General features: G+C 35.7%; 46 protein-coding genes and 1 tRNA gene (2 of these 47 cut by a window edge). All 47 read left to right on the top strand.

Translation table 11 applies throughout. The annotated features are described in order from the left end of the window. Positions 1-22, top strand: partial view of a hypothetical protein gene (locus tag J8M14_RS11645; RefSeq protein ID WP_211074801.1) — the 3' portion only. It extends 155 nt beyond the left edge of the window; only the last 22 of its 177 coding nucleotides appear in the window; its start codon lies off the left edge, out of view; it ends in the stop codon at positions 20-22. 480 nt (positions 23-502) lie between these two features. Next, positions 503-599 (top strand) — tRNA-Phe (locus J8M14_RS11640). A gap of 824 nt (positions 600-1423) precedes the next feature. Continuing rightward, the gene (locus J8M14_RS11635) at positions 1424-2524 is read left to right on the top strand and encodes a slipin family protein (RefSeq protein ID WP_211074800.1); all 1101 of its coding nucleotides are present in this window, start codon (positions 1424-1426) and stop codon (positions 2522-2524) included. Between the two features lie 434 nt (positions 2525-2958). Further along, entirely contained in the window at positions 2959-4629 is a 1671-nt protein-coding gene (locus J8M14_RS11630) for a SulP family inorganic anion transporter (RefSeq protein ID WP_211074799.1), read from the top strand. Positions 4630-5260: 631 nt separating this feature from the next. Next, on the top strand, positions 5261-5569 hold the full coding sequence (locus tag J8M14_RS11625) for a hypothetical protein (protein ID WP_211074798.1): 309 nt from the start codon (positions 5261-5263) through the stop codon (positions 5567-5569). Between the two features lie 285 nt (positions 5570-5854). Further along, a complete protein-coding gene (locus tag J8M14_RS11620; RefSeq protein WP_211074797.1) occupies positions 5855-6838 on the top strand; it encodes an SH3 domain-containing protein in 984 nt (327 codons plus the stop codon). A gap of 166 nt (positions 6839-7004) precedes the next feature. Next, a complete protein-coding gene (locus J8M14_RS11615; protein WP_211074796.1) occupies positions 7005-7535 on the top strand; it encodes a Crp/Fnr family transcriptional regulator in 531 nt (176 codons plus the stop codon). A gap of 31 nt (positions 7536-7566) precedes the next feature. Further along, entirely contained in the window at positions 7567-7818 is a 252-nt protein-coding gene (locus J8M14_RS11610) for a hypothetical protein (protein ID WP_211074795.1), read from the top strand. An 81-nt stretch (positions 7819-7899) separates the two neighbouring features. After that, positions 7900-8166, top strand: coding sequence for a hypothetical protein (locus tag J8M14_RS11605; RefSeq protein ID WP_211074794.1), 267 nt, complete (start codon positions 7900-7902; stop codon positions 8164-8166). Further along, a complete protein-coding gene (locus tag J8M14_RS11600) occupies positions 8156-8578 on the top strand; it encodes a hypothetical protein (protein ID WP_211074793.1) in 423 nt (140 codons plus the stop codon). Before J8M14_RS11605 ends, J8M14_RS11600 begins: the two co-directional genes overlap by 11 nt. 383 nt (positions 8579-8961) lie before the next feature. Next, a complete protein-coding gene (locus tag J8M14_RS11595) occupies positions 8962-9528 on the top strand; it encodes an SRPBCC family protein (protein ID WP_211074792.1) in 567 nt (188 codons plus the stop codon). A gap of 89 nt (positions 9529-9617) precedes the next feature. Next, positions 9618-10457, top strand: a complete 840-nt coding sequence (locus J8M14_RS11590) for a GNAT family N-acetyltransferase (protein WP_211074791.1) — start codon at positions 9618-9620, stop codon at positions 10455-10457. Positions 10458-10620: 163 nt separating this feature from the next. Further along, positions 10621-11289, top strand: coding sequence for a DUF6796 family protein (locus J8M14_RS11585; protein WP_211074790.1), 669 nt, complete (start codon positions 10621-10623; stop codon positions 11287-11289). Positions 11290-11441: 152 nt separating this feature from the next. After that, complete coding sequence (locus J8M14_RS11580) at positions 11442-11894, top strand: pyridoxamine 5'-phosphate oxidase family protein (protein ID WP_211074789.1); 453 nt, start codon at positions 11442-11444, stop codon at positions 11892-11894. A gap of 203 nt (positions 11895-12097) precedes the next feature. Continuing rightward, positions 12098-13846 (top strand): tetratricopeptide repeat protein, encoded by a 1749-nt coding sequence (locus tag J8M14_RS11575; protein WP_211074788.1) that lies wholly within the window; start codon positions 12098-12100, stop codon positions 13844-13846. A 356-nt stretch (positions 13847-14202) separates the two neighbouring features. Continuing rightward, positions 14203-15924, top strand: a complete 1722-nt coding sequence (locus J8M14_RS11570) for an alpha/beta fold hydrolase (protein ID WP_211074787.1) — start codon at positions 14203-14205, stop codon at positions 15922-15924. A 109-nt stretch (positions 15925-16033) separates the two neighbouring features. Continuing rightward, positions 16034-16615: a DUF4255 domain-containing protein gene (locus J8M14_RS11565; protein WP_211074786.1), complete on the top strand. Its 582-nt coding sequence runs from the start codon at positions 16034-16036 to the stop codon at positions 16613-16615. Between the two features lie 36 nt (positions 16616-16651). After that, positions 16652-17449 carry a hypothetical protein gene (locus tag J8M14_RS11560; RefSeq protein ID WP_211074785.1) on the top strand — a complete coding sequence of 266 codons (798 nt, stop codon included), beginning with the start codon at positions 16652-16654 and terminating at the stop codon, positions 17447-17449. An 89-nt stretch (positions 17450-17538) separates the two neighbouring features. Further along, positions 17539-19185 carry a phage tail sheath C-terminal domain-containing protein gene (locus tag J8M14_RS11555; protein WP_211074784.1) on the top strand — a complete coding sequence of 549 codons (1647 nt, stop codon included), beginning with the start codon at positions 17539-17541 and terminating at the stop codon, positions 19183-19185. A gap of 97 nt (positions 19186-19282) precedes the next feature. After that, positions 19283-19756: a phage tail protein gene (locus J8M14_RS11550; protein WP_211074783.1), complete on the top strand. Its 474-nt coding sequence runs from the start codon at positions 19283-19285 to the stop codon at positions 19754-19756. A gap of 43 nt (positions 19757-19799) precedes the next feature. After that, complete coding sequence (locus J8M14_RS11545; RefSeq protein WP_211074782.1) at positions 19800-20249, top strand: phage tail protein; 450 nt, start codon at positions 19800-19802, stop codon at positions 20247-20249. 8 nt (positions 20250-20257) lie between these two features. Beyond that, positions 20258-20764: a phage tail protein gene (locus J8M14_RS11540; protein WP_211074781.1), complete on the top strand. Its 507-nt coding sequence runs from the start codon at positions 20258-20260 to the stop codon at positions 20762-20764. 2 nt (positions 20765-20766) lie between these two features. Continuing rightward, the gene (locus J8M14_RS11535) at positions 20767-20925 is read left to right on the top strand and encodes a DUF5908 family protein (protein WP_211074780.1); all 159 of its coding nucleotides are present in this window, start codon (positions 20767-20769) and stop codon (positions 20923-20925) included. A gap of 2 nt (positions 20926-20927) precedes the next feature. Further along, complete coding sequence (locus tag J8M14_RS11530; RefSeq protein WP_211074779.1) at positions 20928-21632, top strand: hypothetical protein; 705 nt, start codon at positions 20928-20930, stop codon at positions 21630-21632. 3 nt (positions 21633-21635) lie between these two features. After that, on the top strand, positions 21636-23309 hold the full coding sequence (gene vgrG, locus J8M14_RS11525) for a type VI secretion system tip protein VgrG (RefSeq protein ID WP_211074778.1): 1674 nt from the start codon (positions 21636-21638) through the stop codon (positions 23307-23309). Positions 23310-23321: 12 nt separating this feature from the next. Next, complete coding sequence (locus J8M14_RS11520) at positions 23322-23516, top strand: hypothetical protein (RefSeq protein ID WP_211074777.1); 195 nt, start codon at positions 23322-23324, stop codon at positions 23514-23516. Between the two features lies 1 nt (position 23517). Continuing rightward, positions 23518-23934, top strand: coding sequence for a GPW/gp25 family protein (locus J8M14_RS11515; protein WP_211074776.1), 417 nt, complete (start codon positions 23518-23520; stop codon positions 23932-23934). A 19-nt stretch (positions 23935-23953) separates the two neighbouring features. Then, positions 23954-24382 (top strand): hypothetical protein, encoded by a 429-nt coding sequence (locus J8M14_RS11510; RefSeq protein ID WP_211074775.1) that lies wholly within the window; start codon positions 23954-23956, stop codon positions 24380-24382. Between the two features lie 22 nt (positions 24383-24404). Further along, positions 24405-28622: a baseplate J/gp47 family protein gene (locus tag J8M14_RS11505; protein ID WP_211074774.1), complete on the top strand. Its 4218-nt coding sequence runs from the start codon at positions 24405-24407 to the stop codon at positions 28620-28622. 162 nt (positions 28623-28784) lie between these two features. Further along, entirely contained in the window at positions 28785-30275 is a 1491-nt protein-coding gene (locus J8M14_RS11500; RefSeq protein ID WP_211074773.1) for a hypothetical protein, read from the top strand. 21 nt (positions 30276-30296) lie between these two features. Next, on the top strand, positions 30297-31406 hold the full coding sequence (locus J8M14_RS11495) for a hypothetical protein (RefSeq protein ID WP_211074772.1): 1110 nt from the start codon (positions 30297-30299) through the stop codon (positions 31404-31406). Positions 31407-31467: 61 nt separating this feature from the next. Then, complete coding sequence (locus J8M14_RS11490; RefSeq protein WP_211074771.1) at positions 31468-33960, top strand: hypothetical protein; 2493 nt, start codon at positions 31468-31470, stop codon at positions 33958-33960. 18 nt (positions 33961-33978) lie between these two features. Then, entirely contained in the window at positions 33979-35571 is a 1593-nt protein-coding gene (locus J8M14_RS11485; protein ID WP_211074770.1) for a contractile injection system tape measure protein, read from the top strand. A gap of 12 nt (positions 35572-35583) precedes the next feature. Beyond that, positions 35584-36984 carry an ATP-binding protein gene (locus J8M14_RS11480; protein WP_211074769.1) on the top strand — a complete coding sequence of 467 codons (1401 nt, stop codon included), beginning with the start codon at positions 35584-35586 and terminating at the stop codon, positions 36982-36984. A gap of 15 nt (positions 36985-36999) precedes the next feature. After that, entirely contained in the window at positions 37000-38367 is a 1368-nt protein-coding gene (locus tag J8M14_RS11475; protein WP_211074768.1) for a DUF4157 domain-containing protein, read from the top strand. Between the two features lie 105 nt (positions 38368-38472). Further along, entirely contained in the window at positions 38473-39732 is a 1260-nt protein-coding gene (locus J8M14_RS11470; RefSeq protein ID WP_211074767.1) for a DUF4157 domain-containing protein, read from the top strand. Between the two features lie 196 nt (positions 39733-39928). Beyond that, positions 39929-41440 (top strand): DUF4157 domain-containing protein, encoded by a 1512-nt coding sequence (locus J8M14_RS11465; protein ID WP_211074766.1) that lies wholly within the window; start codon positions 39929-39931, stop codon positions 41438-41440. A gap of 265 nt (positions 41441-41705) precedes the next feature. Continuing rightward, on the top strand, positions 41706-44822 hold the full coding sequence (locus tag J8M14_RS11460; RefSeq protein ID WP_211074765.1) for a T9SS type A sorting domain-containing protein: 3117 nt from the start codon (positions 41706-41708) through the stop codon (positions 44820-44822). Between the two features lie 189 nt (positions 44823-45011). Further along, entirely contained in the window at positions 45012-45782 is a 771-nt protein-coding gene (locus tag J8M14_RS11455; protein ID WP_211074764.1) for an N-acetylmuramoyl-L-alanine amidase, read from the top strand. Between the two features lie 129 nt (positions 45783-45911). Next, positions 45912-46583: a hypothetical protein gene (locus J8M14_RS11450; protein WP_211074763.1), complete on the top strand. Its 672-nt coding sequence runs from the start codon at positions 45912-45914 to the stop codon at positions 46581-46583. Between the two features lie 7 nt (positions 46584-46590). Then, positions 46591-47175, top strand: coding sequence for a hypothetical protein (locus J8M14_RS11445; protein WP_211074762.1), 585 nt, complete (start codon positions 46591-46593; stop codon positions 47173-47175). A 218-nt stretch (positions 47176-47393) separates the two neighbouring features. Next, positions 47394-49103, top strand: coding sequence for a 7TM diverse intracellular signaling domain-containing protein (locus tag J8M14_RS11440; protein ID WP_211074761.1), 1710 nt, complete (start codon positions 47394-47396; stop codon positions 49101-49103). A 45-nt stretch (positions 49104-49148) separates the two neighbouring features. Then, positions 49149-50807 (top strand): tetratricopeptide repeat protein, encoded by a 1659-nt coding sequence (locus J8M14_RS11435; RefSeq protein ID WP_211074760.1) that lies wholly within the window; start codon positions 49149-49151, stop codon positions 50805-50807. Positions 50808-51133: 326 nt separating this feature from the next. Beyond that, complete coding sequence (locus J8M14_RS11430) at positions 51134-51328, top strand: hypothetical protein (RefSeq protein ID WP_211074759.1); 195 nt, start codon at positions 51134-51136, stop codon at positions 51326-51328. A gap of 148 nt (positions 51329-51476) precedes the next feature. Further along, entirely contained in the window at positions 51477-54836 is a 3360-nt protein-coding gene (locus J8M14_RS11425) for a T9SS type A sorting domain-containing protein (RefSeq protein WP_211074758.1), read from the top strand. A gap of 42 nt (positions 54837-54878) precedes the next feature. After that, a complete protein-coding gene (locus tag J8M14_RS11420; RefSeq protein ID WP_211074757.1) occupies positions 54879-57074 on the top strand; it encodes a tail fiber domain-containing protein in 2196 nt (731 codons plus the stop codon). 5 nt (positions 57075-57079) lie between these two features. Further along, positions 57080-57671, top strand: the 5' portion of a protein-coding gene (locus J8M14_RS11415; protein WP_211074756.1) for a tail fiber domain-containing protein. Its footprint extends 3215 nt past the window's final position; only the first 592 of its 3807 coding nucleotides appear in the window; its start codon is at positions 57080-57082; its stop codon lies beyond the right edge, outside the window.

Genomic DNA, 57671 nt, shown 5'->3' with positions numbered 1-57671 from the left:
ACATCGAATATTACATAAATGATTTAATTTATCTACGTAGAAATATTGCGTAGTATAATTTCATCTTTGTCGTGTCATTAAAGCAAACCCTCATGTTAAATGGGGTATAATGAGGGTTTGAAGTAGTGCCCTGCTACAATATAGGGTAAGTAGCAGGGCTTTGATAAAGAACCTCTTTAGCTTAAAACTCAGCGCTGGTGGTAAAAGAAAGCGTTACAAAGTAAGATTCTGGCCTATGCTGGAACAAAAATATCAAGTGAGTCTTGTTAAGTGTTTCTGTATAACACCATTGTATGAGGTATTACAAAGTTTGTATGATCACTTCATATACAACTTGACTTGAAGGTTTGACTATCACCAAAAATAGTCACCACTCTATGTGTCACGGGTTCGATTCCCGTCTTTAGCTTGAAGTACATCTTTATTGGCTATTGTAGCTCAGTAGGTTAGAGCAATAGATTGTTTCTTGTGGGTTCGAGTCCCACTCCCGATAATTTGGGATGGCGGAATTGGTAAACGCACTAGACTGAAAATCTAGCGAAACGGGCACTTTTATGCCTCTTTTATTTGCACAGGTTCGAATCCTGTCGAGACCACCATTTTAGGTTTCGTAGCTCAGTTCGGTGAGAGCACTACACTCATAATGTAGGTTACAAAGCTCGGCTATCTTTTAAAACTGGCCCCAGCATGTCACGCTGTTAAATATGACAAGAACTGTGATGGCAGATCGGTTGTTATAGTACTCTTACTATACCAACAGTCTAGAATGTACTTTGAAATATTGGTATTGCTATGATTAGAAATAACTACTTTTTTGGATTCAGGTTTTAGAACTATATGATCTTTTCTAAGGTTCTATATTCTTTTCTCTCTATGCTTAAAACTGGTTGTAGACAATATAACAAACTAATATTTCCGTATAGGAAAGATGATTTGCTGTCATCAGTTTTTTACCTCTCTGTCCTGCGGACATCTCTCCTTAAAAGGGAGAGAAATTTTAATTGAGGTTTTTAGAAAAAGCTAATAAAAGTTGCGTGAGGGATAGTAGCCCTTCGACAGGCTCAGGACAGGCTTTATGCTTTTTAAACTTTGTAGACTGAGGTTCTCGAAGGCTACAGAGTTTAAAAAGATATAGCGAATAGCCCGACCGAAGCATAGCGAAGGACACGCCCAATGTATACACCGTAGCTTTTGCGAAGGTGCAAAATATAATTTGAGAAAGAACCATACCCGTAGTTCTGGATTAAATTAGACAAGTTCTCCGTTACAGAAATTGTCATCTAATGAATGTTTAACCCGCCTGTCAGATGGACAGGTTTAAAAAGTAAAAAATGAAATGAGCCAAAGAAACGGGTAGTTATTTATCTCTAATAAAATTTGGCGAATTCCATTTGACCATTGAATAACAAATAAATATAAACAAATGAAAAGAGTAAGAATTAATGCGGGCAAAGTAGGTTTGGTTTTCAAAAAAGGAGATTACCATCGAGTAATTACCAAAGGAATTCATTGGTTAGGATTTAATGAAAGGGTAATACAGTATGATCTTACCAAGCCTTTTGCTGCACCAGTAGCACTGGAACTCTTACTACAAGACAAGGAGTTGGAGGCGATGTTACAGGTAATTGAAGTAAAAGATAATGAGATCGTACTAATGTACGAGAACGGTAACTTTAAAAACATACTAGCCGCGGGCCGTTATGTATACTGGAAAGGATTGGCTAATTATGAGTTTATCACGGCAGACTTGAGTAAGATTTATATTACTGAAAAGATAGATAAAGCATTGTTCAGTCATTATGCGTTGACAAAATATATCAGAGCTTTTGAAGTAGCTGCTTATGAAAAAGCGGTCTTGATTGTAGATGATGTGTATACTAAAACATTGGAAAGTGGGACATATCGTTTCTGGAGAAATGATACCTCCATCAAGATTGTCAAAGCAGATTTACGTCAATTGCAATTAGAAATTGCAGGTCAGGAACTGTTGACCAAAGATAAAGCAGCCGTTCGTATCAACTTTTATACACAGTATAAAGTGATTGATATTGAAAAAGCTTTATTGGATAACAAAGATTATGAAAAGCAATTGTATATCGCAATGCAATTAGTCTTAAGAGCTTTTGTAGGAAACTATACGCTAGATGAACTTTTGGAACGTAAAGAAAGTATTGCGCAAGCAGTACTTGAAAACATAAAAGACCAAGTTGTAAAACTAGGTGTACGAGTATTGAATTGTGGTATCCGGGATATCATCTTACCAGGTGATATGAAAGAAATCATGAACCAGGTATTGGTAGCACAAAAGAAAGCTCAGGCTAATAGTATCACTCGTCGTGAAGAGACAGCTTCTACCCGTAGTTTGCTAAATACAGCAAAGCTTATGGAAGAGAATGAAATGCTCTACAAACTTAAAGAAATGGAATATGTAGAGAAAATAGCCGATAAGATCGGTGAGATCAGTGTCTCAGGAGATGGTGGTATGGTAAAGCAATTGAAGGACATATTCTCTGTGAATAGGTAGGTGTACCTAAAAAAGCATCGGTATCTATATGCCGGTGCTTTTTTTTATGGGTTCCTGTAACCCGTACATCAGGAAAAAAACATCCACATTGTCGAACCTTCAAACATCAGGGGTAGTCTTTTGTCAGATTAGTATATAAGATTGTTTTAGGATGTTTCACAGAGTTACAGTTTTATTTGCGATATGATCGAGTCCTAATAGTTTATACTGTACTGTCTGGACCAAATAACACATATTGGCCTTCCCTTTACCATACAAAACAAAATATTCCGTATTACTTTATAGATTATAAGATCACCGGGTGCTGATATAGGTCATTGCATAGTATAGAAATACGCATTGTGATTACACCAAAAATCGAAAAAGCACATGGTTTCAAGGTAAATAAAGTATATTTATGCCGTACATAAAATGAGTTCAATAATACAACGCTTATGTTATCAAAATTTTACGATCTTAAAAATTTAAAAGGAGATTTTACAGGAGGACTAGTTGCCGGAGTAGTGGCGCTGCCCCTTGCCCTGGCCTTTGGAGTACAATCAGGTATGGGTGCCACTGCTGGTTTATATGGTGCCATAGTGGTAGGCATTTTTGCCGCCTTATTTGGGGGTACAGAAACCCAGGCCAGCGGACCTACAGGGCCCATGACGGTTGTTTCTGCCACGCTGGTAGCCACAGCTATAGAGATGAATGGTTCTCTGGATGATGCGATGAGCATCATCGTACTCACTTTTTTATTAGGCGGTCTTTTTCAAATTTTATTTGGATTTTTAAATATTGCCAGTTATGTAAAATACTTTCCCTATCCCGTAGTCTCCGGATTTATGAGTGGAGTGGGTTTAATCATAGTAATTTTGCAGTTGTTCCCGTTCGCAGGCTTGGATTCGGCTAAATCGACCCTTACTGTAATCCAGAATATACCCAGGCTTTTTTCTGAAACCAATCTTTATGCATTGTTATTAGGGGGAATTACTGTTATCGTCTATTATCTGTTTCCTAAAATAACCAAAGCTATACCTAGTGCTTTGGTGGCCTTGATCACGGCTTCGTTAGTAGCTTATTTTACTAAAATAGAGGTGCCTCTAATTGGCGAAATCCCTTCAGGATTACCATCGCTTCAATTAGGGGGTATCCTGGAAGTAGATTCCAGTGCCTATGGAGTGATTTTAGAATATGCTATTGTGCTTGCCGTACTAGGAAGTATCGATTCATTATTGACCTCTGTGATTGCAGACAATATGACCAAAACTAAGCACAATAGTAATCGGGAGCTTATAGGCCAGGGTATAGGTAATATGATTGCGGCTGCAATTGGGGGCATCCCGGGTGCAGGAGCGACCAAAGGGACCGTAGTGAATATCAATGCCGGCGGGAAGACCCGATTATCTGGGATTTTACACGGAATCTTTTTGTTGACCGTATTATTAGGTTTAGGGCAGTTGGCAGCACATATTCCACTGTGTGTTTTAGCCGGATTACTTATCCCTATTGGTTTTAAAATCGTAGACTTTAAGGGGTTAAAACACCTTTTAAAAGTACCCAAAGCAGATGCGGCTATATTGATATTAGTATTGTTAATTACCACATTTGGTAGTTTGATACAAGCTGTAGGGATCGGAGTTGCACTGGCTTGTTTACTATTTATGAAAAAAGCAGGTGACTTAAGCGAAAAAGGAATGGAAGTAGGTGACGTATCCGATTTTGACGGATCAAAACCGTGGCAGGATGAAATGAAGTTCTACGACACGTATAAAGAAAAAATTATTATAAAGCACTTATATGGACCGCTGTTCTTTGGTTTTACGTCTTATTTTAAGGATCAGATCAAGATCTTGCCTCAAGGGATTAAAGCTGTAATTTTAAGAATGGATCGGGTTCCCTACATAGACCAATCAGGTATTTACGCACTAGAGGATGTTATTTTTGACTTACGAAAACAAGGTGTCGAAGTAGTCCTTATAGGGCTTGACAAACAACCCAAAGATATGCTAACAGCCGTGGATATCATTCCTGATTTGGTACCCGAGAAAGATCTTTTTGAAGATATTGATGCTGGTTTTGATTATTTAAGACAAAAGCTAAAACAACAAAAGATAGCAGGATGAGCAACCTCAGATAACTAGGGAGGTGGTATTTATACTACCCTATCGATGTATCTTTGCTAGCTGTAAACCTCTATAGAACTATCTACAAAAAAACACCCCCGGTGTCATGCGTCCATACATCGAGGGTAGTCTTTTTTATCACATATACTGTGATCTATTCAGGATGTTACTCTCGTTATAGCAGCTTCGTCTGCGATGGTATGGGTGCTTTTAACCTATCACTTTATATCTTATACCATTAGTAGGGTCAGAAAGATTAAGGTTTTGGTGGCCTAGATTAAATTTTTAAAGATAAGCATCAAACGATTACCTATACAAACTGAGTTTTTTGGATTTGGGTTCTTGATACGATTACAAGTCATTTCTAATAGTCTACCCTGATAATTTTAAGAGGAATAGAGGGAAAATTACTAAAACTGTATAAGTTTTACTATCTTAGAAGTAACGTAAAGCCTATAAATTACCCCATATCCGGATTTTGTTTCGGGAATGGGGTAATTTGTTTATAAATTAAATAAAAGCTAAATATTAAAATCAGAATTAATTTGATTTTAATATTGGTTATATTAATAATTAGCTGTTCTGATAATGGGAGCAAAGAACCTAAAATATTCGAATAAAAATGGAATTGATGGTTGTATCAAACTATGGAACTGAAGAGAAAATAGTATCTGATAGCACAAGTATTATACAAATTAAGGAGACGATGAATGGAATTAATTGGAATGAATTTCATCAAGTAATTCTGTCAACTGATGACCATAACTGGATCGAAGTTGGAGGAAGTTTAATTGAAGATGGATTATCATCAGTATATGAAGAAAATGGACAATCATTTATAATTAATAAACCACCATCATCAATCGATCATATGACGGGAATACTGATTTCATACTTTAATGGAGACGGAAAATTTAAGCAGGAAAATAAGTATAAATAAACCTCTCTTCTGTACATATATTTGTCCAATAGTATAGAAAATATTTCTGCTTGGAATAGTAAGAGTTATGGGTTTAGAAAGATAGTTACAGATTACAAAACCGCGATACGAGCAAAGCATTGATGGATGGCATTACAAAATCATAATCATTTCTACTAAAGAATGATACCTCTAAAAACATTGAAAGTAATAATGTAATCTAGGATATTTGATAAAATAAGTAGTGTGAGAACTCAAAAAATTAAAACTTAATTATAACCTATTAATCCTAAAAATAAGCCAATTATGGAGACAAAATTTGGATTTAAGTTACTAACGGTTTCTGAATTTGAAACGTGGATAAAAGATCAGAATATTGCTAGAACGATATTATTTATTCAAGAGCACCATACATTTTTACCAAATTACAAACATTTTAATGGAGGCAATCATTTTGACTTGCAAAAAGGAATGAAAAATCATCACGTACATACTAATGGGTGGAGTGATATAGGGCAACATTTTACTATTTTTCCGGACGGTAAAATTATGACCGGTAGGGGCTTGGAACGATCTCCGGCTTGTATTTTTGGTAATAATAGAGATGCGGTTTGTATAGAAAACCTTGGTTTTTTTGATCATGTAGAAGATCAAATGACTAATGCTCAGAAGGAAAGTATCGTTAAGATAACAGCATTACTTTGTAAACGTTTTAATATACCTGTTACCACCGACAGAATAGTATATCATCATTGGTTTGATCTGAGCACCGGTGCAAGAACAAATGGTAGTGGTGTTACCAAGAGTTGCCCGGGGACTAATTTCTTTGACGGGAATACTATTGAGGCTTGTAAACAGCATTTTTTGCCCCTAGTCGCTAATGCTGCAGGTCAAGCCATATCAGGTTCGATGGCTTCATCCTTACAAAAATATGGGTACGTAACTACCAATAGGTTGAACATACGCAATGGAGCAAGTTCTGCATTTAATAGAATAGGACAGACAGAATTGGGAGCTATATTACGTATCTACGAAGAAAAAAATAACTGGTACAGAATATCCCAAAATAAGGAAGAATGGGTATATAGTAATTTTGTTAAGGATGTAAAACGGGCTACGGTGAATGCTAATATCCTAAACGTACGAAGTGGCCCTTCTACACAATTTAATGTGGTTGGATCCGCGTTAAAAAACCAAGAAGTTTTTGTTTATAAAGAAGAAAACAATTGGTCACAAATAAGTATGGATGAGCAATGGGTATCCAATACTTTTTTAGATTTTGTTTCTTAAACAAGAACAATAAATGTTCTATAGCTCATCATAAACACTCAGGCAATTTTGTATCTTCCTGACTTTAGGTATCAGGTTCAATAGAGATCTGATTGGATATAAATATACAAGAGAAATAAGGAATATATGTCGTTTATTTCATTATTGCCAGTAATTAGACCAAACAATGAACGAAGAAACAATAAGTCAATCCATACATAGAATTGAACATTTGAAAAAAGGCCACTTATTTCTTCAAGTTGGCAAACCTTGTATAGAGATTGGGATGTTAGAAAAGGGAATTATGCAAGGTTTTGTTTATGACAATGACGGAAACGAAATTACAACGCATTTTTACCAAGAAAAAGATATGGTAATTGGCAGTTACATTCCAAAGACCAATGCTGCAATGTCAGTAGAAGCATTAGAAGATTGCGAAATTTCTGTTGCCGATTATTCGCAAGTAATGGAAAACGTGAATAAAGACAAAGAAATCACAGAAATTATCACCAAGCAATTTCAAAAACTAAACAATCAACTTCAAGCAAGACTGGTTTCTTTACTCAATCTAAATTCAGTAGAAAAATACGAACTCTTTCTTAAAGAATATCCGAGCTTGCTAAACCGAATTCCACACTACTACATTGCAAATTACCTCGGTATAACACCAACTCAATTAAGTCGAGCGCGAAAGCAATTTATCGACAAATGTAAATGAGATTAAAAATGCTGCGTCGTTACTTTGCAGTATGAAAAATACATTTATACTTATTACTACAATGCTTTTGGTTACAGGATGTAACGGACAGCATCATAATGAAAAGGGACATAACTCTCATAATTCAGAACAAGAAAAGATTAAAAATCTTGAATCTGAAACAGTAGAAAGCTTCCCTACTGTTGGATTCAAAGCGGTTTATAAGGATACAATTGGATATCCCATTAAAGATGTATTTCCATTGTTTGAACCTCAAGGTCGTAATTTACTCTATGAGAATTAGAATCCAACTGAATTAAAAAAAGGAGAAAACGGAACCGTAAAAGGGTAAGTCTTATTCTCAAAGTATGATGAACTTGACGTTATGCTATCTGTTACAGATTACAATCCAGAAAATGGACATATACAATACCTTGTTGTTTGGGATGACTTTGAGATTCAACGTATTGATATTTATTGTACAAAAGGAAAAGCGGAAAATTCAACAGCAATTACTTGGTTGGAATACAATGCTGGATTATACAAAAAAAGCACACCATTAGTTAGCAAATTTGTGGAAGAAGGTTATCTGTTTAAGGCTGTAAAACGTTACATAACTAACATTGAAAATCAATTAAAAAATGGAGAATAATCTAAATCATAATCAATTAACAGATTCTAATTTCATTGAACAATTCAAGAATGGCTCATTAAACCCTCAAATATTTAATCACGAAGCTCATTTACGTTTAGCTTGGTTATACATAGATAAGTTTGGAATTAAACAAGCCGAAAAACATATACAAAAACAACTTCAGAATTTTGTTGAGATTGTTGGAGGAAAAGATAAATATCATAAGACGTTAACGATAGTCGCTATCAGAATTGTGAACCACTTTATACGAAAATCCGAATCAGATAATTTTAATGATTTCATTGATGAGTTTCCCCAATTAAAATCTGAATTTAAAGAATTAGTAAATACTCATTACAGTTTCAATATTTTCAGTTCTGATAAAGCACGAACGGAATTCTTAAAACCCGACTTGCTGAATTTTGAATGAAAATAACTGTTGCCAACAAGGTGTCCTATGAAAAGCTCTAGTCCAGTTCTCTAAATATAATTAATACAGGTTTTGATGCTTAGTCGGAAGTTTGGAAAAATATACATTCTAAATAAAAACTTAGCAAATAACCATAAAGTTGTTAAAACTGAATATAAAAAGGTCACCTACTAACATTAGATATAAAATCAGAGTAAAATATAGTGCTGGATCAAGAAATTATTTCCTTTTTGTAATGGCATTAAATTTTTATAAATTGAATAAGAAATAAAAATACATAGATAAATCGATGGGCTAAGGTGTGTTTTCCTCGCTGTGATTCATATGTTTAGCGTTATCTTACAGCAGATAACTAATAATTGAAAACGAAAATTATCAGAGTTATGAAATACTTAAAATATATTCTTGGATTTATAACCATCTTGGTTATTGGTTTTTTTTTAATTGGGATTATCAAACCTGAATTAGCTTATGACTGTGAAATAATAGTTGAAAAGCCAGCTGCTGAATCTTGGGCTGTAGTCCAAGATGAAGAGAAGATGTCGGAATGGTTACCTGGATTTCAAAAAATTGAACATCTTAGCGGTACTCCTGGTACTGTTGGTGCAGTTTCACTTGTGTATTTTGATAATGATGGGCAGCAAATGAGTATACGAGAGACCATTACGGATATCGTTCCTAACAAGTCTATATCTATGACTTTTGAGGACGATTTTATGAATATGGATTATAAAATGTCCCTGACTTCTATTGATGGAAAAACAAAAATCAATTCAAGCACCACTACAGTGGGAAATGGAATGATTTCAAAATCCATAATGGCATTAATAGGAGGCTCAATTAAAACACAAGAGGAAGCAAATCTTGTTAATCTCAAGAAAGCGATTGAGCAAAACACAAAAGACTATTTCCAAGCTGATAAAGAAATTATTGAAATCAACGAAGAATAAATTAAGGGGGAATAACAATGTATATGAAATCGCAATACCTTTTCGGGATGCAATGCTAGATATACTAACCCTTACCATCGATCAAAAAAATGACAGTAAAAAATCTATCCAACACATCTTTTGATGAATTATTAGATTGCTTTTTATTGGCATTCGAAAATTACTTTGTTAAAATGCCCACGGATAGAAATTACTATTCAGAAAGATGGAAAGCTTCTAAAGTTGACTTCAGTTTTTCATATGGAATGTTTGATAACGAAAAATTAGTTGGATTCATAATTCATTCTATTGATAAAAGGAATGGAGTACTTACGGCATATAATTCGGGAACAGGGGTTATTCCAAAATATAGGGGGAATAGAATAGTTGAATCGATTTATCAATATGCTCTCCAGGTATTAGAGAAAAATAATATTGAAAAAAGTACACTGGAAGTGATTACGAATAATACAAGAGCAATACGTTCTTATAAGAAGATAGGGTTTAAAAAAATTAAAACCTATAAATGTTTTAGTGGGAACATAAAAATAGATCACCCCACGTCTTTTAAGCTAGAAGAAGTTAATATTGAAAACATTAATTGGACTGGACTACCAAATCAGCATTTCTATTCTTGGGATAATCAAAAAGAATCAATCCTAGTAGGGAAGTATACTCACTTTCTAGTTGAAAATAATGGAGAACCTGAATCGTTTTTTGTAATTAAACCAGAAAGCGGTTATGTAGCTCAGTTTGATATTTTAAAACCCAATAACAAATGCTGGAATAGACTTTTTTGCGCAATTAAGAGTATTTCACCAACGATTAAAATCAACAATGTGGATGAACGATTAACAGAAAAGATAGATACCCTAAGACAGATTGGACTAGAAAACTTAATCGATCAATATGAAATGGAATTAACAATAAAAGGAGGTAACAATATATAACAATTATGGCACCTAATGGCAGGTAAAGTTCTTTATACTTGTGGTTGTGCCCATTTTCTGAAATAAAGAAACTCTTTTAATTTTTCTACTAACTGGTTTAATTTTTATGTAGGGATTTTATAGTGAATTTAACCGTGAGTCAGATGCGAAATAACAACAATCAATGAAAATAAATCAGTTTTGGATTAGAGTTTTTGGACTATTCGGAATAATTGGTGGGTTAACTCTGTTTGCTGGAGACATGCTTTTTTATTATGATCACAGTAATACCAATTTTAGGGAGAACATGGGTAGAGCATCAGACTTTAGGATTATTGCAAGTGCTATTACTGCTCTTTTAGCTGCTTGGTTTTATATGCTTGGAGTGATACAGGTATATCATGCGTTTAAACCAAGTAAACCAGTGGTAAGGAATACTCTATTATTTTGTTTTGGAGCTATCGTAATAGCTTATGGGGTTATTCATGGTGCATATGTTTCTATTGCAACCTCGGCGAAATTAGCTACCCAATATAATCTTGATATCAATGAGGCCGTCTCGCTTGCCGCAGAGACTAGTAATGTTTTAAGGTTATTTGTTTATCCCATTTTTGGAGTTTTATCTATTTTGTTCATCGTCCAGGTTTGGAAAAGAAAAACTTTATATCCGAGATGGATTATTCTTTTTTTTCCGCTTATTCCTTTTTTAATTCAGGACTTCATTTGTAATAATTTGTCAGGCAAGATTTGGATTATAGTATGTGGAGGATACTTAAATCTTATCTTAATCGTCTTTTTTATGGCATCTACAATTGCATTGTGGAATATTAATAGAATTTCAAATAATGAATAAAGCATGGTATACAACAATTTATAACCGAAATTACGGTGTATTCAACTATATTATCCTCTACTTAGAATTGTTAATGCTTGTGCTTAACCAAAAATTAGTAACTTAAAACTCATAACTGACGGCTATATGGTAGTTTTGAATACGCTGCAAAAATGGAATTGACAATAGAAATAAAAGAATATATTGATAAAAGCGTTTTGTGCTGGGTTGCGACTGTATCACCTGACGGAATTCCAAATGTTTCACCAAAAGAAATATTCAACTATTACGGAACGGACAAGATAATTGTTGCGAATATTGCTTCACCACAAACGGTTAAGAATATCAAGCAAAACGAAAATGTTTGTGTAAGTTTTATTGATATTTTGGTGCAGAAGGGATTTCAAGTAAAAGGAAAAGCAAGAATTATTAAAAAAACTGATTCTGAATTCTCGGAGATGGAAAATTTATTAACTCAAATGACGGGCGGAAATTTTCCTTTTGCAACTATAACAGAAATTACTCCGGAACGGGTTAAACCAATTATTGCACCTAAATATATTCTTTATCCCGAAACAACTGAAAGAGAACAGGTTCAAAATGCAAAAAAGGCATATGGATTTTAAAAATCAAAATCAAAACCCATAACTGACAGTTATATATGAGACATTACCTTTCATTATACAAAATGGAAAGAGAAATTTAAAAATCTAAATTGTATCTAACGATTTAACACTTGTTACGAGGTCGTTTAAGAAAATGATAAGTAGTTTTATAGCAAATTGAAAAAAACTTAAAAAACCACTTTTACCTGTAACCATAATTTTTCATGATTTTTTTTAAAGTTTCTTTATGTCAATCACAAAGATATCTATATATAAAAAAAATAATCACCTGTATCATTATAGGAATTCTTTTCTCACTTAATTTTGCATATGCAGTAGATAAAACTCAGAAAATTGATAGTTTACTGCAGCAATTGAATACACATAAAGAAGATGATTTTATAAAGGTAGATCTTCTTAATGCCATTGGTTTTGAATATTGGATTATAGATACTGATAAGTCTATTAGTTTTGGTAAAGAAGCATTTCGATTATCAAGAATATTGGGCTATCCAAATGGTTTGGCAAAAGCAAATCGTGTCATCGGAGTTGCTTATTGGGCACAGGGCAATCAAAACAAGGCGTTAGAATACCTAAACACTTCCCATAAATTTTATAAAAAGATTCAGGATAAAACAGGACTTGCTAATACCAGACTTAATATTGGTATGGTGTATGCCGATCTTAAAGAGTATGAAAAAGCGCTACATTATTATGAGCAGGCTATTAATGAATTTACTGCATTGGGATTAAAAGGTAGGATAGCGACTACTTTTACCAAAATAGGAACGCTTCTCATAGAGCAACATAAGGATACTGAGGCACTACAATATTTAACATATGCACTACAAATGCATACTACCAATAATTTCACCTATGGAATAGCCGAGGCACATAATAGACTAGGCATATTGTACCTTCATAGAAATGAAATTGAGCAAGCCTCTTACCATATTAAGAGGTCGATGGTATTAGGCAGTACTGTTAATGATATCGACGGATTGACCAATAATCTTATTATCTACGGAAAAATTCTAAGACTTTCTAATCGTCTTAATGAAGCGTTGATTAAATTAGATAAAGGCCTGAAACTTGCTAAAGAAAATAACTTAAAGAAGTATGAGTTATTTGCGTACGAAGAATTGAAAGAATTAAAAAAACAGCAATATAAACCCGAAGAAGCTTTTATATTTTATGAAAAGTATATAGCCTTAAAAGATTCTCTTTTTAATTCAGAAAAATCAAAGCAAATAGCCTATTTGGAGTTTGAGAACGAGTTAAGAAAGAAAAATAAAGAACTACAAGTACTTAAAGCAAAAGAAAAAACAGATAATTTTATAAAACTCATTTTGATTCTGGGAGTTACGATTATATCCATCTGTGGATATGTGATTTATGTTATATCCAGACAGCGCGCTAAAAAGAGTAAACAACTATCTGACAAAACCCAGGAACTTCTGGAATCAGTATATGCCCTTGCCCAGAAAGATTTAGAAAACTCTGAACTAAAACAACAGGAATTAAAACAACAATTAGATTTCAAGAATAAAGAACTTACGTCATATGCACTTAATTTTATAAAAAAAAATGAAGTTGTCCAACAATTACAGAAGACCATAAAGGGCATCAAAAAATCTTCTACCATTGAAAAAGATAAGTTGATTATTGATCTCAATAAAATAATACGAAAGAACCTTAGTATTGATAGGGACTGGGAAGATTTTAGTAGATTTTTTGAAGATGCTCATCAGGGATTCTATTCTAAGTTAAAATCTAAACACGCAGATTTGAGTACAAATGATCTAAAAATTTGCTCATTAATCCGACTGAATCTTAATACCAAGGAAACAGCCAGTATACTTGGAATATCGCCAGAGAGTGTAAAAACGGCACGTTACCGTCTTCGTAAAAAACTGGAATTGGATTCCAAGCAAGAAATTCTATCCTATTTAATACAATTGGGACAAGAATAAATAAGGTGATAGTATCTTGATGTCATAAAAAATATAAATAATAAATAACTGATTATCAATTATTTATTTATTACTTGTCTACGCTTTGTACCCTTATTTTTAACAATTTACCTTATCCGGTCTACCTATTGTATACGTTGGTTTTAGTGGGAAATATCCAACCTTTTTTATTTTTGATATTGACTAGGTTTTATATTAAAAGGTAATGAATAGTATTTCTGAAAAGGACTGTAGACCGAGCTATATGTAAAAGTTTTTTAGCAATTGTTCACACGACTTACTTCTTTGTCTACAACGTTTTTTAAAAACCGTTATGGTTTATTCACTGACAAGAGATATTATCAAAAAAATGAATTATGAAGGAGCAGAGAGAATTTTTGGTTCCACCAATACAATATACAAAAAGTGGAAATATCAATATAGCTTATCAAGTTTTTGGATCAGGTCCAATAGACTTAGTGTATATTCCGGGGTGGGTTTCGAATATTGATTGGATGTGGGCTTGTCCTGAATTAGTAGATTTTTTCCAGGAGCTTGGTAAAATGGCAAGGGTTATTCTCTTCGATAAACGAGGAACAGGACTTTCTGATCGAGTAGTGGAACTCTCCACTCTAGAGGAACGGATGGAGGATATTAGTGCGGTTATGGATGCTGTAGATTCAGAAAAAGCGGTTCTTTTTGGTCATTCCGAAGGGGGAAGTGTATCCGCCCTGTTTAGCGCTACATATCCTAATCGTGTAATTTCATTAATTACTTTTGGGATTTTTGCGAAGCGTAGATATTCATCAGACTATCCTTGGGCACCTACTGATGATGAACGACAAAAGTTGTATGATATGATCGAAAACAACTGGTGTGGTGGCAAAATGCATTTGGAATCATTAGCCCCCTCCAAGGCTCAGGATACGCAATTTATGAACTGGTTGGCGAGCTATTTTAGATCTGGAGCTAGTCCCAGAGCGGCTTTAAAACTTACCAAAATGAATACAGCAGTAAATATTATTGATATTCTAAAATATATAAAAGTACCTACTTTAATTATGCAACGTACTAATGATATAGATGTGAAAATTGAAGAAGGGAAGTTTATTGCTCAACATATCAAGGATTCTAAATTTGTAGAGTTTGAAGGAGCAGATCATCTTTTTTGGGTTGGAAATACAAAAGAAATTTTGGGTGAGATGAAAACTTTTATCAAAAAAACTAAATTGGATGTTAATTATAGAAACGGTCTGTTTACAGTATTATTTGGACAAATCGTATCATCTCTAAAGTCAAGCCTTAGATTAGAGATAGTTAGCGAATTTGTGAAGAAATATGGCGGTAAAATAATTCATCCTGATAAAAAATGCTTTGTAGCAGTTTTCGAAGCTCCTGGTAGAGCAATCCAATGCAGTATAGATTTACAGGATACTTTGCAAAATTCAAAAACATCAATATCTATGGGGATTTATATGAAAGAAGGAGCACGTGATAGTTCTAAATTTCTTGATGATCGGGATGATTATATGATCACCGCTATGCGTTCTCAGATAAACCCCAATCAGATTCTGGCAACTCAGACCATAAAGCATTTATTATCAGGAGCAGAGTTTAGTTTTATAGAGGATACTTCAATACTTGATACCACATCTCATGATTTATGTAAACTATACTCTGTAACGAAAAATTCTAAATCAAAAGATCAAAATGAAATTGTAAAATCAGGTAGTTTTTGCCACTACGATTCTTTTTTAGAAGATGTATTGCAGGTTATTGATCAACATCTGGAAAATGATGCTTTCGGAGTAGAGATGTTGAGTAGGAAGATAGGAATGAGTGAAAGACAATTACAGCGTAAGATCAAAGCTACAACCAATAAATCACCAAATCAACTTATTACCTCTACACGGTTAAATAAAGCTAAACAGGCTTTGATGTCATATAATTATACTGTGGCAGAAGTAGCTTTTCAATATGGTTTTTCTAGTCCATCTTACTTCTCTAAGTGTTTTAAAAGAGAGTTTGGTATTCGCCCGACTTCATTAGCACAAAAATTTAATAGCAATATAGAAGATCTTCATTTTGCTATGTCGTAATTGTCACAGGATTCGTCGGAATTGTTACAGTTGAACGGGGAAATTACGGATAAATTTGAACTCGTAAGATATCCGGTTTTGGATACTGTTTCAACAAAAGTCAATTACAATGATCGATATAACCTTAAGTGTTTTAAAAGAAAAATTGAACGAATATTTCAAATTAAAAACTGATGGAGATAGTGACCGTGTAAAGTTTATTGATAGTAACAATAATGACCCGATTACATTTACTAATAATGCGGTGACACCTTTTCTGATCAATATTTCAGAAGATCGTAAATTCAGAAATTCGGATCAATATGCCGGAGTAATTCGGGATGGGGTGAGAACTCAAATAAACCCTGAAATTAGAGTTGAATTATTAATACTATTTGTTTCAAAATTTAATGATTATAAACAGTCTCTTAAATTTCTTTCTTATGTAATTAAGTTTTTTCAGGCCAACAGAATTTTTACCCCTAAAAATTCACCCGAATTGTCTGATGAAAATATAGAAAAATTAATTGTAGAACTTATATCACTTCCCCTCGAAGAGCAAAATCAAGTATGGCATTCTTTGAATACCTCTTATTTGCCTTCAGTTCTATATAAAGTGCGCCTATTGTCCTTTGTTGATGAACAAAGTATAGAATTTGTAGGAGCACCGGCTTTGGATTTACAACTCAATCTTACCGAAAAGTCAAGATAAGTTTTATAGAAGTATAAATAAAGAATACAAATACAGATGAAATACGGGGAATTCTTTCAAATAGAAATTGTGCATCACTATTTTTTGGATGAAATAGCAGACTTGATCCTGTTACCTGAGGCGCAAACAAGAAGGCTTTTAGAAAAGCAGCATTTTCTTATAAAAAGAACGGGAAAAGGGATTAAGGTTTTAATACCTGAGAAAGAAAAAAATACTATTCTATCTGGCATAGAGTCCAATGATGTATTTGTTTTCCATGTATTCCCAACATCAGATAGCGTTCTGGAGTTCACGGATACTTCAGGGTTTGAAAACGATAAAATGATGCTTTTTACCAATGAAAGATTAGGTGTTGATAATGTTGAGCTAGTAAGATCTGAAACGGTTCAAGAAGGCAAGTTTAAAGGTTTTTCTGCAATGGCAAGAGTAGAAATAAAAGCAAGTGAAGTTATCACAGACATCAATGTTACTTCTCCTGTGTATCAGGTAGTTTTTAACTCAAAATCTATAAAATGGAAATACTATTTCCTTGCAAACCCTGATGACTCTAATATAGTTATCGACGCTAAAGATGAACAACTACAATTTAAGGAGTTGGAAATTAAAGAAGATGATACTTCCGACCAAATAATAACATCCCTAAGACTGAATTTTCCGGATACGAAAATATTAGTTTTCGAGTCAAACACCTCTATCCCAAGCAGCAATAAACCGATAAAGGATATTAAGCTAATACAAAAAGACTCGGTGATCCAAGCAGATTCAACCCTCATTAAACATTTGCCTAACCCCAAATCAAGTGATCAAGGTATTCAAATTATTAAAATCAAGTAAATAAATAGCATTTTTTAAAATACAGCTTTCATAGCAATAGTGAGTTTTAAGAAATGCCCAAAATTGTAATCATTTAAAATTAATAGAATATGTCTAATTTTTTAACACCTGGTGTATATACAGAAGAGGTGCCACTATTACCGCAATCAGTAGCAGCCGTATCTACAGCCGTACCTGCATTTATTGGTTATACAGAAAAAGCGATAAAAGAAGGTAAAAATGTGGCTAATATGGCCGTGAGAATTTCTACGTTTTTAGAGTTCAAAGAAATATTTGGAAAAGCACAATCCACTTCGTTTTCGGTAGAAATTAACGAAGATGAAACTGTAAAGAGTGTGACTGCAGAGGCTCCAAAAAGTACTTTGTACTATGCAATAGATCATTATTTTAAAAATGGTGGAGGCGATTGCTATATCGTATCTGTTGGATCGTACACGGATACTGCAAGCAAAGATGGATTTTTAGCAGGTCTTGATATCTTAAGAAAAGAAGATGAACCTACCCTTATCATGCTTGGAGAAGCTGCTAAATTAGCAAGTGATGATTACTACGAGATTTGTCAACAAGCATTAGCTCAGTGTGAAGACTTAAAAGATAGGTTTTGCATTTTTGATATTAAGAGGGACGATAAAGATGCTGAAGGATTCAGAAATGGGATAGGTACCAATAACTTAAAATACGGTGCTGCCTATACACCCTATTTACAAACTTCTCTTAACTACATTTATAAGGATAGTGATGTAAGTATTTCAAAATTCTCTTCTACACAAGAAAGCGGTGTATTCCAAGTAGTATATCAAGATATCAAAATTTCTTTTGAAGGAAGTGAATCTGATATTCCAAAATTTAGAGTAAATGGCGGTAGTGGAGCTGATATAGACTTTACGATATCAGACAATAATTTGTTGACTATTTTCAATGTTCCTGAAGCGGGTATTTCTGCTAGTGATATTATAACCGCCTGGGAAGGAGTTAATGATAAAAAGGGTTTTGAAATCGTTGCTATAGAAGAAAATGGTATTATCAAAAGAACAGAGGGAACAGGAGGTCAGGATTTTGGAAGTACGGCAATCACAGAAGGATCCTTTACACTGGATACTAAAAAAGGAACAGCACTTTACAGCAAAATTGTAAGTGAACTAACAAAAGAGAAAATCATTTTACCTCCAAGTGCAGCTATCGCAGGAGTATACGCTACCATTGATAGGCAAAGAGGTGTATGGAAAGCTCCGGCTAATTTGAGTTTAAACTCAGTAATTGGACCTGTAGAAAAAATTTCTTCAGCGAATCAAGAACGTCTTAATGTAGATACCACTGCAGGAAAATCAGTCAATGCTATTCGCAGTTTTGTGGGTAAAGGCACTATGGTTTGGGGAGCACGCACACTGGCTGGTAACGATAATGAATGGAGATATGTTCCAGTACGTAGATTATTCAATATGATCGAAGAGTCTACTAAAAAAGCATCTCACTTTGCTGTTTTTGAGTCTAATGATGTAGCAACATGGTTAAAAGTAAAAGCAATGATTGAGAGTTTTCTGTATGGCATCTGGCAGCAAGGTGGCTTAGCAGGATCCACAGAAGAGCAGGCCTATTTTGTAAATATTGGGCTCGGTAAAACAATGACACAGCAAGATATTCTAGAAGGAAAAATGATTGTAGAAATTGGTATCGCGGCTGCGAGACCTGCTGAGTTTATTGTATTAAAATTCTCTCATAAACTACAAGAAGTTTAGTGTTTTGAACATAAATAAAAATAATATGATGATACTAGTTTCTGTAAAAAAAGAGCTAATACATCATACAGTAGTAAACTATTAAAAAAAGTAAAAGATGGCGTTAACAAAAGAACAAATCGCAACGGATTACCCATTACCGATTTATAATTATAGAGTAGATATAGATGGTGTATCCTTTAGTTTCTCCAAAGTGTCCGGATTAGATCTGGGATTTGAGGCTATTACCTACAAAGAGAGTCATGCAGCTAGTGGTAAAGTAGGTCCTAATATTATGTATATGCCAGGACAGATCCAAGCAGTCAATATTAGCTTAGAAAAAGGATATGTAAAAGGAAAAAGCATTGCAGTATTCTATGAGTGGATTAATAGTATAGAGCTCAATCGTGTGGATAAAAAAGATATTATCGTCCACCTTTTAGACGAAACTGGAGGTACCGTAGTAAGCTGGAAAGTGATCGATGCTTTTCCTACGAAACTCACAGGTCCTTCTTTTGATGCCAGCTCGAGCGAAGTAGCCATAGAATCTATGGAGCTTATGGCGTCTCGAGTAACCATGGAAGAAGCTTAATTTATACCAGTTCTTTGAGAATCCAATAGTTAAAAAAACTTTTATGGCAACAGATAAACAAACAATTGTAGAAAGTTATCCTTTACCGGTGTATAACTATAGGGTAATTATTGATGGTATAGCAGAAGATATGTCCTTTTCTGATGTCTCAGGACTAGAAATAGAGCACGATCATGTTCTGTATAAGCACGGATTCAGTTGGGCGATGGGATACCATCTGATCCGTGCTCAACAGAAACCTATCAATATTAGTCTGAAAAGGGGAATTCTAAAAAATAGAAGCTTTTTATATGATTGGTTGCGATCAGGAGAAAAGAAAGATATCAGGATAGAACTATGTGACGAAAATAGTCTGGCATTAGTGAGCTGGGATGTGCATAGAGCACTACCTTTTAAACTAGATGCTCCTTCATTTAGTGCAGGTACTAATGATATTGCTATTGAAAGCCTGGATTTGATAGCTCATGATTTAAAAATTACACATCACGAATAATTTATAGTATGGAAGCATTAGAAACATTTAAGAATATAGCAGATCCTAATCCTGCATTGTCACATAGATTTGGAGTCTTCTTTTTTGCAGGAGGTTTTATTCCGAATCCAATAGATTTTCGATTTCAGCGGGTAAGTGGGCTTAGTGCCGATATACAGACGGAAACAATTAATGAAGGAGGACAAAATTTACACGCTCACCGATTACCGGGTAGGATAAACTATAATAATTTGGTGTTAGAACGAGGGTATAGCACAAGTGTTATTCCATCTCCTTTAGGTATAGAGTTTAATGTGGCTTTTTCTAGATTTAAGTTTCAACCCTCTAATGTATTGGTCACTTTATTTGAAGAAGTAGGCGGTATTATAGATACTCCAGTGCCTATAGCGTCTTGGCTTTTTATGAAAGCATATCCTGTAAAATGGTCAGTTTCAGATTTTGATGCACAGGCGAATTCAGTAGTTATAGATACGCTGGAAATGGCATATACCAGAATTCAAACTATAAGTATATAACGATGCCGGTAGAAATAAAAGAAATTGTAATCCGAGCAATACTAGCAGAAGATAGCACATCGGATAACTCATTGAAAGCCCACCAGCCTGGAAAAGAGGAGTTAATACAGGAATGTGTCACTCAGGTATTGAAAGTAATTAAAAAGCAAAATCGAAGATAATTATGTTGTCTAATTTTTTTAAACTAGAAAAACTTACCATCGTAGGGCATACTAACGCAAAACGGACAGATATTTCTACTCCGAAAAATACATTTGAGGCGATGTTTAATCCGGAGACGTACTCCTTGACCTATCAAAATGTATATGATCCAAAACAAGGTATTAATACCAGTGGTCGCAAAGCTAAGTATGCGCTGACAAAACCGGAAAAGTTGAGCATAAAACTTATTTTGGATGGTAGTGGTGTAAGCACTTCCAATAGCATCAATCTGATTGGCAAAGGGTATAAAGATGTTTATAAACGCGTGCAAGATTTCTTAGAAATTACGGGTAAGATGGATGGAGAAATCCACGAACCTAAATATCTCACCCTAAAATGGGGAGATCTATTATTTAAGTGTCGGTTAGCATCAGTACAGGTAAACTATTCTTTGTTTAATAGACACGGCATTCCTATACGTGCAGAGCTAAATACAGAGTTTTTTGGAGACTTAGAAACATCAGAACGGTTAAAAGACGAAAATAAAAGCTCTCCGGATCTAACACATTACAGAATAGTAGGAGCCCATGATAGACTGCCTATGATGTGCGAAAAAATCTATGGATCCGCACAGTATTATACGTTGGTAGCAAAAGCTAATAACCTAGACGATTTTAGAAACCTTAAACCAGGACAGGAAATTTATTTCCCACCTATAGCACAATAAGCCATGGCAGTAGTTACAGCAGAAATTAAAAACTTAGATGATGACCAGATGATGAATTCAGATTTTGATTTGTTATCTATTGATGTCAGTAAAGAATTTAATAAGGTACCTACAGCGGAGCTAAAATTGATAGATGGCGATGTGACCAAAAAGAAGTTTAAGATCTTGGATAGCAAGTTTTTTGAACCTGGTAAAAAAATTGAGATCACCCTTAAATATGAAGGAAAGCCTAAAGACAAAGCAACCATTTTTGTGGGGATTGTAGTCAATCAGTCACTAGAATTAAATAGTGTAGGACCAACCTTAACCTTAGAACTGTGTGATGAGACTATTAAAATGACCAAGGTTCGTAAAAATGCTGTGTATAGCAATAAAGAGGAAAATATAACAGATAAAACGATCATTGAAGATATCATAAAAAACCAATATAAACTGAAACATACTGTTGATCAGACGAGTGTAAAGCACACACAAATGATTCAGTATTATGCCACAGATTGGGATTTTATAGTGTCAAGAGCAGAAGCTAACGGACAATTGGTTCGTGTAAGTGATGGTACAATATCGGTTATCCAACCCAATATGGATGCCTCTGTGGTGGAACTAGAATTGGGGAAACACGAAATTTATGATTTTGATTTACAAATAAATGGATATAACCAATATGCCGAAGTTTCGGCTATTGCTTGGGATGTGAATTCACAAAAAGTAACCAAAACGATAATAGGCGAAGATCATATTTTATTTAATGCAAATGAAAAAAAGCAGATAGATGAAATAACCAAAGCAGTAGGAACAGAAACAAATACATTAGTTCAGGCAACACCAATGGATATTGATGAGCTTCAATCATGGTCAGATGCAAAGCTATTGAAATCGAGATTATCAATGGTAAGAGGCTGGATTAAAATACCAGGCACAATAGATTTTGAAGTTGGAAAAACAATTGAAATTAAAGAAGTAGGAACAAATTTTACAGGAAGAAATATTATATCAGGAGTTCGGCATGAAGTAACAAATGAAGGTTGGGTAACGCATCTGCAGATCGGTATGGATGCCAATTGGTTTACTTCAAAACCTGATATTATAGATACTCCGGCAGCAGGATTATTACCAGGAATCAATGGATTACAGATTGGTAAAGTAAAAGAACTAAAAACCGATACCAACCAGTTTCGTATCAAAGTATGTATTCCAGCATTTGGGACGAAAAAAAACACAGTTTGGGCACGTCTGGCAACAATGGACGCGGGTAAAAAACATGGAACTTTTTTTACACCACAGTTAGAAGACGAGGTAGTGGTTGGATTTTTAAATGACGACCCCAGACACGCTATTATCTTAGGTTCTTTATATAACCCAAAAAATCAACCTCCTTTATCTTTTGATGAGAACAATAAATCAAAAGGAATTTTTACTGAATCCGGATATAAATTACTTTTTGATGAGGATGAAAAAATAATCACGCTAGCTACCTCTGATAATAACCGTATTTGTATTGATGAAAAGCAAAAAAGTATACATCTCGAAGATCCCAACGGAAATCAGATTGAATTAAGTAAAAATGGGATGGTAATTAATAGTGCAGGTGATCTTGAAATTAAAACCAAAGGAGACTTGAACATTGATGCAAAGGGTGCTGTAAAGATCAAAGGAAAGAAAGTAGATATGATATAATATTTTATAAACATGGGACACATAAAATTAGAGGTAACAGTAGACGAGACCAATGTAATTCTCAATGCTCTAGGACAACTATCGTATATAAAAGTAGTTGACCTGATCCAAAAAATTCAACAACAAGGAGCATTCCAGTTGAAGAATATAGACAAAGGAGATACAATTGAAGAAGAAAAAGATATAGAAGAAACAATACAACAATAAGATGGAAAATAAATTTTTAGGGGTTGGATGGGCTTTTCCTCCAGAGTTTTTTGAAGGAGGAGCAGAAGTAAAAAAAGTTTCAGGAGAAGAAGATATTAAGCAAAGCCTTCAGATACTTTTGTCTACCACATTTAACGAACGATTGATGAATGCAGGGTTTGGTTGTGATCTGAATCAGTTTTTATTTGAACAGATCGATCAAGGATTTAGTAGCAATATAAAAAATGTAGTTTCTGATGCCATCCTGAATCACGAACCAAGAATAAAACTTGATGAAGTAATAGTTGATAATGCTGATGCAGAGAATGGTTTGATAACACTCTCTATAGCGTATACAGTTCGTATGACCAATAATCGATTCAATTTAGTGTATCCATTTTATGTTAATGAAGCTTCAGCAATAGCTTTCGAAATTTAAAAATAAAACAAAATAGTAAATGGCATTAGATAGTATTATTACAGACGGTGACGAGGTTAAATTTATTCCTGTATTTGGTAGTGCTATTGTTAGTGTACAACCAGGTAGAATAGCAGCTTCGGGTAAAACAACCATTAAGGGTAAAAAAGTATGTATTGAAGGAGATGAGAAAAAAGTAGAGGTTGCCAATTGTTCTTATATCATGCCGCCCTTTGTAATACCTGGATCTGGTACATTAAAAATAAAACAATTAGCTCCCGATCAATTAACACAAAAAACGAAAAGCGGGAATAAAAATATCATCCTAAAAGGAAAATTCTTCATTGCCGTTTTTGAAGTTAAATCTCCTGCCAAGCAACCACCTCCAGCGAACACTCCAGATCCTATGCCTATGTATATAGGTCAAGGAATGTTAATGCCAAGTAATACGAAAATAAAAGGGACGTAATTAAAATATAGCAGCAGTAAAGATGATCAATACTCAAAAAACTCACGAACTTCTTCTTAGAGACGGAAGCAGTCAGCAAGATAGATATCAGCGGGCATTAAATCCCGATTATGTAAAGGTAGAAAACCGAAGCATAGAAGAACTGATTGCAGAATCACAACGCTTGGCCAAAGAGCTTCAATTCTTTAATGAAGATAATGAAACCACCACTACCTGGGAATCATTTTTAATTGATGACCCCGTAATTTATGGGCAAAATTCACCCGTAGCACGACAAATACAACAAAAGCAGTGGGCTCGTCAATTGGCAAACTATATAGAAAATCCAAATCATTTTATAAATGATTCCAAAAAAAGTGCCAAGCTATCCAATCCACATTCAGTGCTTTTTCTTTCGTTTTTAAAATTATTGAATCATCTAAAGGCACAAATAAATGGCTTAACCGAAAGACATCTCGACTTTTATTTTCGCGAACGTTTAGGCCTAACTCCAAAAGCTGCTGTCCCCGATGTAGTGAATGTATTATTAGAACTAGCGGAAAATATAGATCAAATAGAAATCAAAAAAGGTACCGTGTTACTTGCAGGAGAAGATGAAGAAGGAAACGAATTACACTACACGGTTGATAAAGACGCTACGATCAGTAAAGCGAGTATATCTCAACTTAAAAATGTTTTTGTTGAGAAGGAAATAGCGACGATAAAGCATATACATCGCAAAAAGATTGCAATCCCGGATGAAGCGCTTACGCATATGATGCAACTAGCATTAGGAAATCCAAATCCTGGTGATCAGCTTCCTGTATTCCCCAATAATGAGATAAAAGATATTTTTGAATTACGTGATGAGGTGCAAAAAGGGAACGAATCTGCCGTTCGCTATGTAACGAAAAAGTTATTTCTTAGAGAAGAAGACTTCAACCTAATCTTTCGGAAGAATCAAGAGCAAAAAGATGGAGTTGCTACGGATTGGCAAGATGTATATGATATATTGGATCAGGCTTTTAAAGAAAAACTTAAAAACGAACGACAACAAGAACTAAAAAAACTTCACGAAAGTAAAGGGTTTGATCTGTTACTACAGCATGTGTATGGTAGTCCATCACCCGGAGATAACTTACCCATTTATAGAGGTAGTGAAGCTTCTTTTTCTCTAATCTTTGATGATCTTCAGAGTGGCGATACAAATAAAAATAAAGAAGCCTCTGATTATATTGAAGAAGAACTTAAAGTCTCTAAACAAGATTTTATTCACATCGTTCAAACGAGTAAGGATCAAAGTACTCCAGAAGTGGGTTCGGAAGCAGCAGCATTACAAAAAGAAAACAGGAAAAAAGCATACAAAATTTTAGAATTAGCAGATCGTCAAGTACGAAGAGTACTACTCCCCTCTCCTGTTAGCGAAGAAATATCAGATATTTATGCAGCTACAGATGCTAAGGCGAATACATTTAGCCAGTATGGAGACGAAGAAGAAAGTGAGCGTTTTAAGACTTTTGGGAGTAGACCACCTTTAGTAAACAAACCTTTACAGCCGGCAAATATAGGTTTTGGTATTAGCTCACCGACACTGTTACTTAATGAAGGTAAAAGGCAGATTACGGTGTTGATTGATTTGGGAGCAATCGATAGTGATACAGAAGTATTGAATTCACTTTTTGATCAAGATATTTCAAAACCCTTTTTAACTCATCTAAGTAGTGAAGAGGGATGGTTACAACCTAAAGATGTTTCGTATACCATTGGGGATTACCTTGGATTAGAAACCGAAGGTACATACGGTATACCTGGTAATAATGAAGATACAACATCCTTAAATCTAGGCGATGAGCAAGTAATTACAATTAGTGAAGGAGAAGATTTTAATCTTTTAGACATAGGTAAATATTTGGTGTACCCTAATGGTGATATCTGTAAGATTATAAAAATGATATCACCTACAGAGGTAACAGTAGTGAATGTAGGTAGTACCGATGAACGTTTTGATGGTGTTAGAAAATTTATAACTGATCAAGTGTATCTCAATTCGCTGAAAGTAAACATTCGATTAACTGAAAATGATGCACCAATTACTCCATTAGGCGTAGCCGATACTTTAGGATATGTTCAATCAGAGTTTCCATCAGTTGTATTTTCATTGAACCATATTGAATCAGAGCTTGATCAAAACAGCTACCAAAGCAGTTATCAAAAGCTGATGCAACTAGTGATGAATAAAGTGCATCTAGAAGTAAAGGTTGGAGGATTGTCTGCAAGAGATACAGGTATTCAGAAGCTTACTTTACAAAATGACCAAAATAGTATAGACAGTAAGAAACCTTTCGAGCCTTTTGGTTTCGAACCAGAGGTAGGAAGTAACTTTTATTTTGCCAACGAAGAAATATCCCAAAAAAAGCTACATCATTTAGATATTGATTTACAGTGGTTAAAATCTCCCGAAGATTTCAAAGAATATTATGAAAATTATTGGCGTATTCAGACGGATAAAAAAGAAGAAGATTTTTTGGATAGTGATTATGTGATTAAAAGTAATGATGATTTTAAATCCAGATTATTTTTTCACGACCGTAATGCGGAAATTCCAGTGACCAACATAAAATTGTTTAGCGATGAAGAGAAAGTTCGTGTAGATGCACTCTCTAATCATATGCAACAAGAAGCTCCCGAATACCAATATACTCAAGATGTAAGAGGAGCAGTAGGAGAAGATGAAGTACTGGATTGGGATCGATATTTTAGGTTAGAATTAGATCCTGTGGATTTTCAAAATTCAGTACACAATACGCTATTTACCAGACAAGCATTATCCACTAATGATGAAATTAAAAAATTGATAATAAATCCTCCGTATCAACCGAAACTAAAAAGTTTCAGAATTGGATATACTGCCTATTCAGACATGAATATAGTAACATCTAAAGCAACGGATCAGGATACGATGTATCATATCAATCCTTTTGGATATAAAGAACTACGTAGAGACAAAATACCTAGCCTGTTACCTATCTATAATGATGAGGGCACACTTTTCATAGGTATTTCTCAATGTATAGCGCCACAGATACTTTCGGTTTTATTTCAAATGGCTGAAGGTAGTGCCAACCCTGATGTAGAAAAACCCGTATTAGAATGGTGTTATCTTAGAGATAATGAATGGATTTCTTTAAAAACTTCTGCAATTCTATCGGATACGACAAATGGTCTATTAAATACAGGGATTATAAAGATCGCAATTCCGGGAGATGCTACTACTGGTGATACTTTAATGTCTGGTGAATCATTGCATTGGCTTAGGGTAAACGCAGCAAATAATATATCGGGGATTTCAGATACTATCGATATTAGAGCGCAAGTGGTTAGTGCTACTTTTAGCAGTGATGTCGTAGCTCCTTCGCATTTTGAGAAGTTACTCCCGGCAAACTCAATCACAGAGACATTAGTTTCTTTCTCAGAAATAAATACGATTACACAACCCTTCACTTCTTCCAAAGGAAAACCAGCAGAGCAAGGTGGAAGTTTATATAAGCGCCTTAGTGAGCGATTGCGACATAAAAACAGAGGATTGACCATGTGGGATTATGAGCACATGATATTAGATCGTTTCCCGCAGGTGTATAAGGCAAAATGTCTTCCTTCTACAGAAGAATTAGGTAAGGTCAACATTATCGTAGTACCTGACATAAAAGGACGTCTTCCTTTTAATCCGTTTGCACCAAAAGTAGCTGCCGATACGCTTTTTCAGATTCAGGAGTATTTGGACTATCATACACCGGCATATGCAGAGATTGCCGTATCCAATCCTTTTTACTTACAAGTATCTACTCGATGCGTAGTGAAGTTCCACGAAGGATTTGATGAGAATTTTTACAAAGCAAAATTAATTGAAGAAATCAAACGCTTTATGTCTCCTTGGGCATATGGTGATGATAGCGATATCAAAATAGGGGGAACCCTTCACGCCAGTGTGGTAATAAATTTCATTGCAGAAAGACCCTATATCGATTATGTAGCAAATCTAAAATTGTTTCAAAGCGAAGATGGAGAAGTTTTTACAGATGTTCGCAGAATTAATGATGGAAAATCGATGGTAATTCCGTCACGACCGGATATGATCATGGTTTCTGCGCAATTGCACGATATAGATGTAGTAGACGAGAATGGCTATGACGAAGAAAACTTCGAAGGGATTAACTATATGATTATTGGAAAAGACTTCATCATCCCTCAAAACCTTGTGTAAAAGTGAACTGCCTTAAGGGTAAGCTCGTGAAGCATTAGATTGAAAATTAGTTGAGATTTCAAAACAAACCTCAGAATAACTTGCCTGACAGCAGTCAGGTTTAAATCTCGATTATCGAGTTAAAAAGAATTTTTAAAAGATTTAGAAGCAAAAGGAAAAGGTATGGATATCAATAAAAGAAATAGGACAGAACTAAAACAGTTTTTTGAACAAGGAGATCAGCCTACAGAGCAGCAGTTTGCAGAATTCATCGATGCTGGGATTAATCAGTCAGAAGATGGAATTGCCAAGGTGCAAGGAGCTCCTTTATCTATACAATCTGAAGGAGATAGTGCAGGATTGCAAGAGGTGCTGGACCTATTTTCAAAATTTACTGATGATAAACCAAAATGGTCACTAAACCTGAATCCTACGGTGAATCCGCAAGAACCTGATAGCAATCAAGAAGGTTTAAATATAAAAGATGCTACAGGACAAAGCCGATTGTTTATTAAATCAGGAAAAGGGGATGTGGGTATTGGAACCATCGAGCCGACATCTAAATTAACGATACAAGGCAAAAATGAGACCTCCTTATTATCCGTAATTGATACTACGCAACAGCACGCTAAAGTTTTTGAAGTGACACAAAACCAAGGCAATGGAATAGTATCCTTAAGAAGTGGGGAAAATGAAGAAATAGTCAGATTGCAGGGGAAGCAAGATGCAACAAGTTTTCTTTTAGGTAAGGTTGGTGTGGGTACAAACACACCAAAAGCGCCATTGTCAATTCTAGGTACAGGGAATACTACTAAGCCAGACCAATCAATGCATATTACCAATAGTAGTATACTATTTGGAGGAAGCAATGCTGGAGGAAGCGCACAGTCTGGAAAAATAATAGTAGATGAAACGTCACTTAAAATTTTTGGAAAAACTTCTGGAACCAATGGAGCTACTAAGAAAATAGATATTTTTTCAGAAGGTGGTATGAGCGTAAAAGGAAATATAAACGCTCTAAATAAATTAAATGTTGAGGGTGCGCTCACGGCAAAAACGGATATGCAAGTGCAACAAAATTTAACCATTAATGGAAATATTATTGCAAAAAACCAATTACAGATCGAAGGTGTGCTAACTGCGAAAACAGATTTGGAGGTGCAAAAAAAATTGACGGTAAAGGGAAGCACTACTGTAGAAGCTAATATGACTGTAAAAGGTAATACAACTGTAGAAAAACCCATTAAAATCCCAGTTAACCAGATTGTAGCCTTTTCTGTAGCATTAAGTGTTAATATGAAAGGTGCCAAGAACCCTCTTCAGTTTGGACAAGTGAATTATGATATGGGAGGACATTTTAAAAACAACACCCATTTTATTGCACCCATAAAAGGGATGTACCTATTTACGATGTGTATGCGTCATAATACTGGTGATGGTGATGTAGGTTGGAAGTTACGATTAAATGATACAGATTTTGTAAATGGGACAGCTGGGGATGAAAAGCAAGAACGTTCTTGGCTTATCGCGAAAACTGCAGGACATATGAACTCCCGAACTGTGATCACTTTTTTGCAAGCAGGGGATAAAGTACATGTGGAACAATTTGGGAGTGGTGGAAACGATAATTATTCATCAGGTTTTGAAGGGATTTTGTTACAGGCGCTAACATAAAACAATTTAAAAGATAAAGAAATGGACATAAATAAAAGAAACCGAACAGAACTAAAACAGTTTTTTGAGCAAGGAGATCAGCCTACCGAACAGCAATTTGGAGAATTAATTGATGCGGGAATGAACCAGGCAGAAGATGGGATCGCCAAAATACAGGGCAATCCGCTGGCAATACAAGCAGAGGGAGAGAGTATTGGTACTCAAGAAGTATTAGATCTATTTACCAGCTTTAATGACGATAATCCCCAATGGTCATTGAATCTGAATCCTAGAGTGGATATACAAGAACCTAGTAGTAGTCAATCCGGATTAAATATCAAAGACGCTACTGGTCAGAGTCGATTGTTCATCAGATCAGGACAAGGAAATGTAGGAATCGGTACACTGGATCCAGTATCCAAAGTAACAATCGAGGGTAAAAATAACCCTTCATTATTATCGGTTATTGATACGAGTCAAGAACGTACCAAAATTTTAGAAGTTACCAAAAAAGAAGGAGTAACTATAAAAGGGGCTTTACAAGTGGATGGGGATTTTATGGCCAACAATATTTCTAGTAATGTTACTCTTGGTAGTGAAGGTGCCAGTGATACTAGAATTGCTACACAAAAAGCAGTAAAAACTTATATCGATACGCGTTTACCTAAGGGATTAATCTCTATGTGGTCCGGAAAAGATATTCCATCAGGATGGGCATTATGCAATGGTAAAGATAATACACCGGATCTATCAGGAAAATTTATTGTTGGATTTGATAAAGATACTAACGACTATAATGAGATCGGAAAAACAGGTGGATTAGAAGAGGTACGGTTAACTGAAGCGGAGTTACCTCCCCATACACACACAGATAAGGGACACGTGCATAGCATTACAGACCCTGGTCATAATCATATTAATAGTTCATTTAATCGTTTAGTAAGACAAACAGGAAATGATACACATAAAGGAACGGATGGTAGGAATGATCCAGGTAAAGAATTTGATTTAAGAAATTCTGCAGAAATTAAGGAAAGTAAAACCGGTATTAAAATAATATCAGGGAAATCCAATCTGGAAAAAACAGGTGGAGATCAGCCACACGAAAATCGACCACCCTACTATGTATTGGCATATATCATGAAACTTTAAAAATGAAATCATACCTGCATTAATACCACAGTTAACACAAATTTTAAAACACACGTTTACAATGACAGATCCTATCACCATACCGAAAGAAATACCTCAAGATACCGCATTAAGTTATGACTTTCTCCGTAAGGAAGGAATCGAACTAATACAAAAAATGGCAGGAAATACCTGGACAGATCATAACATCCACGATCCTGGTATTACTATCCTGGAACAACTGTGTTATGCTATTACGGATTTGGCATATCGTATGGATTATGATATCAAAGATGTAATAGGGAGTGATGGTAGCAGTTCCTACAAAGATCTGTATAGTGCCGCTACTATATTAACGGTAAATCCAGTTACCTTATTAGATCTGCGGAAAGTCGTGATAGATGTAGAAGGAGTGAAAAATGCATGGGTAGAGAAAGTATCACAAAACAATTCGATCAATACAGGAAATAACGGGCAAGATAACATATCGTCCAAAGGATTGTATCGTGTATTTATTGAAAGAGATGAATTGGTTCATATTACTGGATCCAATATTCTGGCAGAAGTAAAATCCAGGTTACAATCGTGTCGCGGAGTTTGCGAAGATTTTGAAGAGATACGAATGTTAGATACGCAGCCTATCCGTCTTCAGGGAACCATAGAGATTACTCATACTGTAGATAATATTAATCAGATGGTTGCTAATATATTACATAGAGTAAATACACATTTTTCTCCTCGTATTTACTTTTACACACTACAGCAATTAGTAGCACAAGGCAAAAGAACAGATGAAATTTTTGATGGCCCAAGGCTTAGACATGGTTTTATTAATGATGAAGAGTTATTACAGCGTGAACGAAAAAAAGAAATTCAGACGTCTGATATTATTCGGGAAATTATGGATGAAACGGGAATTTTGGCCATTGATGAGCTTTCAGTTGCTACAGGTGCGAATACGATTAAAAGCTGGTTATTACCATTAGATCTTACCAAAACCCCTTCTCTGGATGTGGATGGAACATTACAAGAACTCACTTTTACTTCGCAAGGGCTTATAGTTAACGTTGATAAAGCACTAGTAAAAACTTTATACAACCAAAAACGAACAGAAGGATTACAAAGTATAGTACCATTAGAGGAACGTGACATTAATATTCCTGAAACTGTAGACAGGAATATAGAAAACTATTATTCTATCCAAAATCAGTTCCCAGCTAATTATGGTATAGGAAATACAGGATTGCCAAATTCTGTATCCGAAACAAGAAAAGCACAAGGAAAACAGCTCACCTCTTATCTGGTGTTTTTTGAGCAGCTTCTGGCCAACTATTTTTCGCAGACGGCTAATTTCAAAAAACTGATGAGTTTTGATGGAGAGGACACTAAAACGTATTTTAATCAGTCATTATTGGATGCGATACCTGGATTGGAAGATGTATTAGTGAGCAAAGAAAGTTATCAGGAGTACTTAGATGAAATAAATGTAGATACCACCGCAAGTTTACAACGAAAAAATAAATTTCTAAATCATTTGCTAGCTAGATTTAGTGAGCAGTTTACTGGATATGGAATGCTACTTCAGAATGATGTTACGGATACTGAAAATGATGATGCATATGCGATATCAAAAAAATTAATACTAGACAAAGCTAAGTTTTTACAAGAATATCCATCGATAAGTGCAGCACGTGGCAATGCATATAATTACACACAATCGTTTTGGGACACTGCTAATATTTCTAGCTTAGAAAAGCGCATAGCTCTTAAATTAGGAATAGAAGATTATACCCGTAGAAATCTCGGAGAAGCAGATAAAGAAGGGTTTCATATGGTAGAACATATCTTATTACGTCCACGTACCGCATATCCGTTTCCGTTAGAAGGTCGTTATAGTACAAATGCAATCAGCAGCTTTGAAGCCATAGAGAATACAGAAAACACCAAATGTATTTCCAACGGACATGACCTGAAAAAAGGAGAGCAGATTCGGATTCAAGGAACTGAAAAGTATGACGGGGAGCATACGATACTTTCCGTGAGTGAAGATGGTTTTGAGATAGCAATACCTTTCGACGAATCATCTGCCGGAGCTACTTGGCAACGTGTATTTGATATTCGATACTATGTTAGAACGTCGAGTGTTTACAATTTTACAGAAGTAGCTAACGAAGCAGGTCATACTTTTTGTAAGGCGGATGTTAAAAAGCTTAAAGTTGGAGATCAGGTAGAAATAATAGGAGCACAATCGTATGATGGAGTTCATGAAGTAGTAGCAGTACACGAAGATGGTTTTGAAATTCCTGTTCCCTTTGTAGCGCAGGAACCCGAGACAATAGGTACAGGTCGATGGATGCAGGTTGCTACGCCCACTGATTCATATTCTTTTCAGCTCACTTTTATGCTTCCTGCATGGCTACAACGTTATCAGGATGCATCTTTTAAAAAGTTTGTAGAGCAGACAATACAAGAAGAAACTCCAGTACACCTTAGGCCAAGTATTAAGTGGCTTCAAAAAGAGGAGATGCTGCAATTTGATCAAGCATTTCACGCATTTCTATCACAAATCAATTAACGGTAAGCTATAAAAGAAATGAGATCGCAACGACATATCATTAACAAGCAAATTATTGAGATACAGTTATCACAAAAGGGAGATACTTTTGCCATGCAGCAAAAGCTAAGCAAGCTCTATCAGGATCAGTTAGTGCCTGTTCTTGATGCTCAGTTAGATACGTATTGCGAGTATGATCAGGAAAAACACTATCAGATGGATCGCCTAACGATCGATTTGGGCAAAGTCAACCTGGAAGATATGTCAAAGCTATTTAATGAAAAATTAAAGGAGGTTTTATCCGGGATGGATGCAGGAAATGATTTGCATAGTAATGAATTGGAAGAATTTAAAGAAGGAAAATTACCGAAAAAAACACCGTTAAAAGCAGTCTCATATTATTTGCAAACCGGCAGATTACCTTGGTGGGCAGATCAACATACAAAATCATATGTGCTCGAGCAACTAGATCAATTGCTGGCACATCCGGATCCTACTTTCAAAAAATTGCTGTCCGAACTTACCTCAAACAGTGTCTATATAGATCGGTTTATAGGCATATGTACTTCGACACAGCTAGAACAGTCATTACAGATATTGGCGAACTATTCCGTAAAGGATGTATTAAAAACTAAAGAAGAACTGATCGCTAAAATCAATCAGACTTCACATCAAAATAAGTTAAGAAGCAACAATGCCAAGATCACAAAAACTTTTTGGATAACTGCCTTTGAACAAGTGTCTAGGGTAGAAAATTATCAAAGTCTGAAAGAGCATTGTATACAGAAAATAGTAGCAACATTAGATATTCATACAAACAATACCAAGAACACAAACAATGACGTATCGGTTATTCGAACGTTAACCACAGGATATAAAAAACAATATCCAACAGATAAGACTTGGCAATATGTTTTTGAAAAGTTATCAGGAGTGGTGAATCATGCTGCTTTTTATCAGCTAAGCAATGCTATTCATAAAGAGCTGAGACAACTATTAGAAATAGTAAAAGGGGGCGACAAAACAAAAAATCAAGCATACCTCAATCGTTTAGAAGTTGTATTGAAACAACTACAATCAACTACACGGTCAACAGTAATCGAAAAGCAGCAATCTCAATTTGAAGACACTGATTTTATATCCATAGAAAATGCTGGATTACTATTATTGTGGCCTTTTTTACCACGGTTTTTTGAAAACCTTGGATTGATGGAGGACAAGACTTTTATAGATGAAAATGCAAAACATAAAGCCGCCTTCGCGCTACAGTATCTTTGCGATGCTGATGAGTTTGAGCTTTTTGAAGGAGTATTACCACTTAATAAAGTGTTATGCGGTGTTTCTATAGAAGAACCATTAAATCTCACATTACTTTCTGAAGAAGAAAAAGAAATTGCCAACGGCTTACTACTTGCTGTGATCAAACAAGGCCCTCATTGGAAGAATTTATCTGTAGAAGGGTTAAGAGCCTCTTATCTATGTAGAAAAGGATCACTAAGAATACAAGACAGCCATTGGCTACTACAAGTGCAAAAAGAAACCCATGATATCACCTTACAAAAACTTCCGTGGAGTTGTAGTACGATCAAACTCCCCTGGATGAAACGACCGATGATGGTAGAATGGTTATAAAAATAATAGATGATGATACAAACAGAAACAATAGCTCAACAAAAGATGCCAAAACAAGTTTTACGACCTAAACTACAACAAAATGCTGCGATATTAGAAGCAGAACTTTTATGGCTTTATGAAGTGATAACAACACGTATTGCGTTATATTTTGAGCACGAATGCTCCTATACATCCATACACGATATCCCCTTACCGGATATCGAAGAGTATCATACACCTTATGCTTCTTTTGTAAAAAGCAATGCGCTCAGTTTTGAAGAAAGATTGGTATTGATTTTAGCACTGGTTCCTCATATAAAACCTGAGTTGTTAGACATTTTATCCAGCAAAAACAAGGATTATGATCGCCGATTCAGTGAGTTTGGAGGATTGTTTTTAGAAGGGCATACAGGATTGATTCCTACGGCAGCAACCGCTATGTTTTTATTGGCTGGAGATAGTTTAGCAAAAAGATTACAATATCATCATCTCTTTACCAATGATTTTATGATCATTCGTAGAGGAATTATTGCCATAAATACAGTTAAAAATAATACGCCATTGTTAAGTAGTATTTGGATGGTTGCTCCGGAATACGTAGAGTTATTATTGAATGGAAAATCATATCAAGCAGCCTATAGCCCTGACTTTCCTGCGCAACAAATTCAAACGAAGCTATCGTGGGAGGATCTTATCGTCTCTAGATCCACAGCCCATAGTTTGCAGGAAATCAGGGATTGGGTTACGCACGGACAAACTGTTTTAGAAGCATTAGACCTGAATAAACGACTAAAGCCAGGGTATAAAAGTCTGTTTTATGGCCCTCCGGGAACTGGAAAAAGTATGGCGGCAGCTTTGCTGGGAAAAAGTACAGGAAAACCAGTGTACCGAATAGATCTAAGTATGACAGTCTCTAAGTATATCGGCGAAACCGAAAAAAACTTAGCCAAAGTGTTTGATCAGGCAGAGCACCATGATTGGATCTTGTTTTTTGATGAGGCCGATTCGCTTTTTGGACAACGTACCCAGGTAAGCAGTGCCAATGATCGTTACGGAAATCAAGAAATTGGGTATCTATTACAGCGAATTGAAGATTTCCCGGGCATAGTGATTTTAGCATCAAATTTAAAAGACAATATAGACGAAGCCTTTACCAGACGTTTTCAGTCCATGGTAGAGTTTACAATGCCGGGAGTAGAACAACGGTATACACTCTGGGACCAATCGTTTTCTGATAAATTACCATTAGATCCGAGTATAGATCTATGGCATATTGCAGAAAAATATGAGCTATCTGGTGGCTTGATGATGAATGTAGTACGTAAATGTACGCTACAAGCTGTGACAAATACTCAGCCTACAATATCTAGACAATGTTTCGAAACTGCTATACAACAAGAATTGCAGAAAGAGGGGATTATTTTAAGTTGAAAAAATATAGTAGTTATGAAAACACAAGCAGATAAAACTCAAGAATCTCAAAACTCGATTACCCCGAGAGTTGCTAGTGAAGCTAGTAACGGAGGTACGGCTCAATTAAAGGATCACCGTACCTCTACTATCGCTCAACGAAAACTACAACAATCGATGGATAGCTCTAGTACAAAACCTATCCAACGGAAAAACAATACAGGACTCCCCGATAACCTAAAATCTGGGATCGAAAACCTATCCGGTTATAGTATGGATGATGTGAAGGTACATTACAATTCTAGCAAACCAGCTCAACTACAAGCCCACGCCTATGCACAAGGAACGGATATCCACCTCGCACCCGGCCAAGAAAAACATTTACCCCATGAAGCCTGGCACGTAGTACAGCAAAAACAAGGGAGAGTACAACCTACAAGACAACTAAAGAGCAAAGTGAATATTAATGATGATGTGGGATTAGAGAAAGAGGCAGATGTGATGGGAGCAAGAGCTTTGCAAGAAAAAAAAGATCTAAATAAAATAAAATCATTAAGAAATAATAATGTTCGGAATGTGATGCAAAGAAAAATAAATCCAATTGAGATAAATGAAATTTGTGATAAGATAGGAATTGATAAAAAAGAAACTGTCAAAATAGCTATGGTAAAAAAGGGGAGGGCGATAAAATATAATACTCCGCTATCGGCTTATGGAGAAGGTTATACTTATGGACTTAAACATAATGATTTAGGTAGATCTTATGCGTCTATAAATCAACTTAATAAAGAATCATACGATAAATTCGCAGAAGATGGAATAGCGGCTTCTGGTGGCGGTGCATATGATTATGTAAGTGGAATTTTAATGGTGAATGAAAAGAAAGGTAAATTTCCAGTGAACCAAGTGATTTTGCATGAGTTAGGGCATCATAAGCAGTCTATTAATGATGATTTTCATCGCGATAATACAGATAATGTATTACTAGAATTTCATAATGTTATGTTTAATGAAAACTCCGATACAACTAAAATGATTGAAAAAAGAGTGTTTTATGGAAATTATAATCTTACTGATTCATGGTTTGTTCAATGGGGTTCTTTCAAAAATGACAGGATTAAAAAAGAAAAATTCCTTGAGAAAAAATTAAAATTTATATCTGATAAAATGATGTATGCTAATGTTATTAATTCAAAAGAGGAGGGCTTTTTTGCCAATACTGACAGAGAAGGAAGCAAAGAGAAGGATTTAGTTGTGTTTAGTGAAATTTTCTATAATGCTATGAGCCTTGTGAAAGATGACCCAGAAACAGAGGAAGATTTAGATGGAATTTTTTATGCTTTAGCGCTATTACACAATCTTTGTGGCGGCTTAGGTATACTTAGCTATAAAAAGACTCGCTAGTTTGTAACTAGTGGCGTCAACAGTGAGAAGAAAAGAGTTCGAGTTCGACAGCTTTACTGTAATATGTAATACGTGTAAAATTAAAACAAAAATGAGTTAAGTACAATGAAAGCATCACTAGAAAACACCCAAGAACCACAGCGACACACCTTACAACGCGTACAACAAGAATCTAGTACCGATGGTAAAGCTACAATTAACGATAACCGAACAGCTACAGTAACACAACGCAAGTTAAGAGCTAGTATGGACAACACAGATTCTAATAAACTGCCCGTACAAAGAAGGAACAATACTGGCTTACCTGATAATCTAAAATCCGGTATCGAAAACCTATCCGGTTACAGTATGGATGATGTAAAAGTACATTACAATTCTAGTAAACCAGCACAATTACAAGCCCACGCCTACGCACAAGGAACCGATATCCATTTGGCACCCGGACAAGAAAAACACTTACCGCACGAAGCGTGGCACGTAGTACAGCAAAAACAAGGGCGTGTACAACCTACGAGGCAATTAAAAAGTAAGATAAACGTAAATGATGATGTTGGGTTAGAGAAGGAGGCGGATGTAATGGGAAATAAGGCACTTAACAATAGAAGAGGTAAAGGATCAAAATTAACCGTGAAAAGTTCTAATACAAAGGGAGTAATTCAAATGCAAATGAAGGATTATTTGGTATCGATGGATAATGAAGGGAAAATAGGGAGTATATACGTAAACCAGCATGACCGCATAAGATTAGTGCACTCAAATGGTCCTAGTAAGATAGTATATAAAGGAAAATATGATGTTATACATAGATATAGCATTGATTTGACAGCATTTATGAAAGGTAAGGATTTTAGTAATGATGATTCTGGAAAGGATTCAGCAAAATGGGAAGCTTCGGGAATATTGGAAAAAATTGTAAAGAATGATCAAGTAATTCCCGAATGGGCTAAAAAGGTAGAGTCTACAGAAGAAGCATTAACTGTTGGAGATGTGATTCCTTATGATAATGATTATTTCTTAGTAGAACTAAAACAAAAAGAAGATAAAATAGTAAGTACGCCGCACGTATCGAGGGGTAAATTAGTGAAATTAAGTTTAGATGACGAATTCGTTATAAAACTAGAGAAAAAAATTATTGAAATTGAAAATAAAGAAGATGCTCGTAAAAAACTGGACACTGCATATTATTATTACAGAGAACATCTGAAAAAAAATAATAAACGAGCTAAAAAATATAAAACTGAAGTAGATAGAATTGCGGGGAAAATGAATAAAGAATTATTAGAATTCATCGGCAAAGAGAAATTTTCATTGCTATATGCGATTCACGATTCTAAAGAAACTATTGAAGAATTAAAAAATAAATAGAGAATATTTTCGGAAGTTTTCCAGCTCTTCAAATTTCGTATCCATTTCCTCCGCTCCCGCTAGTTTGTAACTATTGGCGTCAAGTGAGAAGAAAAGAGTTCGAGCTCTAAAGATAGCCCTGCGAAGTTTGCAACTTCGTAGTGTTAAGATTGAAATGCTGTTTGTCTATATAAGCAGACAAAATATAGTAAGTAAAATGAAAGCACAACAAGAAAACACCCAAGAACCACAAAAAGAAATTGTACAACGTGTACAACAAGAATCTAGTACCGGTGGTGAAGCTACGATTGTAGATAATCGTTCTGCTATAGCTGTACAACGTAAGTTAAGGGCTAGTATGGGTAACACAGATTCTAATAAACAGTCCATACAAAGAAAAAACAACACAGGCTTACCCGACAACTTAAAATCTGGTATCGAAAACCTATCCGGTTATAGTATGGATGATGTGAGGGTACATTACAACTCCAGCAAACCAGCACAATTACAAGCCCATGCTTATGCCCAGGGAACCGATATCCATCTGGCACCAGGACAAGAAAAACACTTACCTCACGAAGCCTGGCATGTAGTACAACAAAAACAAGGAAGAGTAAAACCTACTATTCAGTTAAAGAGTAAAGTGAATATTAATGATGATGCCGGATTAGAAAAAGAGGCCGATGTCATGGGAGCGAAAGCAACCAAAGTGAATGGTGATCAAGGATTGAATGATTTGAAGAAAAAGTCGTTAAATCTAAGTGAAAATTCAGTTCAAGGATACTTTTATGAAGGGAATTTCCAACATGATAATAAACGGAATTTTATCAGATCTGTACTCCGCTATTTCGATAAGTTAGATGAAAATCGCTTTGATGCGAGGGGAGTCGAATTAGGCTTTACCGAAGATAATTTAGCCAGAGACACTGAGGTGGAATTACTAGCGGAACTGCTCTGGGCTGAATACGGAGAAACTGAAAATCGTCATATGGAAATGGAAGTAATCGAGTTAGCCTATCAAAGTTCCATGAGAAATGATAGGGCTTTTGAAGGTTTACCTTTTTTCGAATTAATCAAACGATTTAATAAGGCAAGGATCAATTTTCCATGGTCAGTAGACGATACGCTTAAGCTGGATAGGAGTGTTATGCCTAATAGAAGGATGGCACTAGGGTTTGCATGGAAAAATAAAAAGGAAAACCCTGATGGGTTCAAGAGAATGAAAGCAAACGCGGAAAACCCTCACCAAAACGCGCTTGCACCAATTGTTCCTCAAAATCAAGGAGTACCAGCTGCGCAAGTGAACATACCTCTCGGTAATTTATTTATGAGTAGAGGAGCATCAGTATTTAATACAGATTCGGATAAGTTGGTCCTTGGAAGATACAGGCCATCATTTGGCAACGATGCGAACCCAATTTGGGAAGTACCTGGAAATGACTCTTACGTAGCAATTGCAAAAGAGCTTGGAGGGGCGTACTTTAATATGGGTGCTGATTGGGCTCGACTCAAAGCAGCGCATAACATTCAATCTGATTTGGATATGTTTATTCAATTGAATATACCTGTACTTTGGAGTGCAATCCATTCGAATAAAACAATAGTATTTACTCATCATCCTGAGGCTGATAATAATTCAATGTTATTTGGAGAATGGCAATTCCTTCAGGTTAATGGTGGATTTACAGGTTTAAGGGAAACTGAATATGGCTATTGGGAGGCAACATAAGTTTATCTCTTAGGAGAACTAGTTTGGTCTATTTAATGACTTAGGTTTCTGTCCTAGGCAGTTGGGTGTAACTTCAGAAGCGTTCTAATGACCATGTATGACAGTACCCAATATTTTGTGTAAAAGAATCAGTAAAAGTTATAGATTTTTCGTCTTGGAATTGTCCGATATTTCATAGGATTTGACGGTTTTGTGCTACTGCTTGGTATTTCTCCTCTATATTTTTGTCTCTCAATTATCCTATAACAGTTATATAAAGAAAACAATGATAAAAAAAATACTTCTAGTAGTGAGCGCTGTGTGTGCTTTATATAGTCAGGTATCAGCTCAATGTGAATCCAATTGCACTGGCTCTAATGCTTTTTTTGGGCGAGGAGCGGGCCTGAACAATACCAGCAGCTTTAATTCATTTTTTGGAGCTAATGCAGGGAAAGATAATAAAGGATTTCAAAATTCTTTTTTCGGTAAAAATTCTGGCAGTAATACTACAGGGAATATCAATTCTTTTTTTGGGCAATTATCAGGATTTTCACATACAATAGGTGATGAAAATTGTTTTTTTGGGGATGGTACAGGACAAAACCATATCCAGGGATCTCAAAACTCCTTTTTTGGAAGAAATGCGGGGAAAAATAATACCAATGGAAATCGAAATGTTTTTTTGGGATACAAAGCTGGATTTAACGAGAAAGGTTCGGATAAACTATATATCGCTAATAGTGATACTGAAAACCCTCTTATTTTTGGAGATTTTTCGAGCAAGTTCGTTCGAATCAACGGAACCTTAGAAATCGGTCAAGGGGTTGAAAACACCTTTGTTGGTACAGGAGCTGGGACTGCTATCAGTAGTGGAACCAGGAACTCCTTTTTTGGAGCATTTGCCGGAACGAGTAATACCTCGGGAGGAAGTAATTCATTTTTCGGAAGAAATGCAGGTAAAGACAATACCACCGGCGGCGAAAACTCTTTTTTCGGTATAGCCGCAGGTGCGAATAATACCGAAGGTGATGACAACTCCTTTTTTGGTGGCGCTTCAGGTGTTGCAAATACGACCGGTAGTAACAATTCTTTCTTTGGTGTTGGCTCTGGTTTTAGAAATATTTCAGGAAACTTAAATTCTTTCTTTGGTCGAGATACGGGGAGAGAGAACACCACAGGTAGCCGCAACTCCTTTTTCGGACAAGCCGCAGGATCAGGTAATACCACCGGTGAATTGAATACATACGTTGGACACAGGGCAGGATTTGGTAATGCCACCGGAAGTCGTAATGTATTCATAGGAAATGAAGCAGGTGCTAATGAATCGGGTTCTAACAAACTCTACATCGCGAATAGTAATACAGAAAATCCACTGATTTTTGGAGATTTTGCTGAAAACCTAGTACGTATTAATGGTAAGCTAGAAGTGAGTGAGGGCATCGATGGCATTGTTTTAGACGAAACCATTAGCAATACATTTATAGGTCAAGGTGCTGGATCATCTGATACTACTGGTGGACAAAATACTTTTGTTGGAAGTGAAGCAGGCCGTTCGAACACTACAGGTTCTGTAAATTCCTTTTTCGGGCGTCTTTCCGGAGCTACAAATACTTCTGGTGTTGCCAATTCTTTCTTCGGGACCTTTGCAGGATTTGATAATACGACAGGTTCGCGAAATGCTTTTTTCGGACGAGGTGCCGGTAGCAATAATACAGTTGGTGATGGGAATGCCTTTTATGGACATAATGTTGGATTCAATAATGTTTCCGGTAAGAACAATGCCTTTTTTGGGGCAGCTGCAGGAACCAGAAATACTAACGGTTCTGACAACACCTATGTGGGATCCTTTGCTGGATTTGAAAATGCTGCAGGTTCGGGAAATGTCTTTTTAGGAAATCAAGCAGGTTTTAATGAGACTGGTTCTAATAAACTCTACATCGCGAATGATGATACAGAGAGTCCTTTGATTTTTGGAGATTTTACAGATAAGATTGTCCGTATCAATGGTAAGCTAGAAGTGAGTGAGGGCATCGATGGCATTGTTTTAGACGATGTCACTAGAAATACCTTTATAGGTCAAGGTACCGGATTATCAAATACTACAGGTGGACAAAATACTTTTGTCGGAGATGAGGCAGGTCGTTCGAACACTACAGGTTCTGTCAATTCCTTTTTCGGGTGTCTTTCCGGAGCCTCTAACACCTCTGGTATTGCCAATTCTTTCTTTGGGACCTTCGCAGGATTTAATAATACGACAGGTTCACAAAATGCTTTTTTCGGACGAGGTGCCGGTAGCAATAATACGGTTGGTGATGGGAATGCCTTTTATGGACATAATGTTGGATTCAATAATGTTTCCGGTAAGAACAATGCCTTTTTTGGGGTAGCTTCAGGAACCGGAAATACTAACGGTTCTGACAACACCTATGTGGGATCCTTTGCTGGATTTGAAAATGCTGCAGGTTCGGGAAATGTTTTTTTAGGAAATCAAGCAGGTTTTAATGAGACTGGTTCTAACAAATTGTATATTGCTAATAATAATACTGTGTCACCTTTGATTTATGGTGAATTTGATAAAAAAGTAGTCAATATCAACGGAAAAGTGGGAATAGGTATTGATACACCTGAACATCCTCTGCACTTAAGATCGAGTAATGCTGTTTTCCGTATTGATGGAGATAGTCAGGATCCTGGCCTTGCTCTGGTACGATACAATAATGGATTTGGAAAAGTTTTAAAGAGTTTTTATTTCTTTAATCATGCCACGGGTGTTAATAAAGGTAAATTTGTGATTGCTGATAGGGGGACCAAAGTAAACGGAGAGAGTAAAGCTCGATTGATTATCGATAATCAAGGAAATGTAGGTATAGGAAATCGTTTTCAAAATTTAAAAAATAATGCAACAGCCCGCTTACACGTTGATGGTACCGTACGTTTTCAGAATTTACCAACAGGAGAAGGACAACCTTTGGTAATTGATAAACACGGAAAAATCTTAAGAGCAAGTAATAGTACTAACACTCGTACCAGTAATCTTGATCAGGAAAATGAAGAATTAAAGACGCGGGTAGAAAAATTGGAAGAGGAACTTGAACAACTCAAATTAATTTTGGGACAGATTCAGGTTGGTAATCAGGCTAAGAGCAGTGCACAACTATATCAAAACCACCCTAATCCTTTTGATCAAACAACTACCATCAATATGTTTATCCCAAATGATGTACAGCAAGCTACATTGTATATCCATACTTTGCAAGGTAAAACGATGAAGCAAATCACGATTAACCAAAGAGGAGAGGTTTCAGTTCAAATTGATAGAAATACTCTTGGGTCTGGGGTATTCCTTTATACCTTAATTGTAGATAACAAGAAGGTTGATGTTAAAAAAATGGTACTTGAGTAAATGCCTGATAGAGTTCACGATAAGATCTTCACTTGAATTGAGATAACTCAAATCATAAATGAAAGTAGGACTAAAAACACTATAAATACGCTGTCGTAAATTTTATCTGATTTGACGGTTTTGTAATAGCTAAAACAGCAGTTTCAAGATACTTTTGACCTATATAAGATCATCTAATGTAAGTACTATATGAAAGCCACGAGCATTACTAAACACGAGAAAACCTTTTTTGATACTGGAAGAGATACTGCAGGTAAGGAATTTACCCTAGCGTCAAGCAAGGTTCCTATCAAAGGAGGTAACGAGAAGATGCCCTATATAAGATGCCGTACAAAAAATGGAGATACCTCGTTCTATATAAAAGAAAAGCATACCAAAACACAGATTGTATTGCATTACACTGCAGGATACCTAAAAGGAGATGTAGCGGCATTATCCAGACCTAATCATCGCGTGTCTGTTCCTTTTATCATTGCCAGAAATGGTACGATTCTTAATCTGTGGTCCTCCGCTTATTGGGCCTATCACCTTGGTTCCAGAGCGGTGGGAGGAAATACTAATGGGGGTAAGAGAACCATAGCGGTCGAAATGTCGAACATTGGATTTTTAAAAAGAATAGGTGACAATCTAGTCACTGTATACAGTGATAACGATGTCTATTGTCATATCAGTGAAACACAGTTCTACACAAAGCTAGATACACCTTTTAGAGGAGAACAATATTTTGCGACATATACTGCAAAGCAATATAAAAGTTTGATACTACTACTAAAGTATTTAACTGCTGAGTATAACATCCCTGCTTCGTTTTTATCAAAAGATAAACGATATGGAATTGTAGCAGAAGATGAGTTGGTTAATTTTAGAGGCATCACCTCGCATGTAAATTACAGATCTTCAGGAAAGTGGGATATAGGTCCAGCTTTTAATTGGGAGAAGGTGATTAATGACCTTGCCTAAATGTTAGAACTTTTATAATGTCGGAAAATTACTCTTATTTGTCGCGTTCTTGATAGTAAAATACCACCCTCTAAAGTTAACTTTGTTAATAAGATAAAACATATTAAAATTTACTGATAAATATTGCATATGGAAAATTTGTACAAACAAGCGCTTGCAGTTTTTATACTGATTTTTATATCTGGTTGTGCCAGTTATGGTCCAAAAGATAATAAGCTTTCTGTTATTTTATCAGGAACCCAACAAGCAGTAACCAATTTAGCAGAAAAGATAACTATAACAGAAGATCAGGATCTTATAGCAAAATACTATAATCTAGAAAAAAAGTATGAGGAGTTGTTTCCGGTACTTATAAAATGTAATGAGAAATATGCACTTACCACAACGTATATGTCAACTCTAGAAGAAGCACAGAAGTCATTACAACGTTTGTATAAAAATTTTGATGATATTACTGATAAATCTTATATGTTAGAATCCATTTATCTGGATTATGATGCCAAACTACAATCTATTAATAGTAGTGCCAAAAGTGATGCTAATACCACAATAAAAGTGACTATTAATTCTAGTGAAGATGAAGGTTTTTTTGTTTTCGGAAAATTGTCATATGAACAAAATCTGAATATCAAAAGGTTTAGGTTTAATAAACCCACTCAGAATGCTTCTCAGGATTTTGTGCCTGGTTATTATTTGTTTTGGCTAGAAAAAGAAGATCGGGTAGGGGAACCAGAATTACACCTTATTATGAGCAATGGAAAAGAAGAAGAGAAACAATTGGTTTTAAAAACCCCTAAATAAAGGTACAATGCTAGTAAACCGATTAAAAGAAGTTTGGAAAGAGATTACTCTGCTCAGTACCTGGATTGCTTCGGTAGCGGGAGCCTTTATTATACCTTTACCTTCCTGGCATGCGTCTGATGAGAACACTGCTTTTTTAATGAAGTTCGGGGTATTTATTGCTACAGTACTTGCGGGGTTCCTGATTTTATTTTCTCTAAAAAACAAATCTATTATAAAGTGGACACGTTTATCGATAGAATTTATAGTTCTTTTTATAGGAGTTTATGCAGCCTATCATTTAGCAAGGGAAGCCAAAACACTTCCCTACCTGGAAAAAGATATTGTAATTGGTAATGAAATGGTAGATAATGATCCATTTGAAGTGTTTAAAGCATCACATGGTTTTTTGCCAGCTCGAAACGAACAGATGATGATCTTATTGGGTGATCCCGAAAAAGCCTGGACCAAACAGAGTATACTATTTAATAGAGTACAGCTGATGACACTTTTATTTTTGTGTTATCTGTTTTCTGCAGGATTTATGATCTCTTTTTGTAACCTGATCATTTTGTATAAAGAAAAATATACAATCAAAATTGAAAAGAAATAGTTATACGTCATTTTCTGCAACCTTAAAGTTTAGTAACTACTCACTATTTCAATAAGAATAACACGAAACAAAAAGTTAAACTAACTGTTGTCTCGACAGGGAGGAGCACAATTTTCAATTCATATATGAAAGTAATGTATTGAGATTATAACGATTTGTATGGATTCACGAGCATGTGTTTTTCATAAAAGGTATCTTTGCTTTTGAAAAAGAATTTGATGCTTCCATTTCAAAACATACATAAGATATTTCTACTGATTTGGGTATCGATAAGCATTATATCCTGCAGTAGCCCTAAGGAGGTTCCTAACGTAAAAGATGGTTTTATTGATGTATCTGAGGTAGACTTTAATACCGTAAAAAAAGTACCACTTAATGGTGAATGGCATTTTTATTGGCAACAGTTTCCTTATAAAGAAAGCCAATTCTCTACACAAATATTAAAAACTCCTTCTTTAATTGAATTACCGGGAAACTGGATTGGTAATTACTTCGCTGGCAACAAGTATCCCGCTAAAGGATATGCTACCTATCGTTTAAAGATTCGTCTTGGAGAATCTTTAGTACCACTATCATTAAAAATCCCTCGGAGTTATACTGCCGCTGAAATTTGGATCAATGGGCAAAAAATCGAACAATTAGGAGATATTGGAGTTCAAAGCGATGCTGCAACTCCAAGTGGAAGACCTTTGTTGGTTGATTTGCCAAAGGCTTCGGAAATCGATCTTCTGATTCCAATATCTAATTATGAGTATCGAGCAGGTGGCGGTTTTATTCAGGGTATAACTATAGGAAATCGTAAGTTTCTTAGGGCAGAGAGAGAACGACAATTATTGATTGAGTCGTTAAGTGTAGCTGCTGTCTTGGTAGTTGCAGTTTTTTCAATCTTATTTTACTATGTAGAAAGCAGGAGAATAGTATTTCTATACTTTGGGATATTTGTTATTTGTGGCGCCCTAAGACAAATAGTGGTAGGCGAATCTATATTGCTAAGTATGTTCCCGGAGACTCCATTTTGGTTGATTCATCGATTGCGGTTGGTACCTTTTTACTTTGGGATGGGGATTGCAGGGTTATATTTTTATACACTTTTCCCAAAGGAATTTTCAAAACATATAGTCAAATTGTATTTCTGGATTTCTATGGCGTTTGCGATCTATTTAGTGCTGGCGCCCACATATATATCTAGTTATGCTTTTATTCCGTATCAATTCATTGCCTTCTTTGGGATTGGATATGCTGTTTTGTCCATTACCAAAGCAGCTTTTCGTAAACGATCAGAAGCAAAATTTGTACTGTTTGCTATGGGAGTTATGGGATTAGTGATGGTTAACGATCTTTTAGTAGTACAACAATTTATTGATAGTATCTTTTTAATGAATTATGGCTTTGTAGCGTTTATTGGTATGCAGGTAATAGTGCTCTTTAGAACTTATAAATCTTACACCGAACAGATTGACCAACTTTCTGAAGATCTTTCGACCGCAGGAGAGCAAATTCAGTATCAAAAGGATGATATCGACATCTTGGCGACCGATAATGCCATGCGTTTGCAATACAAAAAACAAGTGTTGCAACAACTCAAAGACATTCAAAAACTGGATCATACTCAAATAGGATCTTCCGTAAGGAAATTATCACAAGAAATTCGTTCCCAAATACAGGTAGAAGAGAAGTTGTCTTTTCAACAAGAACATATTGACCTACTCAATACCAAGTTCAATAAAAGATTGTTAGAAAAATATCCGAACCTCTCTAAAACTGAACAAGAAATCTGTGGACTGATTCGGCTAAAATTATCCACCAAAGAGATTGCAGCCTATCGCAATACGTCGGATGGAGCCATACGAGTGGCAAAGAATAGGATTCGAAAAAAAATAAATATTATCGATCAGGATGATCTGGAAAACCTAATGTTAAATATCTAATTTTCACTTTAGATAGTATATGGACAAATTCGTAATTTTGTGTTGATGAAACAGACGATACTTGTTCTATTTTTAGGATTATCTCTTTTTTCTTTTTCACAAGAGCAGGATACTACATTAGTTCGTCTTATAAACAATGTGCAAAAGGCAACTACCGATTCCTTAAAAATTGAGGCATATCTGACCTTAAATTCTCAGTTATTACTTAGAGATTTTACAAAGGTTGAATACAATATTGATAGTATTGTTACACTACTTGCAAAAAATCACGGATACGACAAACGCTTACAACAAGCAATAGTATATCAGCAACTTGGGGTGCTTAACCGTAAAATGGATCGGTATACTTTATCATTGGATAATTATCTAAAAGCAAAAGAAATTTTCGAAAGTATTCCGGATTCCTCTCACCTCTCTACGAACTATCATAATATAGCACAGGTATATCGATTCGAAAAAGAATATGAGAAGGCTATAGAGTATTTTAGGAAATCTATTGTCTTAAAAAAGAAACTAGGTAGAATCCGAAGTCTGGGAACTACCTATAATATATTAGGAGTTGTTTATACAAAGCGCAGACAAAGGGACTCTGCATTTTATTATTATGACAAAGCAGAAGAAATATTCTTAAAACTCGGATATAAAGAAGGTCACTATCAGGTTGTAGGAAATAAAGCATTTGAATATGTGATTGCTAAACAATATAAAAAAGCACTTCCGTTTCAGTTAGAAAACCTTGCTTTTGCCGATAGTATCAAGAAATATGAGTCGGTTGTTACCATCCACTATAGCCTGGCGGATATTTATCGAAATCTGAAACAATATGATAATGCATTATATCATATAGAAACGTCCTTACAACTTTCGAAAGAGAAAAAAATGGGTAACCGAATCGCTCTTAACTATAAAAAAAGAAGCCATATCTATCATGATCAAAAGGATTTCGAAAAAGCGTTGCGTGACTATCGAAGATTTTTCAAAGTGTACGATACTGTTTTTAATCTGCAAAAAGCTAAGGAAATTCGTGAACTGGAACTCAGGAATCAATTCAGACAAGAAAAGTTAACAGATAGTTTAGCATTTGCAAAACAAAAAGCTCTGATCGCTAAAGAGCTGGAAAAAGAAAAAGCCACAACCATAAGAAACTTTATTATTATTGGAATCTTACTCATTCTAGGGGTGTCGCTTTATATGTATAATAGAAAGCGTTTACAGCTCGAAAAAATTCAAAGAGAACATTTAGAAGAGGAATTAGAGGAAACCGAAAAAAAGGTGGAAACCCGAGAGGAAGAAATATCTACACTGATCACCGAATCTATACAGCAGATACAAACTAAGAAAAGACTGGTAGAGGATCTTAAGAAGATTTCTGATAAAGAAAACTCTGATATTACCCTAAAAAGTGTTATTGCGGAATTAAAAGCAGATGATCTTGAAGATTCTAAGTTATTAATGATTCGCAGTAATTTGGAAGCACTTAATTTTGAATTTTATAAGCAGGTAAAGTCCATACACCCAAACCTGACTCCCACGGATCTGGAAATTTGCTCTTATGTAAAATTAGACTTGAGCGGTAAAGAAATTGCCAAGCTCAGAAACACTTCTATAGATGCAGTAAAAAAAGCTAGACATCGACTAAAAAAGAAATTAGAACTTTCCGAAAATGAAGATTTAGACACCTATATTTTAAGTTTAAAACGTTAGTTTCTGATTTTTTTATACAATTCATAGGAATAAACCGAAACTAAACAATACGTCATTCAGGTATGGTTAAAGTAATTTTTAGGCAGAATAAACTTTATGAAACCCCTGAAAAACAAAAAAATGTCAATCTGAGTGATTTTCGACATAAAATTGCATCCAAGATGAGCTCATTTTCTTACCCTTTTACAATTCTTGTATGAAACTATAAACTTTAATTACTCCTTTCTTTATAGTAGGTTTGGGAATTGTCCACCAAATTGTCCACCACGTTTTTTTTCGAATATCCAGTACGAGGCATATACTTGCATCAGAATTTTGAGAGCACAATGATCCGATTCAGTTTAGCAAAATATTATAGGATTATTTCAGGTAAAAAAAAGCACGATAAAAAAATCGTTGCTATTCAAGAATTGCAAGAAAGAAACATTGCCTTGCAGGCGAAACTGAACACATTAGATGATATAGAAGCAAAACTGAAAGAAGCTATGATTGAATATGAAAACAATGAGAATATAAATTAAATCACTTTTTTTCAATGATTTAAGACGTTGTTTTTTTTTAAATATGCTAGGGTGTAACGTTTTGTAACGCTCAATTTTTGGAAAGAATTAGGTAAGCAATGTACTATTGTAAACTCAAATCGAGAATAAATTTTTAACCCCTTATACTATGAAAAAACGACTACTTTTTTGGGTGGCGATTGTTGCCTTTTTACAAACCTCATTTACTGTTAGTGCCCAATGTGGAGCAGGAGAAGATACCACTCCACCAACAGCTATTTGTAAAAATATCACAATCCAATTAGACGAAACCGGAAATGCTAATATTATCGTTTCAGATATTGACGATGGTTCCACAGATAATTGCAGTATCTTAAGAAGTAGAGTAGTCCCAAGCAGTTTTGATTGCACTAATTTAGGAGATAATGAAGTTACCTTAATTATACAGGACGAAGAACTAAATACAGGTCAATGTACCGCAATAGTCACGGTTCAAGACACTATCGATCCCAGTCCTCTTTGTGAAAATATAACAGTCGAGTTAGACGAAAATGGGGAAGCAATGATCACTGCCCAAGATGTGGCGGGAAGCTCTGTCGACAATTGTGAAATCACCGTATTTAGAACCCGTACTACAACTTTTGATTGTAATGACCTTGGGGATAATGATGTAAGTATTAATATGCTGGATGCATCATTTAATAGTGCTAATTGTACTGGAGTTGTAACTATCGTGGATAATATACCACCAACTGTAGTTTGCAAAGATATTACAGTACAGTTAGATGAAACAGGAGAAGCCACAATTACTACTGCTGATATTGATGATGGTTCGAGTGATAATTGTACAATCGTAGATCTTAGTTTATCAAAAACAGAATTTACTTGTGCTGATATTGGAACTAATACTGTTACGCTAACAGCACTAGACTTATCCAACAATCAAGAGAGTTGTGAAGCTATAGTTACTGTGGTTGCTGCAACACCAACAGCTATTTGTAATACTGTTATTCTGGAGCTCGATGCCTCTGGAAATGCCACTTTAACAGCAGCTGATTTGAATGGAGGAAGTGATGATCCCTGCTCTTCTCTTAGCTTTAGTGCAAGTCAAACAACTTTTGATTGTACAAACCTTGGAAATAATACAGTCGTGCTTACTGTAACTAATCAAAATGGATTACAGGATACTTGTAATGCGATAGTTACTGTAGAAGATGTTACAGATCCTAATGCTGTTTGCCAAAATATAACAATACAGTTTGATGCGGCTGGGAATGATATAATAATAACCCCAAATGATATTGATAATGGATCTTCAGATAATTGTGGAGATATTGATCTTTTTATAGATCCGGGTGATGCTACATTCACGACAGTAGATGTTGGTACAACGAGAATTGTAGAATTGATTGTGGATGACCCAAGCAGTTTTTTAGATACCTGCAATGCACAGGTAAGCGTTGTGGCTTACGCATCTCCGACGATAAGTTGCCCTGCAGATATTACGGTAAGTAATGATGCAGGAGCCTGCGAGGGGGCAGTAACTTTAGCTACCCCTACCTTTACAGGTACAGTGGATCAAACGTTGATTCCCACAAGCCCAAGAACCGATCTTTTAGGAGGTGGAAACCCAATATCTCCAACATTAATAGATACTCAGGTAGTGCTGTCTAATGTGATCACAGCAACAGAAGATGTTATCTTAGAAATAGAATTAAGAGGAGATTTTGATACAGTAGGTGAATGTTTTGTGTTAGCAGGGCCTGATGGTTCTGAAGTATACAACGAATGTATGATTTCTGGGTCACTTAATGGAGTTACAGAAACCGCTACTATTACCCAAGCCACCTGGAATAACTGGGTAACTACCTATGGTAGTGATTTAACATTTACCCTTCAGGAAGATGCTGATGTAGGAGTTAACAATTCATACTACCAATTAAAAGCTGCCAATCTGGGTAACCTGCTTTTGGTAAATGATTTTAATAGAGGTTCTGATGCTTCAGATACGTATCCAGTTGGACAAACCACGATAAATTGGACAGTAACCGATCGAGACGGAGGTTCTGATACGTGTGCACAGTTAGTTACTGTAAATGATACAGAGTTGCCAGTAGTTTCTTGCCAAAATATAACAGTACAGCTGGATGCTTTGGGAAATGCCACTATTGTAGCCTCAGATATTGATAATGGAAGTACAGATAATTGTGGGATCGCTTCTTTAAGTATTGATATAGATACGTTTACTTGTGGTGATTTAGGAGATAACCAGGTTACATTAACAGTTACCGATAGCAATACAAATGTAAATAGACGTATGGCAACCGTAACGGTAACCGAAACAATCGATCCGGTTTTATCCTATACAGGTGTTCAGGGATTGGGTACCCAGGATAATCCATTTACAAGTCTTACCTCTCCTGATTTATTAGCAGCTCCAAGCGGCGTGTATTATTTCAATTTTAGCGGGAGTACTTTTCAAGGACAAGTCGATAACGATACCGATGGTGGTGGTTGGTTAATGGTGCTAAACTATGTCCACCAGGCTGGTACCAACCCTGATCTTCAGATTAGAAACACAGACTTGCCACTGCTAGGTTCTTCTACATTAGGAACAGATGAATCAACTACTGCTTTTTGGGGACACTTCGGAAATACATTGGCAGCGGATATTGATTTTTCAGAAGTACGTTTTTATGGAGAAAGTAGTAGCCATTCTAATATTCTGAATTTCAAAACCACTCAGCAAGATGCACTTGACTATATCAAAACAGGAACAGGTTCTTTTGATATGATGCTTTCAAATCAAGATTTCACCCTATTGGCTGGTCATACCACTACAATTCCTGAAAATGGAGATGATTACAATAGCGATGCTGGAGATTTAGCATTGACTGAAAGCCCAATAATCAATACAGAAGATGATCAAAGTTGGTCGATAAGAGCAAATAACGAAGTTTGGGCTATGGATGATGCACCGGTGAGTTTTGAAAATAACACCTTACATCGGATATGGGTACGAGGAGATTTATCACCGGTGAATAGCACAGTAGTTCCCGAAATTACTTTTCAGTTAGATGCTGTGGGTACCATAACGATAAATCCAGCAGATATACCTATTACAGCTACTGATAACTGTGGAACACCAGCATTAAGTTTAAGTCAAACAGATTTTGACATGAGCGATGTAGGGTTGAATGTCATCCAGTTTACAGCTACCGACAGTTCTGGAAACCAGGCCGTAGTCGATGTAAATGTGACTATTGAAGCTCCTACCTTAGGTATAGAAGGCCAGGTGTTTACTAATACTACCCTATATCCGGTTCCTGCAAGGGATTATATAAAGATTAATGGCTTACGCGAAAACGTAAACCTGACGATATATGATATCACTGGTAAAAAAGTCTACCAACAAAAAGAAGTAACCAATCATCAAGAAATTCCGATATCACAACTTTTTTCTGGAACCTACTTGGTAAAACTAGAAACTGATAAAAATACTCTTGTAAAGAGAATTGTCATCCAGTAATTAACAGAAAATACAATAATAAAACCCCTTATAAAGATGAAAATGAGAAAGCAAATACTAATGTTGTTGGCGTTACTGGTAAGTACGCTAGCTCTAGCTCAAAGTCCGCAAGGATTTAATTATCAAACGGTAGTCAGAGATTCAAATGGAAATTTATTAGCCAATCAAACAGTGTCGTTTCAAATTGAAATTTTAGAAGATAGTGTTACAGGAACAGTGGCATATCTGGAAACGCATAATACAATTACCACCAATGCACAAGGTGTAATAACTTTGGTAATTGGTTCAGGAACGACTTCTGATACTTTTGCAAATATCAATTGGGGCAATAATACGTATTTCCTGGAGATTAGTATTGATACCTCAGGAGGAACAAACTATGCAACGATTGGTACTTCAGAATTAGTCTCTGTTCCGTATGCGTTAAATGCTTCTAAAGTTGAGCAATTAAATGGAGGAAGCAATGGGCAAATCTTATCGACTGATGGTTCTGGAACAGTAAGCTGGATCGATAGTGTTGACAGTCTTAACAGTACCTTCTCTCAGTTATCATCAGGGCTTTCCACTTTTAATCTTGAAGTTATAGGAGATACAGGAGACATTTTTACCCGATTGACTTTGATTGATGTCCTGGATGAGTATGTCTATGGCTATAATGATGATACCGATGATTTTTTAGTCATCAATGTTAGTGACCCTTATAATCCGCAAGTAGAGGCCCAACTTGCCACAGGGATCACCATTGGGTTTTCATCTGCAAAATCTGCAGGAGTAATTGTAGGTAATTATTGCTATTTATATAGTCAAGATGGTTTTTTAGCGATTGTTAATATTACCGACCCTAGCCAACCTGCGTTAGTATCCAATACAACAGCTATCGACGCTGATGTAGAAGCCATTGCCAGTGATGGTAATTACCTTTATCTAGTAGATGATAGTGTGGATAAAGCGTTTACAGTGGTTGATATCAGTAGTCCTGAAAGTCCAGTGATATTACCAAATACGGTTTCCGGTTTAAATATGGATAGCAACAATGCTTCTATGGTAATTAATAATGGGTATGCCTATGTAATGAGCAATGAAACCGATAATATTGATATCATCGATGTTACAGATCCATTAAACCCCTCTTTAGTACTGAGCAGTAATCTTTTTGGGTATTACCTTACCGATATCATTGCCGAAGGTGATTATCTATATGTATTGGATGAGGATGAAAGTCTCTTGAAAATTTTCAATATCTCGAATCCTGTATCGCCCGCTTCGATAGGAACACTTTCGATTGGAGGGACTCCTCAGTCTCTGGTCAAATCAGGAGATTACGTATATATTGTGGATAGCGAATCAGATGATCTAAAAGTGGTGGATGTGTCTGATCCTTCAACCCCTTCTTTAGCTTCAGATATTGGATTTCAAAGGGGTGCTTTTGGAGTTAGAGTACAAGGAAGCTATGCTTATGCCCAGAATCAGGTGAGATCAGATAATTCATTAAAGGTGGTGAATTTGTTTAATTCAACTACGCTGGGAGTAGCATACGACGGTACGTTACAAACGGTACAAGATCGAGATGAGCAAAATTTAACAGGTGCCAGTCTGTCTGGTACAGTACTTACTATTGAGATTGAAAATGGTGATGCAACTACCGTAAATCTATCCAGTCTTGCAGATGATATGGGAAATCATACGGCTACGCAAAATATACAAACCAATAGTAACTGGATCAGCAATGATGGCGATGGTGAAGGTGTTTTTGTGGACGCCTCTGGCAATGTAGGTGTTAATACCGCTACTCCCGGAGTGAGTTTTCAGGTTGGTGAGAATGGTGACGGTACAGAATCTCGTGCCAATGCGTGGAATACCTTTTCAGACAGACGTTGGAAAACCGATTTTCAAGTCATTGAAAATGCTGTTGAAAAGATACAAGCTGTAAACGGATACTACTATAAATGGAAAGATAAACCAGATACCTCTACACAAGTAGGAGTGATTGCTCAAGAAATTGAAGCGGTATTGCCAGAAGTGGTTTCTACGGATAGTAAAGGGTACAAATCTGTAGACTATTCAAAGTTAACGGCCCTGTTAATTGAAGGAATGAAGGAACAACAACAACAAATACAGGCACTACAAACTAAAAATTCCGATTTAGAAACGAAGAACGATCAAATAGAATCACGATTATCCAAAATAGAGAGGCATTTGGAGATAACCGTAAAGCTATCCTCTGTAACTAAAAACTAATCATTATGAAAAAACTATTACTAGTAATATGCGGTTTACTGGCTGGAAATATGCTTCTTGCTCAAAGCCCTCAAGGATTTAACTACCAAACGGTGGTGCGGGATACCAATGGTGACGTGCTCGCCGATCAATCGATTGGTTTCGAAATGCAACTTCTGGAAGACAGCACAACCGGTACTACGATATATACCGAAACACATATGGTAACTACCAATGCACAAGGTGTTGCTACTATGATAATAGGACAAGGAACCACTACAGATGATTTTACAACAGTTGATTGGAGTAATCATATCTATTATTTGCAAGTGGCGGTGGATGCAAGCGGTGGCAGTAACTATAGCGTTGTAGGTCTTTCACAATTGGTATCAGTCCCTTATGCTTTACATGCCAAAACCTCAGAAGATTCAACGTTTACAACGGTAACCAATGTGACTTCTAATAGTAAAGGTGATTATACAAATGACGACATTGTTTTTGGATCTCCAAGTCTGGATAATGATGGGGATACCACTCATGATAATCGAATGTTTTTTGATAAATCAAAAGCTGCTTTTAGAGCTGGATCAGGAACAGGAACCGATTGGGATACTGCCA

Source organism: Aquimarina sp. MMG016 (genome assembly GCF_018100805.1).
In the GTDB taxonomy this organism is placed as follows: Bacteria; Bacteroidota; Bacteroidia; order Flavobacteriales; family Flavobacteriaceae; genus Aquimarina.
This window is presented reverse-complemented; position numbering and strand designations above follow the sequence as displayed.

Coding starts and splice junctions, on each gene's coding strand:
- J8M14_RS11560 (WP_211074785.1), top strand. CDS start 16,652: ATGAAATACGGGGAATTCTTTCAAATAGAAATTGTGCATCACTATTTT.
- J8M14_RS11460 (WP_211074765.1), top strand. CDS start 41,706: ATGATAAAAAAAATACTTCTAGTAGTGAGCGCTGTGTGTGCTTTATAT.
- J8M14_RS11465 (WP_211074766.1), top strand. CDS start 39,929: ATGAAAGCACAACAAGAAAACACCCAAGAACCACAAAAAGAAATTGTA.
- J8M14_RS11505 (WP_211074774.1), top strand. CDS start 24,405: ATGATCAATACTCAAAAAACTCACGAACTTCTTCTTAGAGACGGAAGC.
- J8M14_RS11545 (WP_211074782.1), top strand. CDS start 19,800: ATGGCAACAGATAAACAAACAATTGTAGAAAGTTATCCTTTACCGGTG.
- J8M14_RS11550 (WP_211074783.1), top strand. CDS start 19,283: ATGGCGTTAACAAAAGAACAAATCGCAACGGATTACCCATTACCGATT.
- J8M14_RS11605 (WP_211074794.1), top strand. CDS start 7,900: ATGCTATCTGTTACAGATTACAATCCAGAAAATGGACATATACAATAC.
- J8M14_RS11635 (WP_211074800.1), top strand. CDS start 1,424: ATGAAAAGAGTAAGAATTAATGCGGGCAAAGTAGGTTTGGTTTTCAAA.
- J8M14_RS11565 (WP_211074786.1), top strand. CDS start 16,034: ATGATCGATATAACCTTAAGTGTTTTAAAAGAAAAATTGAACGAATAT.
- J8M14_RS11555 (WP_211074784.1), top strand. CDS start 17,539: ATGTCTAATTTTTTAACACCTGGTGTATATACAGAAGAGGTGCCACTA.
- J8M14_RS11495 (WP_211074772.1), top strand. CDS start 30,297: ATGGACATAAATAAAAGAAACCGAACAGAACTAAAACAGTTTTTTGAG.
- J8M14_RS11440 (WP_211074761.1), top strand. CDS start 47,394: ATGCTTCCATTTCAAAACATACATAAGATATTTCTACTGATTTGGGTA.
- J8M14_RS11420 (WP_211074757.1), top strand. CDS start 54,879: ATGAGAAAGCAAATACTAATGTTGTTGGCGTTACTGGTAAGTACGCTA.
- J8M14_RS11435 (WP_211074760.1), top strand. CDS start 49,149: ATGAAACAGACGATACTTGTTCTATTTTTAGGATTATCTCTTTTTTCT.
- J8M14_RS11475 (WP_211074768.1), top strand. CDS start 37,000: ATGAAAACACAAGCAGATAAAACTCAAGAATCTCAAAACTCGATTACC.
- J8M14_RS11515 (WP_211074776.1), top strand. CDS start 23,518: ATGGAAAATAAATTTTTAGGGGTTGGATGGGCTTTTCCTCCAGAGTTT.
- J8M14_RS11480 (WP_211074769.1), top strand. CDS start 35,584: ATGATACAAACAGAAACAATAGCTCAACAAAAGATGCCAAAACAAGTT.
- J8M14_RS11540 (WP_211074781.1), top strand. CDS start 20,258: ATGGAAGCATTAGAAACATTTAAGAATATAGCAGATCCTAATCCTGCA.
- J8M14_RS11445 (WP_211074762.1), top strand. CDS start 46,591: ATGCTAGTAAACCGATTAAAAGAAGTTTGGAAAGAGATTACTCTGCTC.
- J8M14_RS11600 (WP_211074793.1), top strand. CDS start 8,156: ATGGAGAATAATCTAAATCATAATCAATTAACAGATTCTAATTTCATT.
- J8M14_RS11490 (WP_211074771.1), top strand. CDS start 31,468: ATGACAGATCCTATCACCATACCGAAAGAAATACCTCAAGATACCGCA.
- J8M14_RS11470 (WP_211074767.1), top strand. CDS start 38,473: ATGAAAGCATCACTAGAAAACACCCAAGAACCACAGCGACACACCTTA.
- J8M14_RS11425 (WP_211074758.1), top strand. CDS start 51,477: ATGAAAAAACGACTACTTTTTTGGGTGGCGATTGTTGCCTTTTTACAA.
- J8M14_RS11575 (WP_211074788.1), top strand. CDS start 12,098: ATGATTTTTTTTAAAGTTTCTTTATGTCAATCACAAAGATATCTATAT.
- J8M14_RS11615 (WP_211074796.1), top strand. CDS start 7,005: ATGAACGAAGAAACAATAAGTCAATCCATACATAGAATTGAACATTTG.
- J8M14_RS11520 (WP_211074777.1), top strand. CDS start 23,322: ATGGGACACATAAAATTAGAGGTAACAGTAGACGAGACCAATGTAATT.
- J8M14_RS11610 (WP_211074795.1), top strand. CDS start 7,567: ATGAAAAATACATTTATACTTATTACTACAATGCTTTTGGTTACAGGA.
- J8M14_RS11530 (WP_211074779.1), top strand. CDS start 20,928: ATGTTGTCTAATTTTTTTAAACTAGAAAAACTTACCATCGTAGGGCAT.
- vgrG (WP_211074778.1), top strand. CDS start 21,636: ATGGCAGTAGTTACAGCAGAAATTAAAAACTTAGATGATGACCAGATG.
- J8M14_RS11450 (WP_211074763.1), top strand. CDS start 45,912: ATGGAAAATTTGTACAAACAAGCGCTTGCAGTTTTTATACTGATTTTT.
- J8M14_RS11455 (WP_211074764.1), top strand. CDS start 45,012: ATGAAAGCCACGAGCATTACTAAACACGAGAAAACCTTTTTTGATACT.
- J8M14_RS11620 (WP_211074797.1), top strand. CDS start 5,855: ATGGAGACAAAATTTGGATTTAAGTTACTAACGGTTTCTGAATTTGAA.
- J8M14_RS11570 (WP_211074787.1), top strand. CDS start 14,203: ATGAAGGAGCAGAGAGAATTTTTGGTTCCACCAATACAATATACAAAA.
- J8M14_RS11430 (WP_211074759.1), top strand. CDS start 51,134: ATGATCCGATTCAGTTTAGCAAAATATTATAGGATTATTTCAGGTAAA.
- J8M14_RS11510 (WP_211074775.1), top strand. CDS start 23,954: ATGGCATTAGATAGTATTATTACAGACGGTGACGAGGTTAAATTTATT.
- J8M14_RS11630 (WP_211074799.1), top strand. CDS start 2,959: ATGTTATCAAAATTTTACGATCTTAAAAATTTAAAAGGAGATTTTACA.
- J8M14_RS11585 (WP_211074790.1), top strand. CDS start 10,621: ATGAAAATAAATCAGTTTTGGATTAGAGTTTTTGGACTATTCGGAATA.
- J8M14_RS11590 (WP_211074791.1), top strand. CDS start 9,618: ATGACAGTAAAAAATCTATCCAACACATCTTTTGATGAATTATTAGAT.
- J8M14_RS11500 (WP_211074773.1), top strand. CDS start 28,785: ATGGATATCAATAAAAGAAATAGGACAGAACTAAAACAGTTTTTTGAA.
- J8M14_RS11485 (WP_211074770.1), top strand. CDS start 33,979: ATGAGATCGCAACGACATATCATTAACAAGCAAATTATTGAGATACAG.
- J8M14_RS11535 (WP_211074780.1), top strand. CDS start 20,767: ATGCCGGTAGAAATAAAAGAAATTGTAATCCGAGCAATACTAGCAGAA.
- J8M14_RS11625 (WP_211074798.1), top strand. CDS start 5,261: ATGGTTGTATCAAACTATGGAACTGAAGAGAAAATAGTATCTGATAGC.
- J8M14_RS11580 (WP_211074789.1), top strand. CDS start 11,442: ATGGAATTGACAATAGAAATAAAAGAATATATTGATAAAAGCGTTTTG.
- J8M14_RS11595 (WP_211074792.1), top strand. CDS start 8,962: ATGAAATACTTAAAATATATTCTTGGATTTATAACCATCTTGGTTATT.